The sequence below is a fragment of the Dendronalium sp. ChiSLP03b genome (assembly GCF_034531165.2).
In the GTDB taxonomy this organism is placed as follows: Bacteria; Cyanobacteriota; Cyanobacteriia; order Cyanobacteriales; family Nostocaceae; genus Dendronalium; species Dendronalium minutum.
Window position 1 is genome coordinate 1 of record NZ_JAVRBR020000008.1, and the last position, 57,671, is coordinate 57,671.

The following is a 57,671-nucleotide window of genomic DNA, read 5'->3' on the forward strand; positions in this document are numbered from 1 at the left end:
GACATATAAGTAAGCATTCAAACTTTGATGGTAGAGTCATTGTAAAAGTAGTACTATTGCCCTACTTCGTGTGAAACTCAAGCCCAAAATTACTATTGCTGACCACTTCGCACAAATGTCAGACCCACGAATAGATCGTACGTACGGGAGTCCTTGTAGGGGTAAAGAATAGGACATATACAGCGATCGCCAAAACTGACTGCAAACTTGCCTTTCTTGATGAAAAAAGGTTTCTATTCGCCGTTCAAGAAACACCAATGTTTGCCCTGAATGTAATCAAAAATTACTCAGAACGCCTGAGTCGTATGCAGCATATGCTTTAATCTGGCAAAAATAGGGAAAAGGGTAAGGGTGAAGGGTTAAAGGAATTAAACTTTCCTTTTCCCTTTCACCTTTTCCCTTTTCCCTAAGTTATCGCTTCAGCCTGACTGTTGGTTTAGTAGGCATCTAAAGTTATCTCAAGTACCACTAGTCCAAGAATTGATGTACTCAATTTGGTCTGGCGTTAGGGAATCAATGCTGATTCCAATTGCCTGCAATTTCAACCGAGCAATTTCTTTATCTACCTCGGTAGGAATTGAATGCAAACCAGGTTCCAACTTACCTTGATTCTTCACTAAGTATTCGCAAGCTAAAGCCTGATTGGCAAAGCTCATGTCCATCACCGCACTCGGATGTCCTTCAGCAGCGGCGAGGTTGATCAAGCGTCCTTCACCCAGAACTATAACTGATTTGCCACTTGGTAGCTGATACTGTTCGGTAAAGGGACGTACTTGCTTGATTTCTTTAGCTTGACTAGCTAAGTATTTCAGGTCAATTTCAATATCAAAGTGACCGGAGTTACACACGATCGCGCCGTCTTTCATCACCTCGAAATGCTCAGCGCGGATAACGTGCTTGTTACCTGTAACTGTGATGAACAAATCACCTTGGGGTGCAGCTTCTGCCATTGGTAGCACGCGGAAACCATCCATTACGGCTTCAATTGCCTTAATGGGGTCGATTTCGGTGACAATCACATTCGCACCAAGACCGCGTGCCCGGAGTGCAGTACCTTTACCGCACCAACCATAACCAACAACAACAATCGTTTTACCAGCTAGCAAAATATTTGTAGCGCGGATGATGCCATCAAGGGTTGATTGCCCTGTACCGTAGCGATTATCAAAGAAGTGCTTGGTGTCTGCGTCGTTGACGTTGACGGCGGGGAAGGTGAGAACGCCATCTTTGAGCATGGCGCGCAGGCGGACAATTCCCGTTGTGGTTTCTTCGGTAGTGCCAATCAAATCGCCGATTTGATCTTGGCGTTCTTGAATCAGGGTCGCTACCACATCGCTACCATCATCAATAATAATGTTGGGGCGGTGGTCTAGAGCGATTTGGACGTGGCGGCTATATGTGGCATTATCTTCGCCTTTTTGGGCAAAGACGGGAATTTCATGATCGACAACGAGGCTAGCGGCTACGTCATCCTGAGTTGATAGGGGATTACTAGCAATCAAAACAGCATCTGCACCACCAGCTTTGAGGGCAATAGCTAGATGTGCTGTTTCTGTAGTCACATGGCAGCAAGCCACAAGGCGAATCCCAGCGAAGGGTTTTTCTTGGGCAAAGCGATCGCGGATTTGCCTTAAAACTGGCATCTCGCGTCCAGCCCATTCAATGCGCTGTCTTCCCAAGGGAGCTAGGGCGAGGTCTTTAACCTCGTGCTTTAATCGGGGAGAAGTTGCGGTCATCAAATATTTCCTCAAAAAGTCAAAGCAAGGCTGAAGAATAAGTATGAAGGTGCAAAAAATTAGATTTTTTACACTACTTGCAAACAAAGCATGTACTCATACGTACTATTTCATTCTTTATCCTTCATCTTTTACACTTTAGCTTTCTTTAGTCAACTTCATCCTTGGCTTTTGTGTTTTAGATTTATTTTTGGTAAAAGTATTATCAGAAATTCTTCTAACCATACCATAGATAGGTAAATTTATTTGTCATCTATCTAAAGAAGTATAGATTATGCCCAAAAACATTAAAGTTTTGCCAGTTAAGGACAAAAACTTAACTTTAGGTGGGTACATCTACTCAAACTAACTGTGAGGATGGCTCTGGAGTATTTAGTAGTAAATTAACCTAAGGAGGTATTTGAGTGCGCTTTCAATTTTTGGCGATTACCAGTTCAATGGTTATAGCCGTTGGATTTGTACCAAAAGCTACAGCCCAAATTCCAGTTCTACCTCAGATACAAACTCCTAGCAATCAGAGTAATGACTCAGATAACAGAATTGTTTCTGGCTGGATTTATTTGGATGGTCGCCAGTTGTTTCAGATAGCGGCAACGAAAACAAATTTTCCCGAACGTTCAAAAGATATCCAAGAGAATTTGGATGAAATCGCACAAAATTACTTGCGATCGCCTACACAAAAAGCCAAGGTGGAAACCCGGAAATTAAATGGATTGCCAGTAATTTATGTCAACGACCAATACCTGATGACCATCACTTACGAAGATGCTCAACTGCGAAAGGAAGATCCGTTTATCTCGGCCAATCAACTCACCGAAAAGCTACAAGACGCTCTACAACAGGCAAGGCAAGAGCGACAAACTCAATCTTTAGTCAACCAAGGAAAAATTGCTGCTGGCATTGGGGTAGTAATGATTCTCACGAGCTGCGGGGTATTAATTTGGCAGCGTCGTTCCAGAAATAATTTAGTACAGCCTATTCCCCAGACTCCACAAACAGCTCAACCAATTACAACACAACTAAATCAACAGCAACATCGCCATCTTCAAGAAGTTAAGAAACGACTGTTTCAGCTAACTCAAGCAGGGATTTGGGGAAGCGGCAGTTTCATCATTTTGGGTTTATTTCCTTATACACGACCGTTTCAAGCAGGTATTCTCACCGCTGCCCAAATTCCTTTGAGATTGGCTGTCGTGGTATTAGGAACTTATGTAGCAATCCGTTTCAGCTATGCCCTCATTGACCGCTTTACCACCACTTTTATTAGCAGTGGTGCTTTATTCAGCTCGGAAACTTTTGAACGTCTGAAACTACGAGTTTCCACATTTTCTGGCGTGACTAAAAGTATTATTACTGCTATCTGGGTCAGCGTTGGTATTCTATTAGCCTTAGTCGCGTTGGGCATAGACATCATTCCTTTACTAGCTGGTGCCAGTTTAGTCGGTGTCGCAGTGTCTTTGGCTTCGCAAAACTTGATTAAAGATGCGATTAATGGCTTTCTCATCATCCTAGAAGACCAATACGCTCTAGGCGATGTTATTGCTGTAGGAGATGTAGGAGGCTTAGTAGAAAATCTGAATCTGCGGATGACCCAGTTGCGAGATTCAGAAGGGCGCTTAATCACGATTCCCAACAGTGAAATTAAAATTGTTGCTAATCTTTCTAGTCGTTGGGCAAGGGCCGATTTGACCATTCCAGTCGCCTATGATGCTGATATTGACCATGTTTTGGAGTTGATTAAATCTGTAGCCTTGGAGATGGATCGAGATCCGCAATGGCAACATCAAATTATCGAAACACCCCAAGTTCTGGGAATAGATAATTTTGGCGATCGCGGTTTGATAATTCGTGTATGGATTAAAACACAGCCACTCAAGCAATGGGATGTGGCACGAGAGTATCGCCGTCGCTTGAAAAATACCTTAGACAAAGCTGGAATTTCTATTCCTGTGCCTCAACAAGCCATTTGGGTTAACGATGTTCAGTTGCTTAACCATGGGAATGGCAAGGCTGATTAGTCATTAGTAGAGACGCGATTAATCGCGTCTCCACAATAGTCATTGGTCATTGATCATATTCTCCGCGTCCCCTTGCCTCTGCTCTAGCTCTTGGCTTTTGGATTTCACACAATTCAGTACAATTGTACTATAATAGATATAGCGTCCACAAAGCCTAGTGCAGTAAAAAAGCCTCTGTAACGGTCTTCTAGAAGATGGATTCAAGGGTTAGTTCAATGATTAAGCATTACATTCTCAACCTCAACCCAACTGCCAAGCACGAATGGGATCGATGCATCTTGCGCGACCCACTAACCGCAAAACGTCCAGACATTGCCAAATTAATTGCTGAAGCAGTTGGTGCTGATACAGGTAGTTATTTGGTTAGTGTGAATATCGAAGTACAGGTATTGGAGCAAGCTGCGGTGCCTCAAGCCGAACAGCTATCGCTTTCTTTCCCCGAGGTAGCTGTTTCATCGCCACTCCGAGAAGTAGCATAATTAAGCAGGCAGAGGCGAAAATCATTTGAAAATTCAAAATGCCAACTTTTGAATTTTTTGCTCCTCATATTCAGTATTATAGCCTATTGTCTTTGTCAAGATTTTCGCCAAGGAACATTATTTGATGATGCAATTGAGTCATTATCCAACTGCGATCGCCCAAGCTGCCCAACGAATGAATGAAGTAGATTCTCAGTTGATGGCAATTCAGCTTCAAATTAACAGATTTGAAGGTAATGCCGATCGCGCCTCCGCCTTTGATATGGATTTGAAAAATGATGCTCAACGCAAGGCACGTCGCTTTGAAGTGCTGGTTGTGAATCAGGAATATCAAAAGGCAATGGATATGCAGATCCAATTAACCGTTGAAAGATCGAATGCATTTGCTCATTTAGAATATCTGCGTAACCAATTTAGCGTAGCAAAATTAGAAGCAAGATTAGCGATCGCACAACAACTTACCGATTTTGAATCTAGAGAATTAGTAGGTTTGTAGTCAGACTTATACCCCAATACGGTTCAATTAAAAGTAAAAAGATAACCTATGTAGGTTGGGTTAAACACAAAACCCAACTCTACAAGGCTTTATTAGGAACTTAAACTCCTTATTTTATTAAACTATATAAGCCTAATAAATTTATTTCTATAATATGTTTTTCTTTTAAAAATCCGAGTGCTTCTAAAATAGAATTTTCAGTAAACTTATCAGCCTTTCGTAAAGACCAATCTTTTATCTTACTATTAATATTTTCTAATTTTAAATCCTCTTTTTCCAACAAATAACAAATTGTTGAAAGTAATTCTAAATCTTCATCATCAACTATTTCATTTACAAAGACAGTAGCTTTATCAATAGCATTACTAAGATTTTTAAGGGTTTGCTCTACTGATTCACTAATTAACATAGTTTTTGCTAAACTTAATGCTTCATCAGTAGTAATATTATAAAATTCTTGAAATTGCCTAATGTCTCTAGACAAAATATCAATAGCATGAGCATATGGTCCATAGTTATTGGGGGAAAACTTAAAGTACTCTCTAGTCGAGAATAAATTCATAAAAAAACCTGTTTTTTGTAATCTAAATTTATTAAATTTATGTAGTTTTGATTTAAAGTTCATTAATACTAAGTGTGAAGCGTTTAACTTTGGAGCTTTTGTAATCTTTGCTGCATAGTATTTAGACGGCTCATAAATTAATATGTCTAAAGAATATGAAATAGGAGTTAAATATTCAAGTATAATTGGTCTGACATCAGTCCAACTTAAGCCGCCATTACCACAGCCTAATGGGGGAATAGCTATAGATTTTATATTTAATGAAGGTATCAAATTAACTAATTCTGACAGACCTAAATGAATATACTCAATTTTAGATTTTTCTCTCCACCTATCCTTAGTTGGAAAGTTTATGATTAACTTTTCTTCCTCCCAACAGTAGTGTAAAGTTCCTATCCTAAGAGATTTATTTCTACAGGCTTTAATATATTCTTTGTTATTATCTGGAAATCTTAACTTAAATTGATAAGCAATTCCCTTGCCCATGTATCCTTCACAGTTAACTGTGTTGACTAAGCATTCTGTAGTAGATTCTAAAATGTCACCAACAGTAAATTTGAACATAAATCAATCAACAAACATACTGGCATTAACATTGACACGAAAAGTAGGTGGATATTGTAGAATGTTTAAACATAGTTGATCGATATAACTTTTAATTTCCTCATTCCTAACATAAACATGACTAAAGTGATTATGATTAATTTTATTGGGCGACAAACATTCTGCCATACATATGTGTCTACAGTTTTCATCTAAATAATCTCTCTTATCCATTATATCCCATTCTATTATTTCATAACCTTCTGTGTAGCTATATAAAACTAAAGGTTTTATTGCTCTAGGATGTTTAGGAATTATAGAGAATTTGTTACTTTTAGCAAATTCTCTATAAATGCAGATATAAATAAATTCTTTATCAGGAAAATCTTTTTGTACCCTGCCATCAAAAGGGTTATTTGCAAAAAAGTGAAAAGGTACATATCGAGTTAAATTATTTTCTCTTCTGAAATTAATAATACCTGAATCAGCTACATCATCAAATCTTTCAATGTCATTACGTGCTAATAAACCATAAGACAAGATAGATTCAAAATTCTCCAAAGAAGTCAAGTGATACAAAAGCTTCTTATCTTTAATAGACATATACATAAATAGATCATGGTTTGCCTTCGCCATATTTCATAATCATATGGCGTAATGCTGAGGTCTTATTAAACCTATTTTTAAAGCTTTTGCCCCTTTTACATGAGAGGCAAGGTGTTTTCTTTTTCTTTTATCCTCAACTACAGTCTTTATGAATAATATAACTTCTAGCGTAAATTTATTTTAAATTAAATGTGTAAATTTATACGAAATTTTATTTTTATTGGAAAAGTGTTGTTTTTGTTCTGTAAAAAATAAATGCTTTCACTGAATACTCAGCACTGATTTGAGCAATTGAGCAATTTGCTGATTAATAGCTGTCACATCAAAACGCTGACTAGCGCTAATTCTACCATTAGTCGCTATAGTTGCAGTTATTTCTTCTTCCTGAAGACAGGTATTAATTACTTGTGCGAGTTCTTCAGGTTCTCCTGGGGTGACGAGAAAACCATTAATTCCATGTTCTACTAATTCCATTGCGCCCCCAGCTTTGGTTGCAACTACAGGTTTCCCACATAGCATTGCTTCAACAATCACTCGACCAAAAGGTTCGGCAGAAGTGGAAGTATGTGCTACTAAGTCACAAGCCGCCATTAGTTGGGGAATATCTGAGCGAAATCCTAAAAATTTGACACGGTGTTCTAGTCCTAAAGCTGCAACTTGTTGGTGTAATTGTTGGACATAATCTTGTTCGCCAAACAGCGCATCACCAACTAAGATTGCTGTCACCTCTTGCGGACATTGGGCAAGTGTAGCAATTAAAATATGCTGTCCTTTCCAAGGTGCAAGTCGGCTGAAATGTCCAACGATAAATTTACCTTCTAGTCCTAACTGTTGCTGCAATTGTCTAATATCAGACTCACAAGTTTGATAATTTTTTGGTTCAAAGCCGTTATAAACAATAGCAGTCAGTTTTGGATTTCCACCTGCTTGTACAAAGGCTTGTTGACTAGCTTGGGAATTGGCAATTACTAATGATGCAAAACGATTGGCTAGGTTAACAGCAACGCGAAGATTAGTTTGGCTAAAGTGTTCTTTGGAGAGAATATCGTGTAAGTGATAGACCAAAGGACGACGAGTTATAAAACTAGCTAATGCACCAATAACTAAGGCTTTTTGTGTGTTGGCGTAGATTAAATCGTATTTTCTAGCTATTTTGATAACTTTAGCAAGTAGAGGCGCGAGTTGTCCCAGGCTACCTAGTGCTTGTAGCAGACTGCTTTGTTTGCGAACTTCGATTGGTTGATTTGCGAGAACTTCTACAGGGATATGATGCTGCTGTAGTAAAGTTCTAAAAGGGCCATCTGCAAATAAGCCTACCAAAGAGCGATCGCGATAAGGTTTAGCAATATCTATTAAACATAGTTCTGCACCACCTGGTTTACCACTTTGGTCTAAAAATAGAATTTTCATAATTTAGGAGTAGAGACGCGATTAATCGCGTCTGTGCAAGAGTTAGGAGTAGAGACGCGATTAATGAGCCAGCGCGTTGCGGTGAGTCCAGCGCTGCGGGAGGGTTTCCCTCCGCAGGCGACTGGCGAACCCGAAGGGGGGTTCCCACGCCACTTGCTCCACTTGGGGAAACCCCAAGACCGCAGTGGCTCCCCGTTGTAGCGACTGGCATCGCGTCTGTGCAAGAGTTATACCATTTCCCAAAAATAATGATACAGATCCAAACCCAGAAACCTAGACTAAATGGGACTTTCTTAATTACGAATTACGAATTACGAATTACGAATTGGTATTAGGAGTGTTATCATCGCTTCTACCATCTGTCCTCTGCCTTGCTTTCAGGCTAAGAGAACATGGCGCACTTGCTGGGCTATTTTGTCCCAGTTAAAATTAGTCACGGCATACTGGCGACAGGCTTCTCGTGAAGGTATTGGTAAATTTCCCAAGAGTACTTGTTCTAATTTTTCGGCAATAGCTGAGACTTTAGTAGAAGCAGTAATCAATTCTGGCGAGAAAGGTAATAAAATTTCTGGCATTCCACCAATCGGAGTACATAAAACGGGAGTGCCACAAGCCAGAGATTCTACTATTGCCAATCCAAATCCTTCAAAAGATTGACTGGGCATAATAGTTAATTCAGCTGCTTGGTAAGCTAGAGGTAACTGTTCATCAGGCAAAAAACCTAAAAATTTAACGTTATTTTCTAAACCCAATTCTCTCGCTTGCTGTTCTAGTGCAGTTTGCATATGACCACGACCAGCAATTGCTAGCCAAACATCAGGAATTTTCGGCTTAATTATTGCAAGCGCCTGCAATAATTTGTCAACTCCAACCCGATGCACTAAACGACGAGATGTAAATAAGATGCGGCGATTATTAGGCCAGCCTAGTTGCTGGCAAGCTGCTTGTGATGATAAGTTTGGCTGAAACCAGTTAATATTAACTCCGCCGGGAATAATGTGAATTTTACTCCATGGTATTTGATATTCTTGATGTAAAATTTTGCCAAATGCTTTGCTGAGGACAATAAAGCGATCGCAGCTATTATAAGTAGTTTTTTCTATCAACTGACGCTTCAAAAAAATACTAAGTTGATTATTAACCATTTCTTGCTTACTTTCAGATGCCCAAGGGCCATGAAAGTTGCAGGTGATAGGCACTCCTTTAGGCAAAATATCTAAAATCGGAAAGCTGTATAATGCAAAATGCAAATTAATGGCATCTGGTTTGCCTACCCTTGTTTTCTGAAAGTTCTTGCGAATAGACCATAGTCGTTGCCAAATAGCACTATCTGGAGAAGCTAAGTTAGTCAACTTAATTGGTAAATTTAATCCAGCTTCTGGTAGCCCGACACCACATAACTCCACATGGTCTTGTACCGCCAAATTATGAGTTAGTTCATAAGTATACCTTTCTAATCCTCCAGGCGTTTTAGGAAACCAGCCCACTCCAAGGGCAAGAATAGAAGCAGATTCTAAGTTTAAATTTTCTTTTTTACCTTCCACTACTTGTCTCCTATGATGTATTGAGCGTGCGTATGTTTACTTCTACATCAAGCTCAAACGCCTTTTTATATTCAGCATTTAATTGATATTGCTAGTACTTATATCCAGTCATTCTCTATATCATCCGTACTGTTCGCGTCCTACTTCGTAGGTATTTCAGTTAGAAGTTATGCTTCAGTAAGTTTATTTATTACAGTTTTTTGGTAACAAATAATCTTGGTATTAAAATTAATATTGTATTTCTGTATTTAAATTTACTATTTATTGCAAAATAAAGGTAAATAATATTACATACAAAAGTATAAATAAAAGGATTTTTCATAAATTTAAAGATTATGTATTTTTGATAAAATCTTTGTAAATATGATTTTATTAACATCAAGTATTTGCTATGTATGTAGATGTCCTGTAAACGTTAGGAATCAACTGATATCAATTTTTAATTTCAGGGAGATTAGGTTTAAACCGGGCACAAATATAGTTTGATGCTCTTTGTTATCCTTTGCGTGCATCATTCCGTAAAAAGTTTTATTTGCTAGTGGTTGTATCATTATTACTTTTATTAACTCCCGCAATATCAGTAATCATGACACTTTAAAAGTAATAATAGTTTTAGGAATTGTATGCAAAATAGATTATTACGGCAGTTTTGCAAACTTCAAAAAAAGCTCAAACAGCTTCAGACGAGAAAATTTCATAACTTAAAATTTGTCAAATTTTTACTTCTAACTTTTGCTATCAGCGTGGTTGTTACTTCCTTTGAAATAACAACGGATTGGACTGTCAGTGGAGTGCCTACAACCACCCATAAAATAACAACAGACCATAAAATAACAACAGATAGAACTGTCAGTGAAGTGCCTACACCCACGACTGTAAGTGAAGTGCCTACACCCACATACAAAACGTCTTGGATAGGTAATAGTTTTGGTGGTGGCAAAAAGTGGGTACAAAACAATATAGAAGCAATGTACGTTGCTGGTGATGGTACAGTCTATACCAATAGTCAATGGGATGAGGCTGGAGCAGAAGCAGGAATATATAAAGATGGCAATGTTATTGGCTTATTGAGTGACACTCACGGCTGGAGTCGCAGTGGCGGTAAAGCTGTAACAGCAAATAATAAATATATTTACATGGCGATGGTTCAGGGGGCGGTTGGCAAAATCAACCAAGATTATCCCTCGGATGGAACAACTTGGTATTGTGTCAGACGCTATGACTTGTCGGGAAAACCAGCACCATTTGACGAAGGACGTGGCTGGGATAAAAGTATGTTAATTACCAGTACTCAAAGCGAAGTTACTGGATTAGCAACTGCGGAAAATGAGTTATATGTGAGTGATGCTGCCAGCGATCGCATTCGCGTCTACAATACCGACACAATGAAAGAACTACGCAGCTTTAGTGTCGCACGTCCAGGAGCGATCGCCATCGATCAACAAAAAAATCTCTGGATTATTCAAAGTAAAAATGGTAGCACTCCTGCCAAGATTGGGCGTTATTCCCCGACAGGAAAGCAATTACCCCAGCAGATTGCAGATATTGTTGAACCAACAGCGATCGCGATCGATAATCAAAACAGACTTTTACTGACAGAAAATGGCCCCCGTCAGCAAGTGCTGATTTACGCCATCAAGGATAAGCCGGTGCAGGTTGGAACTTTCGGCAGTAAAGGCGGTATTTATGCAGGTACCCCCGGCGAAGTTGAAGCTTTGAAATTGTATGGACTTACAGGAGTAGGTGCAGATGCGACAGGAAATATTTATGTAAATAGTAATGGTTTCAACAAATCAGGCACAGATTTACGGAAGTTTTCGCCATCGGGAAAGCAACTATGGCAATTACTGGGATTATTATTTGTCGATAACGCCGATGCCGATCCTAGTACTGATGGCATAGATGTATTCACCAAGCAAGAACGCTATTTGATGGATTATAGTAAGCCTGCTGGTAAGAAATGGACTTACAAAGGCTACACATTAAATGCCTTTAAATATCCTCAAGATCCACGCCTGCATACATCACCTGATGCAACCTTTGTTCGCCGCATCAAAGGTAAACCCTTTTTGTTCCTCACAGATATGTACAGCAGCTTTCTGCAAATTTATCGTTTCAATCCAGCCAAGGATGGCAAAATTGCGATACCTGCGGGAATGTTTGTTGGTACTCATGGCGAAGATAAAAAATCAATGCCAGGAAATTGGCCGCCCAATCAACCAGAACAAGGAGAATGGATCTGGCGAGACAAGAACGGTAACGGTGGCTTTGATAAAGATGAATACGATCGCAGCAAAGATTATCCTTACTTAGGGGGATGGTGGGTAGACAGTAAAGGAGATGTCTGGAAAACCTTACGAACTGAAGATGGCATCCGGCGCTATCCTTTGCAAGGACTAGATGCCAATGGCAACCCCATCTATAGCTATAGTTCCATGCAAAAGCAAAAAACTCCCAGCTTCTTTAGCGATTTGCGACGGATTGAGTATTTCCCGCAAACAGATACTATGTATTTGTCAGGCTTTACTAAAGAACATCCAGCCATTGGGGACGATACCAAAGTTGTCGGTTCTGAGATTGCCCGTTTTGACAATTGGAACAAAGGCGATCGTACTCCCCGCTGGCGGATTGTGATTCCTTATGACACCACTGGTAAACGCGAAGTCGCCACCGCAGCCATGAGTGTCGCGGGAGATTATGTATTTACCGTCACAGGGAAAACAGCAGAGGTAAACGTTTACAATGCCAAAACAGGAGTTGCTGTCCAAAAGTTAAAACCCGGCCCAGAAGTTGCAGGCGAAAGTGGCTGGATTGACATACCCCACGGTATCCGCGCTTTTCGCCGTTCCAATGGCGAACACGTAGTATTTGTTGAAGAAGATTGGAAAGGCAAAGTAATTATGTATCGCCTACCAAAGTGATAAGTAGAAGGCAGGAGGCAGAAGGCAGAAGGGAAAAGCTCGTTTGTGACAGGGTTTTATAGGTTGACATTTTATATTTAATTATGTCCACCTACTTACTAATTCGTAATTAAGAGATACTCCAAAAATATAAGCCAGTTCTTTGCTAAGGTTCGCTTCTAAATCATTCATGAAAAATAAGATTCCTGACTTTTCTAAGAAGTCGGGAATCTGGGTATTTTGGAAAATCTATTATTATGACAATCAAAACCTATCTGCAACAATTACAAAAATTATTACCAAATACCTGGCTTGAGCAAATACAGTATATCCACTCCAGCTTACTATTTCGATGCATTTTATTTCTTGGAAGTAAGCCTCTTACATTTAGTCATAAATCAACGATGGTGTTTTCTCCGCATCAAGATGATGAAACATTTGGCTGTGGTGGGATGATTGCTCATAAATGCGAACATGGAATACAAGTTGTAGTAGTTTTCTTAACAAATGGTCAAGGAGCAGGAGGTTCACAGCTAAATTCTCATGATAAAATTATCCAAATTCGTAAACAAGAAGCTTTAACTGCATTAGAAATTTTGGGAGTTGAACCATCAAAAATTCACTTTTTAGATAAGCATGATGGGCATTTACAAAAATTAAATCATCAAGAACGAAAAGAAACCATTGAACAGGTAATGTATCTGATCGAATTTTATCAACCGCAAGAGATTTACGTACCTCATAAAAAAGACTGCCATCAAGACCATGAAGCTACTTACGAATTAGTCAAAGTAGCAATTGCTCAAGCCGGAATAACAGTCGATCTGCTACAATATCCCATCTGGCTGTTTTGGCGATCGCCGCTATTTATTTTACTCAAATTACAAGATATAGCAGCAGCATACTCTCTTTCAATTACATTGGTTCAGGAGAAAAAGCAGCAAGCGATCGCAGCATATTCTTCCCAACTTGAAAGCCTGCCCCGTGGTTTTATTAACCGATTTTTAGGTGATTATGAAATTTACTTTAAAGCTAAATCTTAAAAGTTAACTAAGGTTACCTCTAGAATCTTAATAATAGTCAACTTCCTCCAATTAATTAGAAATAAATTAAGAGGAAACCAGCCTTCTGCCTTCTGCCTCCTGCCTCCTCCTATAAATCCGTGTGTAGTAACAATCCCAAATCCGGAATTTATCACCGTTGTGGAGCAAAGTTACATGCAAATTTTACACATAACAAATCACGTACAAAAAATCGGGAATGGGATTGTCAATGTAGCAGTAGACCTAGCTTGTTTGCAAGCACAATCTGGTCATGATGTTGCTGTAGCTTCTGCTGGGGGAGAATACGAAGCATTATTAGCACGGCATCGCGTCAAACACTTTCAATTAAATCAGTCTAGGCAACTGCTTAATCTCATCAAAGCTGCTTGGCATTATCGGGAGATTGTGCAGACATTTCAACCCGATATTGTCCATGCACATATGATGACTGGAGTCGTGCTAGCAGGAGTTTTTAGATATGGCTGCAAATATGGTTTAGTTTCTACAGTACACAACGAGTTTCAGCGTAGTGCCGTATTAATGGGATTGGCAGATCGGGTAATAGCAGTTAGTCATGCAGTAGCGAACTCGATGGTGCGGCGTGGCATATCCAAAAAAAAGCTGCGAGTAATTTCTAATGGCACATTAGGCAGTCCCCGACATCGTAAAATTACAGATTATCAACCAATACCTCTACACCGTCCAGCTATAACTACTGTCGCGGGAATGTATCACAGAAAAGGAATTGCTGAGTTAATCGAAGCTTTTATCAAAATTGCTATAGACTTTCCCCAAGCACATTTATACTTAATAGGAAATGGCCCCGATCGCGCCATCTTCGAGGCAATGGTAGAAAAGACAGCTTTTAACGATGCCTGCGGCGGGCTGTGCCAACGCATTCATTTTGAAGGTTTTCAGCCAGAACCGCAACGCTACATGCTAGCAACCGATATTTTTGTCCTTGCTTCCCACTGCGAATCTTTTGGTTTGGTGCTAACGGAAGCGCGGGAAGCAGGTTGTGCAATTATTGCCAGCGATGTAGATGGCATTCCAGAGACTTTGGATAATCGGCAGGCTGGTATTTTAGTACCACCGAAAGATAGTCAAACTTTAGCAGCAGCTTTAGCACACTTACTCAGCGACCCCAAAAAACTTAGCAAGTGGAAAAACCGCGCCAAACAAAACCTAGATAGATTTAGTGCTGCACGAGTCAACGAGGAAACACTAGCTGTATACCGTGAAGTAATCCCGAACTACAATTTTTTCAAGTCAATGAAAGCCCTAGAACTTTTGCTTGGTAAGTAGTATGTTGCCACAAAGCGTAACGCACCAGCTGATGAAAAAATGTTACGTGGGCGATCGCGCTTCACATCCTTGTATCTTATAGGAATGAAATAAACACTTTTATCCACAGCAAGGCGATAATTAACGAGGTACTGCGTTGCGCGGGTTAAGAGCGTTGAAGCAAGTGCTGGCTGTTAGTGTTGGCACACAAGGGGAATTTATGGGGCACGACTTTAAAGCGCTGGCGGAACTTTACAAAAACGCCCTCTTCAACGACGTACTTCCATTTTGGGAAAAACACTCGCTTGACTGGCAGCAAGGCGGCTACTTCACCTGCCTAGACCGCGAAGGCAAAGTTTACGACACAGACAAATTTATCTGGTTGCAAAACCGCCAAGTGTGGACTTTTTCCATGCTTTGCAACCAACTAGAAAAACGCGAAAACTGGCTGAAAATTGCCAGCAATGGCGCTAACTTTCTCGCCCAATATGGCAGAGATGCCGATGGCAACTGGTACTTTGCCCTTACCCGCGAAGGTCAGCCATTGGTTCAGCCTTACAATATCTTTTCTGATTGCTTTGCTGCAATGGCATTTAGCCAATACGCCCTTGCTAGTAGTGAAGAGTGGGCGAAAAACGTGGCAATGCAAGCTTACAATAACGTTCTGCGCCGCAAAGACAACCCAAAAGGCAAATATAACAAGACTTATCCCAACACCCGCCCGATGAAAGCCTTGGCAGTGCCAATGATTTTAGCCAACCTGACACTAGAAATGGAGTGGCTATTGCCCAGCGAAACCCTGGAGAACGTCCTAGATTTGACTGTTCGGGAAGTGATGAGCGATTTTCTCGACAAAGAACGGGGATTGATGTACGAAAACATTGCCCCCGACGGTTCCCATATAGATAGTTTTGAAGGACGGCTGATTAACCCCGGTCATGGCATTGAAGCCATGTGGTTTATTATGGATATCGCCCGCCGGAAAAACGACAGCAAAACTATCAATCGAGCCGTTGATGTGGTGCTAAATATCCTAAATTTTGCCTGGGATGGCGAATATGGCGGATTGTATTACTTTATGGATGCAGAAGGTCATCCGCCACAACAACTCGAATGGGATCAAAAACTGTGGTGGGTGCATTTAGAATCTTTGGTTGCTTTGGCAATGGCTTATCGCCTGACAGGACGTAAAGAGTGTTGGGAATGGTATGAAAAAATGCACGATTATGCTTGGTCGCACTTTGCCGATGCAGAATACGGTGAGTGGTTTGGCTACCTCAATCGACGTGGGGAAGTACTATTGAACCTCAAAGGTGGCAAATGGAAAGGATGTTTTCACGTACCGCGTGCGCTGTACCTTTGCTGGCAGCAGTTTGAGGCGTTGAGTTCGCCGAAATAGCAAATGCGATCGCCAATATAGCAAATGCGATCGCTGAAATAGCAAATGCGATCGCCGTTATTGCAATTATTAGTGGCACAACCGAACTAATTCACCGCAAATCTTTAGCGATGAGGTTTTTCCGACTTGTGTGTATACTGTAGACTCTTCTACTCCCTATTTAGCCTTCAGCCTCCCGCAGTTCCTTCAATTCTTCTGGCGTGAGGGGATTATTTCCTGACTTCAGTGTTTCTATCCAGCGTAGCCGTCGCGGCTTCACATAGTCTGAGTAATCAAGTGCGCCACTGTCTACAGCAGCCTGAAAGTCTTCTAATGCCCCTGTCAAGTTGCCTGTTAGTACTCTAGCAAGCCCCCGACTGTCTTGATAGCGTTTATTGCCAGGGTCTAAGTTAATAGCTTTTTCACAGATGGGAAGAACATTTTTAGCATAACCATGTAAACTACCAACCCAGCAAATCCTATCCCAAAATTCAGCAGAGTTTTTCAAACTAGGGTCAAATACTTGGGCTTGCTTGAAAGCTTCCTGTGCTTCTTTAATTTTGCCTTCTCTCACCCAACTGATGCCCTGACTTAAAGAAGCCGCAGCCGCAAAAGCTGGGTGTTTCGCCAACTCTGGAGATACACCCACAACTTCATGTAGGCTCCTAGCATTCAACCATTTTGTGTTACTGTTCCATACAACTGCTTCGAGATTGGCAGCCCTGAGGTCGGCATCCCTGAGGTCAGCATCCCTAAGGTCGGCATTCCTGAAGTCGGCACCTTTGAGGTTGGCTTTGCTAAAATCGGCACCTCTGAGGTTGGCATTGCTGAGTTTGGCATTGCTGAGGTCGGTATACCCAAGGTAGGTATCCCAGAGGTCGGCATTGCTGAGGTCGGTATTTCTGAAGTTGGTATTCCAAAGGTCAGCGCGGCTGAAGTTGACACCCCTAAGGTCGGCATTCCTGAAGTCGGCATCCCAGAGGTCGGCACTGGTGAGGTCGGCATCCCTGAGATTGGCATCCCTGAAAAATAATCTTAAGTTGTCCCTAAAAAAGATACCCTGAGAGTCACTATAGTGGATAGCACGGAGCAAGCGTTGTGAGTTAAATTCATCACTATTAGGTTTACCACAAGGGTGAAAGTTGATTTTCTTTTTGAGGTCGTCTTTTCTTTGGGCATAGTGATGCAACTCTAGAAGCAAAATCAACACGTTCAACCCTGCATACACATCCACTTCTCGCAATCCTAAGTGATTTTCTCGCTCTGATAATTGCTCTTTCAATTGTTTTTTCTTCATCTGAGGCAGGTTTACATCGTCTGCATCAATAAATTCCCCATCGCACCAACGGAAGTAGAAATGCTCCAATCTTTGAAACAATCTACTAAAGCGTTCCGCGTCTTGAAATTCTAAACTCTCAGTCAACAACCCTATTAAATATTCAGCGATCGCCGGAGTTAAGTTACCATAACCTAATAAATCGTAAATCTGCCAATCCATTACGATTGTGCTAACTAAGTCTTCTTCGCGCTGACGCTTGCTTACCTTCACCGTCCAATCTACAAAGCTTTCTAGCAACCGTTCCGCAAATAAAAACTCGCTAAAACTCTTGTGGACAAACTCCATTGAGCCGCCTTTATCGCCTGAAGCAGGTTTAATATAAAATGCGGTCAACAGATTATTCAGTAGCTTATCTTGTTGATTTTTTTCGGAGGCATTCTCCTGTCTGGCATCCTGAATTAATTTTGCAACTGGGTTGTTGCTGTCTTTGAGCCGTGCTTCTAACATCGACACTCTGGCAGATTCATTGCCAAACTGCACCACACATAAAGCGGCTTCAGTGAGAAATTGCCGCAAATCTTGGCTTTCTAATCCAGTCAAGCGGGAGTTATCATTCTGATTTTCACTATCACGCTGTTTTTCTAATACCCACTTGATTGATTCGTCATAGATACGAATTTTTGCTTTAATACCCTCTGCACCTGCAAACATTTGGGCATTGAGACGGTTGTCTCGGTGCATCCGCGCCAGTAAATAAAGTAGTAAAGGTTCTCGTGCTAATTTATCGTTGATTTCATCAGGACAAGCCTGCAAAAACTGCTCAAACTCACTCTTGTTAACTTGAGACGCAACCGCCCATTTTTCCAGCCATATTTGCCGCAGCGAGTCATCCATTGGCTGAAGTTCAACACGCTTTAAGCTTTTGGTTTGTGAGAGGAAGCGCTCAATTCCTTGCAAGGCTAAGGGACGACCGGTAACTAAAAACTGATGATGACAAAGGCGGTCTTTTTGAAACTGCTCCACCTGTTCTAAAAATTCCTTCAAGCCGCCGCTAGCTCTTCCTTCTAGCAATAGTTCGTCAAACCCATCCAGTAAAAATAAAAACCGAGTATTTTTATCGGTCAACCAACCTGAATCACTGGTGACAAAATCAATGTGTTGTAAATAGTTCTCTAGAGTATCGGTTAAGTTATCTTTTAGTACCCGCAGATCCCGCAACCTAATCAGAATTGGGGTAAAAGTGGGGTGCAATTCTCGCCGCACCCAATCGGCAAACATCCGACAAAAGACACTTTTCCCCCGTCCGGCTTCGCCTTGAATAAACAAAACTTGTTTCTGTTTATTTGAGTCTTGGTTATCAAGTGTTGCTTTAACCCATTCCTCTATTTGAAGACTTGTATTGTTTTGGTCATCCAGTTGTTTGACTTGCAGCGGTACATACAAGTCCCGAAAGGTAATGTGAGTTTCATCAAAAATCTTTTCTTCTGGCTTGAGTTTAATTACCTGTTCCAAATAATCTTCAATACTCAGATTCTTTTCTAGCTTCTCTTTCCCTCCGGCGCTATACCATTGCACCAGTTGCTTTACTTTATCGCCGACTTCTACCAATGCGTCTTGCATGTATTCATCGGTCTTCCGCGCCACCCGTTCAGTTAAGGTTTTTGCTTCTGTCTCTGTTAACCCTGCCTCTTGCAACCGTTGTTGTAAAATCTGATTAAATGCTTCTGCAAGTTTAGATTCGTGGAAATAAACAATCGCTTTTTTCGCTTCCCGCTCATCAAATTCTTCTTCGCCTAATTTCCTAATCTGCAAAGCTAAAGCATCAGAAGCTTTTGCGTCTTGATTAAGTTTCTCTAGTAATTGCGAATCTTGTTTGAGAACTTCCTGAAAGCTGTCTATGTAGGCAACCTGACTAACCAGTAGCACACAGCTTTCTAGACTTGGCTCTTTTTTGGTGGCATCAAAAATCAGCTTTAGTATGGTGATGGCAATGGGTGCAAAGGGAATCGCATCCTTAGTGATTTGACCCAGAGGTGTATTAAATACATCTAACAGTGATGAAATCTGTTCTACATAGGGCTTCAAGTTTTGAACGTTGGGTTTTTGGTCTTTAAGCGCTTTCGCCAAATCAAACACGGCTTTAGCAGCTTCGGTTCCCGTCTTTGTTACCTCTACGCTTTGTCCCCAGTTCAATTCCTGAATGTTTGTCCAAAACTTCCACAGCTTCGTCGTCATAAACTATGTTTCCTGCCCCATCAATTTTGTAAAATGCACTGGTATTACTTAAACTTAGAGTTAACTAGTTAACAATCTGTGATAATTTTGCTCAAACGGGTAGAAATCGCTGCTAAATAAACGAAGTCTGCTTTAAAGTAAGTGACACGGACTCAATAATTGCTCAGAAGAGTAATAAATTAGACTTAAAAAGCATCATTTTAGAGAATTTTTGCGTAAATCCTGCTCATGTTGTTCTATAAGTTGCGTTATTATAATACATATACTACAATGTTTTAATATTAATGCTTTTGTCAGACTAATACTGTAAGGATATAAAAAATATATCCTACCAGATTAAGTTAGCAGTCCGGAAAAAGCTCAAATAAAATATATTACAAATTACCAATACTTAATAAAGTATATGAACGCTGACCGAAAATCATATTTTTTAATTGTTGATTTAGAAGCTACTTGCTCCAACGACGGGAAAATTCCCAGCCACGAAATGGAAATTATCGAAATCGGTGCGGTAATGCTCAATCGAGAAACATGGGAAATTGATGCAGAATTTCAACAATTTATCCACCCTGTGAGACATCCACAACTGACAGCTTTTTGCACTGAATTGACTAGTATTCAACAAGAAGATGTTGACCAAGCACCGCAATTTGCAGAAGCAATTTCTCGTTTTAAAGAATGGATTTACTCATTTCCTAGCCATATTTTCTGCTCCTGGGGAAACTACGATAAAAAGCAATTTATTCAAGATTGTGAATTTCATCATGTTCCTTATCCTTTTACTTCAGAACACATAAATATCAAAAATGAATTTTCAGAATATCTAGGTGTATCTAAAGGATTTGGCATGGCAAAGGCTCTCCAGCATCTAGAAATGGAGTTGATAGGCACACACCATCGGGGTATAGATGATGCCCGCAACATTGCAGCTATCTACAGACATATTAAAACCAGAAAACCATCTCATGAAAAAAGAGGTTAGGGAGTAAGGAAAGGAACATTTTCATGCTTTGTTGTGCATAACAAATTCTTGGGGTCTGTGTTGCATGATGATGATAAGATTTTGTATTACACCCACAACTGCGATCGCAAATTTTAAATCCTGTTAACGATATGACATTAGCGCTGGGCATGATTGAAGTTTATGGCGTTCCCGCAGCACTAGAAGCCGGAGACGCTATGTGTAAAGCTGCCCGCGTCACTCTTGTTGGTTATGAAAATACAGATTTGGGACGAATTACTGTGTTGATTCGGGGAAATGTGGGTGAGGTAAATGTGGCTGTAGCAGCAGGATTGGAGGCGGTGCTGCGAGTTCATGGAGGTGAGGTGCTTTCCAAGCATATTATTTACCGTCCCCATGAAAATTTAGAATATGTTTTACCGATTCATCATAGCGCCGATATGGAGCAGTTCCATGCAGATATTAGGTTTCCTCCGCCTTTATCAGCGTAAACAGTTAGGAGTTGTCAGTTGCTATTTGCTAATGACCACTGACCACCGACCATTGACCACTGTACAGACGCGATGCCAGTCGCTACAACGGGGGGAACCCCCGCAACGCGCTGACTCATTAATCGCGTCTCTACTACTGACCACTGACTAATGACTAAATTAATCTCTCGGATGCAGGCGGTGCAGTCGCCAATTATTCCTGTGGTTGGAGAACTAATTAAAAACTCTCCCGGAACCATTTCTCTAGGACAAGGTGTGGTTTCGTATAGCCCACCACCTGAAGCTCTAGAACTTTTGCCAAAATTCCTTGCCGAACAAAATAATAATTTATACAAAGCAGTAGAGGGAATTCCCCCTTTATTGGCAGCACTTGCAGCAAAATTGTCAGTCTTTAATGGCATTGAAATCAACGGTGAAAACTGCATCGTTGTGACAGCAGGAAGCAACATGGGCTTTATGAACGCTATCCTTGCTATCACTAGTCCAGGCGACGAAATTATTTTGAATACGCCCTATTATTTCAACCACGAAATGGCGATCGCTATGGCGGGTTGTCATGCGGTGTTAGTTGAGACAGATGAAAATTACCAGTTGCGCCCAGAAGCGATCGCCCAAGCAATTACACCAAAAACAAGGGCAGTAGTCACAATTTCACCGAATAATCCTACTGGAGTTGTCTATTCGCAAGCAGCATTGCACCAAGTCAATCAAATCTGTGGCGATCGCGGCATTTACCACATCAGCGATGAAGCCTACGAATACTTTACCTATAACGGGATAAAACACGTTTCCCCTGGTGCATTTGCTGGCAGTAGCGAGTACACAATTTCCCTTTATAGTCTTTCTAAAGCATACGGTTTTGCCAGTTGGCGCATCGGTTATATGGTGATTCCTCAACACTTACTAGTCGCCGTCAAAAAAGTTCAGGATACAATTTTGATTTGTCCGCCCGTAGTTTCTCAGTATGCAGCTTTAGGAGCTTTGCAAGCAAAAGACGATTATTTAAGAGAAAATATTGGTGCGATTGCCCAAGTGCGGCAAGTAGTACTTAAATCCCTTAACTGCCTACAAAGTTTATGTAGCATTACTCCTGCCAATGGGGCTTTCTATTTTTTCCTCAAAGTACATACTCAGATGGATGCATTTCAATTAGTTGCAAAATTAATCCAGGAACATAAAGTGGCTGTTATTCCGGGTACAACCTTTGGTATGAACAACGGATGTTATCTACGAGTTGCCTATGGTGCGCTGCAAAAAGATACTGCAAAAGAAGGTATAGAAAGATTAGTACAAGGTTTGCAAACGATAATTAGGAGTTAGGAGTTATGAATAGATATTAAGTTTTTGGATGAAATTACACTGTATTAATGTACTGGTTTGACAATTTAAAATCTAAAATTCCAGCTTGAAAAAATGTCGATTATTAATAAGTTAGTTGAAATTGAAACTAGTCAGGGTATTAATATACATAACATCACGCCACAAATCAAAGATTTTATTAGCTCAAATTCGATTAAAAACGGTCAGGTCTTAGTATTTTCTCGACACACTACAACTGCTTTAGCTATCAACGAAAATGAAGTCAGGTTGTTAGAAGATATCAAGGTTTTCTTGCAGAAATTAGCACCTGAATCAGAGCGTTACTTGCACAACGACTTACATTTAAGAGATGTCCCCGAAGATGAACCAATTAACGCCCATTCTCACTTGATGGCAATGATGTTGACTACCAGTGAAGTAATTCCTATTGTGGATGGACAGTTAGCTTTAGGAACTTGGCAATCTGTTTTGTTTTTTGAGTTGGATGGGCCTCGCAAAAGGACTGTATTTCTGCAAATTTCAGGAGAACGATCTGGGAACAACTAAAGAGGACATAAATTAATGACAAATCTCAACCTCATCTCAGAATCTAAAAGCTTTGGCGGTAAACTCGGCTTTTACTCTCATCCTTCTTCAACCTGCAACGGTGAAATGCGCTTTGCTGTCTACCAGCCACCCCAAGCCACTCAAAAGTCAGTACCAGTTCTCTATTTCCTCTCTGGGTTGACTTGCACTGAAGAGAATTTTATGGCCAAGTCGGGGGCACAACGCTACGCGGCTGAATATGGCTTAATGCTAGTTGCACCTGATACTAGCCCGCGTAATACTGGCATTGCAGGTGAGGATGATGAATGGGATTTTGGCACGGGTGCAGGCTTTTATGTTGATGCTACAGAACAACCGTGGCATCAGCACTATCAAATGTATAGTTATATCGTCCAAGAATTACCCGCTTTAATTGCCACAAATTTTCCCGCCCAAACTGACAAACAAGGCATTTTTGGTCATTCCATGGGGGGACATGGGGCACTTGTCTGTGCGCTGCGAAACCCACAACTATACAAATCAGTTTCAGCATTTGCACCTATCGTTGCACCCATGCGTTGTCCTTGGGGTCAAAAGGCGTTCAGTCGTTATTTGGGAAGCAATCAAGAAAGTTGGCGCTTATATGATGCTAGTGAATTGATTAAACAGGTGGGATATCACAGTCCTATTCTCATTGACCAAGGCACTGCTGATAAATTTTTAGCTGAACAATTACTGCCAGAGGTCTTTGAGCAAGCTTGTGCAGCAGTTAACCAACCCCTCAATTTACGTTACCAAGAGGGCTACGACCACAGCTATTATTTCATTGCTAGTTTTATTGAAGATCACATACGTTATCACGCGTAGACCACAGATTTCGCTGCACGTTTCGGCTGTCGCAATCATTGAGACGGGGAGCAAGAGGAGACAAGGGAGAAGGCTTCGCCTAGGGAAAGGAGGAAAGGAAAAGATCCGTTCTTTTCCCTTTACCTTTTACCCTGCCCAAAGGACTTGGACTTCTAACTCAGCAACGCCACTTGCTTCAAGCCGGGGAACCCGCCCAACGCAGTGGCTCCTCAGCTGTTCAGTGCTACTGACTGCTGAATAATAGTTTTTTACTTAACTTCTAGTAATTCCACATCAAAAATCAGGGTGGCATTGGGTGGAATTACGCCACCAGCACCACGGGAGCCATAACCTAACTCTGATGGGATGATTAACTGACGACGGCCGCCTACCTTCATCGAGCCGACTCCTTCATCCCAACCTTGGATGACTTGTCCGACACCGATTTTAAACTTGAAAGGTTGACCGCGATCGCGGGAACTATCAAACTTTGTACCATCTTCCAAAGTGCCGGTGTAGTGAACAGTCACCGTTTGTCCCCTTTGAGGAGTCACCCCTGTTCCCTCCTTTAAGTCTTTATACTGCAATCCAGAGGGGTTTGTTACGACGTTGTCGTCAGACATAGGCTTGCTCGCAATCAAGATATTGTTTTCAGTAACACTAGTGGGTGCTGGCGTTGTTTGAGTCAAATTAGCAGCGATGGCATCCTGTTTACTGCCAACTTGTGCCAATACTAAAACTACAACACATGCCAGCATGAACCCCACGCTGAGTAAAATCGCTTTCAAAATTAGTTCTCCCTACTGAGGTAATCTGAAAATAAGAATACCAACAGGACACATATAGTTTAAATCAGAAAAGACATTCTAACGCCAAAGCTTATTTTCCAAATCGCGCACTTGACGCTCTAAACGGTCAATTCTGCCCCGCAGTTCATCCACCTCAGATTGACGAGCTACCCCCAAATCCTGCATCATGTTTCGCATTTGCCTTTGCATTTGGACTTCCCAGTTTCCCTGCTCGGACTTTAACTGCTGTACAACATCATCCATAACTGCCTTAGCTTGCTCAGGATTGAGCTTACCGTCTTTGACCAATTCATCGCTGACTTGCCGCAGTTTTTCTGCCATCAAAGATGTTGTGCCAATACCAAGCATCATTAACTGTTGTAACCAGTTGTTGCTGTCCATACTTCCTTCCTCTTCATTCTTCAAACCAGCCGATCCTTGCTCTTGAATGTTTGCCATCAAGCTATGCTGGAAGCGTAGTTCTTCTAGCCTACACCTCTATTTTGGCAAATTGGCATCCACAAAGCTCAAAGGCTGTGGTGATAGAACTGCTCAAGTTTAAAGTTGTGCCACATCGGCGGGAAAATTTTATCCAGAAGGATGCGGAAATGTAGACAGCAGCGCCGACTTAATACACCACCAGAAGGGGAATTTCTACCTTGTCCTCCAGAAGTTCGCCCGCAAGGAGACCACATGCTCATGCTACTTGCTTTAAGTCGGGAAACTCGCCCACAGTGCTGTCTGTCCAACGCAGTGGCTTCTCCTTGCGACTTCTCTCCTTGTCTTGCCAAAGAGGTGAAATTTTGGCATTGAGACTGCCTTCTTCAATTGTTTGCTGTTGTCTGAAATTAAGACTGTTAAGTTACTCAGCACGTGTAGTTTTCACCTTAACACTGTGTTAATTATTGTGACATTAACAGGAGTATAGATACGTTGCTCAAGCTTTCTCCAGAATCTCCTCTATTTATTTTCTTAATTATTATAAGTTTTTTACTAGTAACTTTATCAGCGTGGTTATCACCTCAACCATTTATTTTAAAACCATTTGGGCTTAATGATATTATCCAGTTGCTGTCATTACTATTTTTTATTTCTTTGTTATTAGAACGTTCTTTAGAAGTATTTATAACTACTTGGCGAGGTTCCACAGCAGAGCAATTAGAAATTTCTTTACAACAAAAAACTACTCTGCTTTCTGAAAAACTAAAACTTTTTGAAGAGCAACAAAAACAAAATCAAACAGCTTATTTTGAAGCCTATAAATTTAGTGGACTCCCACCTGAAGGAATGAGTTTGGAACAGCAAATGTCCCAGAATTACAACCTAAATCAAGAAGAAATACTCAACATAAATAAGCCACAGATTGACGATTTAAACACTATATTTAACGATGTAAATGAAAAAGAGCGTAAAAAAGTAGCATATAAGTCTGATACACGAATTATTGCTTTATGGACATCTCTTTTATTCGGTATTTTAATGAGTGCAGTCGGCATTCGCTCTATAGAACCACTCGTAGTTATTGATTTAAATAATCCAATACAAATAACTATATTTCGGTGTTTAGACGCATTACTAACAGGAGGTTTAATTGCCGGAGGTAGCGAGGGAATTCATAAGTTTATAAAGGTTTTTACTGACTTTATGGAAGTTAGTTCTAAACAAATAAAAAACCAGAAATTGTCTTAGTTAGAAGCAGTATCTCACATTTCAGAATATAGGAGCAGCTCAAGTATTCTATGACAGAAAAAAGCGATTGAGGAGTATTGAGTTAATCAATGCGCGATCGCTCATTTAAACACACTCCATCGGCATTGACTAATTAGCTATATCGAGATGAATTTCATAGTTTAAACGTTTTGGTAACGAAATCTTATAAACATCGCCTTGATTCATCTCATCTGCTGCCTGCATTTGACTTAAGGCAGTGACGACTTCATCAGAATTTGCCGTGAGAATGACAACCGGGCGATCGCAAGCTATGGGAAAATCATGCCACGTGCCAAGATGCAGTAAAAGTCCGTAACCAGCTGGAAACCTTAGTGCTTTTACTTGGTTTAAAGTCGGTAAGTTTTCCCCGTTCTCATGGTTAGGTGGTGCCATCACCATAATGAATGGTGCTTGTCCTAAGCCGATAAACATTTGAGTCATGTGCATGTGTCGTTCTAACCAAATAATCGGCGGATATCCTGGTAGAATTTTGGCTGTTCTAAAGGTGGCAATACCGCGATAGGTAAAGTCAATATTTTCGCCTTCTAGTACTCGTTCTTGATAAAAGGGAATTCCTAATCCGGGTTTGCTAACGTCGTCGCCTAATACATGTCCGTAGGGTTTGATGTTTTCTGGGGTAGCATCAATTACAGGGATTTTGAGAATTTTGTTTTGTGAAATAGTCATTTTTTAACGAACCGCTGATACGCAGAGAACGCAAAGAAAGAGGCAAGAAGAATATTTTTATTTTTGTTGATTAATCCATTCATAAATTCTTTCACCTGTGGTTAACCAAGTATAAGGCTGATTTTTTATGTGCAGTAAGCATTGTTTTAAATATTTTAACCGTAGGGGCTGACCGACAATAAAGGGATGCAAGCCAATTGCCATTACCCGTCCTTGGGATTCTCCTTCATGCCATAGTTGGTTAAATTGGTCTTCTATTGCTTGAGCAAATTCTACACCAGAAAATCTATTACTCAAACATAAGGTAATATCATTTGCTTCTATGGTGTAAGGTATGGCCAATAAGCGACCATTGGATACTGGATACCAGTAAGGTTGGTCATCGTTTACCCAATCAGCGGTGTAAACGATGTCGGCTGCATGTAATAACTCAAAGGTTGATTCTGTAATCGAAAATCCAGGTGTTAGCCAGCCTTTGGGTGTTTTACCTGTGGCTTGTCTCAGTAAATCTAGAGTTTTATTAATTATTTCAATTTCTGTTTCTTTATCCATGCCACTATGCCCAGTGGAGTTATTAATACCATGCGCCATTATTTCCCAACTATTTTGCTGCATGGCTGTCATTATCTCGGGATAAAGCATACAAATTTCGCCATTGACTGCGGCTGTTACCGGAATTTCTAACTCGGCAAATAATTCAAATAATCGCCAAATTCCTACACGATTACCATAGTCTCGCCAACTATAGTTCGCAATTTCTGGATGACTATTTAAATGAGGTTGAATCGCTGTTCCTAGTTTGCCAAATGTGAAGTGTTCTACGTTCATTACTACCCAAACAGCAACTCTGGCATCATTCGGTAATTTTAAAACCGGACGTTGTGCGATCGCTTGAAAAGACGGAGGCTGCATAATTAAAAATTAAAAAATTTGCTTTGCGTCTACTCGTTCAGATTTATGAGGTAAAGTCAGGTAAATTATTGGCTCTACTTAGAATGAATAAACTTCCATCTCCTCCACGTCCAATTCTTAAGTTTTCATCCAAGTAAGTAATGTCGAGGGTGGGAATTCTGTCAATAGGATTATTAGCACTCGATACCTTAAATGGGTTTAGTTGGGGTGTATGAATGCCAATAATCTTTTCAATTGATAAGTAGCGTTTGTCAAAATAGACGTTGAGGCGTTTATTCGCTACAGACTCTAAATCTTCTTTAGCTGGCTCAAAGCTAGCTGTGACTTTCACATACCCTGATAGTAGTCCAAGAGAATGTTGAACTTGAGCTAAATTGAAAAATAATTTGTTTGTCACATCAATCACTTGAAAGACTTTACCCAGCTTCAATCCTAATGGGAGGGAAGCTAAAGAACGAATTTCTCTAGCTGTAGAGTATTGGAGTTGCCATGCTCCATCTAACAAAGAAGTAGCATACAACAAAGGATATGGATTAGGGTTGACGCTTTCTAGTTCCGTCGTCAATTGTTCAATTTCTGAGACGGTAGTTTTGTCTAGCTTCAAATTAGTAATAGGCGAAGCATCGCCGTTAATTTGAATCTTCTCAAGTGAGGCTTGTAATTTTTCCTTCAAGAAAAGTTGATTGTTCAAGGGGTAAAGATTTTCCTTATTTTACTAACTCAAAAAATAAACGAACTCTTGTACAGACGCGATTAATGAGCCAGCGCGTTGCGGTGAATCAGCGCTGCGGAGAGAAGTTGCCATAGCGTAGCGAAGCGCGAGTCTTCTCCCAAGGGGAGACGCTACGCGAACGAGCGTTACGAGCGTCGGAGGGTAATTCGTAATTAAGAAAGTCCCATTTAGTCTAGGTTTCTGGGTTTGGATCTGTATCATTATTTTTGGGAAATGGTATAAGTAACGAACTCTAACTGAAGCGGTAATAAAACCAGCTACCGCAACAACTAACATCATTGCCTCAACACTGATATTTAATACACCTGATTTTTCAGTTATTAATTCACCTAGTGCTGTCTAAATTAGGGGTGTAGCTATCTGTAAGGTATCACTGATGATTTGCGACTGCTGATGCTGCCGTTAGCATTTTTTCTTGGGCTTGCATTTCCAACAGTTCAGGTATTGTCACAAATCTATATCCCTGTGCCTTCAGACCCTCGATAATTACTGGTAAAGCCTTGACTGTTCGGGAACGGTTACCGCCACCATCGTGCATTAACACAATAGCCCCAGGCTTTGCACTTCTTAGTACATTTTTGATCATTGCTGGCACTGACGGCGAACGGCGTTCAGCGTCTCCCGACAATTCTGACCACATAATGACAGCGTATTTCTGATTTTTAGCGTAATCGGCTAATCCATTATGCAGAAAGCCACCTGGGGGACGAAACAGAGTTGTTTTCACTCCTGTAGTCTTGTAGATAACGTCTGCTGTATTCTCAATTTCACTAGCCGCAGTAGCTACGTCCATCTGACGATACCAATGATGCCATGTGTGGTTGCCAATTACGTCACCATCAGCTGCCACTTGCTTGGCAATCTGGGGATAATATTTCACCATTTGCCCAAGCATGAAGAATGTCGCTTTGATATGATTTTTCTTTAAAATCTCCAATACCTGTGCCGTATTTTTCGGACTAGGGCCATCATCAAAGGTCAAGGCAATGACTTTTTGGTTTGGTTTCAATTTCCCTTGATAAACAATTGTTCCCTGAAATGCTTTTGGTAATTCTAATGTCTGGTTTGTAGCTGGAGCAGTAGTCTCTATAGTTGCGCTCATCGTTTTACCTGCTGGCTTTTTAATTGCCAACATCTGGTTAAATCCACCTTTAGGTACAAGCATACTCAAACTTAGACCACTACCAGCAGTCACTAGTATTATTATTCCTACTTGAAAAATTTGAGATAATTTATTGGTAAACACATTAAATCTCCTGAAATATTGGTGATTAGTCAAGAGTTAGCAATTGTTAACCTTTTCTCCTACTTTTCTATCTTTCTATCTCTTAACTATATTCAGACTCTTTTGTAAATTAATATATTTGCCTCTCCTAGACTTGTCTGTTGAAGCCTACCTAAAATTTTTGTTCCCAGTTATCTAATTTTTACTTTGTTGTAGATAAATATATCTACTGCTAAAAGAAAAAAGAATAAAATACCTTGAAACATTCCAGCTAGTGCAGCGTGGCAGAAATATCTATCCAGTTGAAAAAGGTCAAAAAGCTGAATATATAGCTTTTTTCCCTTCTACCTTCTGCTTTCTTGGACTACCGAATGGGTTTAACCGACCAATAAAGGCGGCGATGATGGCGGTATAACCATAACCAGGAGAAATTGTCGGGCGTAGTTGACCTATAAGGCCTAGAACAAGCCTAGAACTTCGCACACTCCAGCTAATCCACCACTGATTAATAGAGTTAGCTAAATAATGCGATCGCTATTTATCCCAGCATATACCGCAGCCTTGGAACTGGAATCAACTACGCTCAGGCTGTGCGTAAACGTTCAATATCCTTGATTGGTGGCGCACCGAACATGCGGGAATATTCGCGGCTGAACTGTGAGGGGCTTTCATAACCCACCTGATAAGCAGCATTAGCCGCATCGGAGTTTTCCGCAAGCATTAGGCGACGCGCTTCCAATAGTCTTAATTGCTTTTGATATTGCAGTGGACTCATCGATGTCACTTTCTTGAAATGGTGATGGAAAGATGAAGCAGACATACTCGCCTGCCCAGCTAGATCCTCAACCCGCATCGGCTTTGTAAAATCAGCCTTGAGCCGTTTGATCGCCTCAGCGATGCGCTGCATGTTACTGCCAGATGTCGCAATCTGGCGGACAGCTTCGCCTTGTTCGCCCATTAAAAGCCTGTAATAAATTTCACGGATAATCATCGGGGCTAGGATAGGGATATCCTGCGGCGTATCCAAAAGTCGCGTCAGTCTGATCGCACAATCGATTAACGGTACATCGGCGTTGCTGACGAATAAACCTCTAACAGAGTTTTCTTTTTTACCCGTGCCGAGTCTGGTTTGGGCAATAATATCACAGAGTTGCACTGGGTCTAAATTCAGCTTGAATCCTAAATACGGTTTGTCTGGCGTGGCTTCTACAACAAATCCACTGATTGGCAAATCAACCGAGACAACAAGATATTGAGCCGCGCCATAACCATAGGTTTCCTCACCCAGTAACGCTGCTTTTTTGCCCTGAACGACGATGCCAACAATAGGTTCATAAACACCACAAATTGCCGTGGAAGCAGAAGATTCCCGCATAAATTCCAGCTGATTTATATCTGTTTTATGGGCACCGTTCCCCTTGCCGTCGGTGTGCCGAGCTACTAATGCCGCCAGTTCTTGACACTCATTGATGACCGCGCCGTGCTTCAATACTGCAATCGCCATGCTGGCTTCCTGACTGATTTAATCATTCTCATTCGCTCATTATAGAGAATATTTATCCCTCCACGAAGCATTGTTTTAGAGGATTAGGCAATAATCTGCGAGGTCTGTGCATTTAAAACCCCGCCGTCTAAACATATTATGAACACATCGAGGGAAACAGTGAAAAGATAAGGCAATGACGAAAGACAAGACAAAAATTGCATTGGTGACGGGAGCGAGCAGAGGGCTTGGCAAAAATACCGGTTTGACTCTTGCCAGAAAAGGCATTGGTATCATCGTGACGTATCATAGCAACCATGAAGAAGCCAAAAACGTCGTATCTTCTATTGAAGAGATTGGCGGTACAGCCGTTGCATTGCAACTAGATACTTCAAACACTAAGAACTTTGACGGTTTCGTGGGGCAACTCAAGCAGTCACTCAACGACAAATGGCAGACAGAGCATTTTGATTTCCTCGTTAATAATGCTGGTATTGGTGTTTATGCATCTTTTGCAGATACGACCGAGGACGATTTCGATCGCCTGATGAATATTCATGTGAAGGGCGTTTTCTTCCTGACGCAGAAACTTCTCCCTTTGATAAATGACGGCGGACGTATCGTCAATATTTCGTCCGGTCTTGCCCGTTTTGCCCTGCCGGGCTATGCGGCCTATGCAGCCATGAAGGGGGCTATAGAGGTTTTGACTCGATACATGGCCAAGGAATTGGGACAAAGACAGATCGCCGTAAATGTGGTGGCTCCTGGCGCGATTGAAACAGACTTCGCCGACGGCGCGGTGCGTGACAATCCAGAAATTAACAACTTCATCGCCTCGCAAACAGCTCTGGGCCGTGTCGGTCTTCCTGATGATATTGGAGGCGCGATCGCTTCTTTGCTATCCGAAGAAAACAGATGGGTAAATGCACAGAGAATTGAAGTCTCCGGCGGTATGTTTCTTTAATTCAAACCAACTTAAATAGAAAGGAAAATAACCATGTTAAATGTAGAAAATAAAGTCGTTATCATCACTGGAGCCAGTAGCGGAATCGGTGAAGCTACCGCCAAGCTGTTAGCTAAAAATGGGGCAAAAGTTGTTTTGGGTGCGCGACGCACGGAAAAGCTGGAAAATATTGTCGAGGATATCCGCAAGCAAGGCGGCATAGCAGAATTCAAAGCCGTGGATGTCGCTAATCGTGAGGATATGAAAGCGTTTATTCATTTTGCCAAAGACAAGTTTGGCCGCATCGATGTCATTTATAACAATGCAGGCGTTATGCCCTTGTCCCCGATGAATGCCCTGAAAGTCGAGGAGTGGGATAACATGATTAACGTGAACATCCACGGCGTGTTAAATGGCATTGCTGCGGGTCTGCCGATCATGGAAGCGCAAAGCGGTGGTCAGTTTATTAATACCGCATCCATAGGCGCGCATGTGGTAGTACCCACTGGCGCGGTCTATTGCGCGACAAAATATGCCGTTTGGGCCATATCCGAAGGATTGCGTCAAGAATCGAAAAATATCCGCGTGACAACAATATCCCCTGGTGTGGTTGAGACCGAACTCGGCTGTGATATCACGGAAGAGTCAGCAAAAGGCGCTTTGAAAGAATTCCGCAAAATCGCACTCACCCCAGATGCGATCGCCAGAGCTGTCTTGTATGCGGTGTCTCAGCCGGATGATGTCGATGTCAATGAAGTGATTGTCCGTCCGACGGCAAGCGCATTCTAGCCGTGGCAGGGCTTAGGCAATATCGAAATATTGGAACCATATCGGCTTGACAGCAGACAACAGATAATATCGCGTCCGGTTAAAGACTTATCATTAAGACCGCAGAGGGGGGGACACTTCCGTGCGGAGAGAAGTCGCCATAGCGTAGCGAAGTGCGAGTCCTCGCCCAAGGGGCGACGCTAAAAGTGACCGAGCGTCGGAGGGTCTCCCTCCAAGCGAACTTCGGAGGGTTCCCCCCGTTGAGGAGCTAGTGCGTTGGGGAGACAGCGTTGTGGGCGGGTTTCCCGACTTGTTCGCTCTTAGCGTTCCCGTAGGGTAGCGACTGTCGTCGGTTCTGCCGACTTGAAGCAACTGGCGTGAAAGTGTCCGTCGCAGAGGTGCAGAGGGGAAGGGTTTTCGGGCTTTCTGCATAAATTCGGGAATTATAACTAATTAGCCGGACTTGATATAATTTGCGATCGCCTAAAAAGAGAATAGAAGGCGATCGGGCGGTTTTAGGTTCAATTGAGCGCTGGATATGAATCCTGTTAAAAAATCACGGCGGAGCGCTACCGTTGTGGCTGGCTCCGGTACAAATTGCTGTAGCCTCAATTTCTGAAAAATCGGTGGATTGGGCTGAGGCTATTGTACAAAGGCTGAATGGCGCGTCTCTTGTTACAGATAGTTTTCCATCCGTGACCTTATTCCACAAATCATACATCTGCTGCTAATTTGGTATTTATAGTGAGTGAGTATAGAGAGCGATCGCCCAAATCGCTCCATTCTCAACTAATTAAGCCTGCAATGCTTTGAACCACTTATTTAAAACTGTATTGATGGTTTGTTTAATTTGATGTTTGCGATGCCACTTTTGGAAAGCCATTTCATACTCTTCGCCTTTAGCTTGAAAGGTATTCCAAATATCAAGCCCTACTGCCATTCCCCAAAATAGCAAAATATACAGCGACCAACTAAGAACGCCGCCACCGATGAAATCCACCAGTATTAAACAACCATTGACAATTGCATAATTGCCAAAACGCTTTCTAAATCTTGTGAGCCGATAACTATCAAATGCTTGCCGCTGTTGGATTTCGCTCTGTTGCGATCGCCAATCTCGTTCTGCTAGCTTTAAAGAATCAGGTGATATTTCTAACTCAGTAGCAATTTCTAACAGTAGCTCATAGGAAAACTCTTTATCTCGATCGTCAGCTTGACGGGCGATCGCTAGCTGAAGAATTTGTTGCACATCTTCTTGGCTGTAAGAACGCAGGCTCTTAGGTTCAAAGTCCGTCATAATTACTATCTCTTAGTGTTACTTTTAACAATAATTTGTCGCCCGCCAGCTGTAACACAGCTACACCACTATTAGTAAACTCTGCACTACACCAACACTAACAAATATAGATAGAGATGGATGTACGGGTTTCTTGAATAAAAAGATGAGGGAGACACAGGGATGCGGGGACAAGGTAGATAAGGAGAATTTCTTCATGCCCCCTAGCTTGAAAATAGGGACTGGGGATTAGAAAACTACTTCTTCCTCTGCCTCCTGCCTTATCCCAACGACAAATATTTATGCCAATCTTATTTAGCTACATCGCCTACTAAGGAAAAGAATAGAGCGATCGCCTGTTTGGGCTAGCTACTATAAAATATTCTTATGACTAAGTTTAATTTTTTGTGTCAACTCTTGTTGATTAATCGTAATAAATCCGTTACAATTATTTACGATAGAATAACCAGCAACTCATGTAAACCACTGTTAACGCCAACAAAATCATTCCCCATCACTTCGGCTACAGAACAAGAAATCCGCTACGCTGCATAGCGCTTCACATAGCAGTGGCTTAATCGCTCTGATTTGATTCTTGTGCAATTTTTTAAAAAATTTAGACTTCGGTATCTTCCATTGACATTTGGGCTTCTCCTACTAACCTCGGCTATTAAACCGAGGTTTTTTATTACCGAATAAACAAGTAGCTCAAAATCGCTAAATTCTAGTTGACTCTCTGTTCAGCAAACGGTGACAATTGCCTAGGAAAGATATTTCTGCGTCCAAGAGGAGTAAATTTATAATGTCCCGTCTGCTAACAGTGTTCGCGCAGCGATTTCTACGGTGTATTACCTTTGCAATATTTTTAACTCTAATTAGTAGTTTAATATTTCCTATTACTACTTGGGCTTCTTCTAACTTGGGAGTTGATAATGGTCATCTTAGTTCTTGTCCGGCCTCAAACAACTGTGTTGTGAGTCAAGACCCCGATGCCAAACACGCCATTGACCCAATTGCTTATCACGTAGACCGGGATACAGCACGAGAAATCTTACTAAAAGTTCTCGGCGTTGTTCCTCGTACAGAGGTTCTAGAACAGACAGATAATTACATCCATGCTCTTTCTAAAAGCCGCATCTTCAAATTTGTTGACGATTTAGAGTTTTATTTCCCTACTAATGAGTCAGTAATTCATCTGCGCTCTGCGTCTCGCATAGGAGACTCGGATCTTGGTGTCAATCGCAGGCGGTTGGAGCAAATTCGTCTAGCTATGCGCGATTTAAACATTTGATTTTAGCTTTGTAACAATCAGTTGGCTTATTTGAACGAGCAATCTCTAAAAAATGCCTGGAATCCTTTTTTCAAGAACCATTTAGTTATTGAAGCTAATTTTTTTGAGGTTATTTAATAAAATAACCCCTGTAGAAATTCAGGGGTTACACAAGTTTGAATTTGCAGTTTAGATAAGGGTCTAAGTCAGAAAAATCTTTACACCCTTAGATTCAGTATCAGATGAAATTCATCTCTATTGAGTTGCGAGGAAATTAGGTGAGCCAGTACCACCATTCTTACCAATAGCAGATATTTCTAAAAAACTGTCTGTGGCTTTGCCTTTACCATCATTAGCAACAGAGGTAAAGTCACCTGGATGTCCATTGGGAACGAACAATTGCGGGTGGTCGAAGGGCGCTTTTTCATACTTGACTCGCTCATCGGTAAGTGCTTCGAGGAAAGCCACCAGATGGTCTTTTTCGTCATCAGTGAGTTTAATATCACCAAGAGCTCCTTGCGGAAAGTCTCCGCGACGATTGTAGAAATCTACTACTTGCCGCAGCGTTAAATAGCCACCACTGTGGAAGTAAGGAGCTGTAAGTGCGACGTTACGGAGTCCTGGTGTCTTGAAACCTCCATCTATGACTAATAAGTCATTGGAACCAACTGTAGTGTTGGGTTCAGAACCAAGAAGCTGCTTGAAAGTCCCCAACAAAGCTAGTTGTGTTTCAGATAGTGGATTGCCAAACGGGTCATTACTACCAACACCAGGATCTTCTAAGGTGGGTCTAACGCCAATATTAAAGAAACCATTGTCAAAGAGAACTTTTAAATTAGGGACATTGATTATCCCGATGCGTTGCTGTTGTACAGCGCTAACTGAAGCAACAGAAAGTTCGGCTCCATTGTGGCAAACGGTGCATTGAGCTTTGCCTTCAAATAGTAGTTTTCCACTTTGTTGCTTCTCATTAAGAGCAGTTTTGTCTCCTTCTAAGAAGCGATCGAGTGGTGTATCGTCAGAAATGAGTGTGGACTCGTACATCTGCACCGCCAGCCCAAAGAATAACGGGAAGTTGTACTCCATGAGAGTGTACTCTTTTGTCTCTAAGGAGCGGTCTGGTTTATTGGCGAAAGTTCTGCTACCGTCAGGATTGACTCTGATAATGCGATTCGATTTCCACCACTCAGGTTTAAAAGCCTGAGCAATTAGTTGGTTGTAGGTTGCAGTTTGCAATCCGGGTTGTGGCGACCTACTTTCCGTAGCTAAAACGCTATCTTGCGGATCTACAATCTGTTTACCTAACGGTCTGAGAGGAAGTAACTTTTTCGCTAGTTTTCTGGGTAGTTTTTTACCCTTACCAGCGCTGTGAGTTTTTTTGTCAATTGTGCCGAACTTATCACCAATTTCTTCAAAGGTGCGACCATCAGCAGACATCTCAAAGGAACTGAGTGGCGGGCCGACAGCCTGGGATGCTAAAGATGAATGATTGAGGCTGACTTTAACAAATTCGAGGTGACTTGGAGTTGTTGCCTTGACGACCGAGGCGTTGGGGTCTCTTAACCCGAATTCGTTGACTCCATTGAAGATTTCTTGCGCTCTTCCATCCCAGAAGTTGCGGAAATTAAATACTGAATTGATTACAGTTGGTGTGTTGCGCGGCTCAACGCGACGCACATTTGTACCCCCGACATTAAACACTGGGTCTGGTATAGACTTTACTCGATCTTCGGCCTTACCGGGTATGACATCTACAAACTCGCTATTGAAGATACCTTGAGAGGAAACGACATCGTTACGGTCAGATATCACGGTCGATTTGTCATTTGGGTTCGATAGCTGGTGGAAGGGAAAATCTTCTGGCTTTAGCTGGTAATTAGGTGCCCCGCCAACATTAAAAACTGTATCTGGGTTTGCTGTGCGATCGCTATTTATCTGCAACAAACCAGGAGCAATTTGATTTTTGGATCTGTTATCAGCACCAGCATGGAAGTGGCAACTTGCACAGGCTGTCACGCCGTCGCTACCAACTTGCATATCCCAGAACAGTGCCTTTCCTAATTTGATGGCAGCTAATTTGTTAGAGACAAACTCTGTGAGATTATCAGGTTCTGGAACTGTAACTGTTTTCAGCGAAGCTAAGGGTCGTGATATAACCTGCGCTGACACAGTATATCCAGCTAGGATGGCAACTATTACAATGGCAGCAATTGTTATTGCCTTTGAGAATCTGGATATTTGTCGGTGGGGTTTAACAGTGTTAAATCTCCACCTTTTTCGCAATCTACTTTTTGAGGTGAGTAGCAAGTACATGAGTAAGCTTGTAAAAAGCGTTACTAAACTTATGAACGCTATAATTCCCATGTTTTTTAGGAACAAAAAACACTTATATGAATGAAACTGATTATACAGAAAGTTGTTAGCTTGATACTAGATATATATAATTTTATTAATTTATTTCAGTACCGCTAGGGGACTTCCAGAAATTAAATTATTCAATTGTAAGAGCGAAGACGATTGTGAGATTCTTCCTCCCCTGCTCCCCCTGCTCCCCCTGCTTCACGGCAGTTGCTACAACGCGGGGAACCCGCGCAACGCACTGCCTCCCCTGCTCACCAAAGCGATGGGATATTTTTTTAGTTGGAAATCCCTAGGCTTCTGCTTACGGAGACGCTACGCAACTGAGCGTCACCCATTCGGCGAAATCTATGTAGGAGGCGATCGCCGTGTTAAATAGCGGAGTTCAGGCGATCGCTTGTTTGAGCGAATAAGTGCGTCTTTGCGTTTCTTATTTAATTCCTGTAAGGGTGCTGCCGCGGCAGTAACCCTGCTCACTCCTCACGCTTTGACTTCATCAGCAAAATTGCTCCAACGCACAAAGTGAAATGGGCCAGCTATAGAACCCCACAGACGCTCATCGCTTTCAAAATCTCGTCCCCGATCGAGGCTGAGAAATTTTTCAGTGTCAATCTCAAATTCATTATCAAGATAAGTGTTTTTACCATTGCGAACCACGATGCAACCTTTACCAGGTTCAACTCTGCCTTTGAAACTATTTCCTGTCCACTCTACAATCATGTTACAACCGGGCATTTTCTCCAGTTGGTCAACAGATAGGTTTTTGAGGAGTTCGAGGTCGCGGGATGCACCGTAAAACTTTTGTTCTTCCTTAAGATTGTAGTGTTCGATAACAATGTGGTTTTCTAGCTCAATCAACTTCATTACTCGCATTCGGTAGGGTTGACTGAGCATATAATCATAAGCTTGTTCGAGAAACAAGCTAACCCCAGATAACAGTTCTAAAGGAAGAGGACGGATACAGACGCGAATGTGGGCATACAAAGGTGGATTTTCAAAGGCTTGTTCTTGATTGCTAAAATCTGCTGCCATCCAGCGAGCTAAAGTGACAATATCCGTAGAATGAGTCATTAAATACGATTGACCAATTGCTTGAAAATTATATGGGAGTATTGTAAAGCTTGGAAATCAACAATGGGGATAATTACCAATGTTTTATGCGTCAAACAAATTGGCAGTTAAAGTTGTTAGGCATAGGCATAATTACCAATGTCTTATACTCAATGCCTGATTACCACCAATGAAACTTACTCTAGGTAAGGTAAAGTACCAATGCTACGGCGCTTAATTGTTACTATTGTCGCTATACTTTTTAGCAGTTCTTTGGCTTTAGCAGAGAGTAAAAAGCCAGAAGAACTCGATAAATTTCCTCCCAGCCCATTAGAAATTACTACACCCGATCCACTGCTGCCAACTTTAAGCAATAACCAGCAGTTAACTCTTGGAGACCAACTAAACCTGGAAGTAGCACTGAATGAGTTGAATCAACAAGCAGCGGCGAAACTGCAAGCAGGGGATAAGGTAGCAGCGTTTGAGATTTGGAACCGAGAACTACGCTTGCGGCGCTTTTTAGGTTCATTAGCAGAGGTGCAAGCACTATCGCGCGTAGGTGCGATCGCCTGGAATGAAAACGATCGCCAAGAGGTATATTACATTACTCAACGATTGCAAGGCATTCAAAAGCAGGCACAATTACCCAAAAATGTTGCCCAAAAAAGTGTTGACATGGAACTGTTGCGATCGCTGGGTGAAGCTTACCAAAAAGTGCGATCGTTCAAACCTGCCCTAGAAGTTTATAACCAAATTTTGACAGTAATGCGACAGCAGCAAGATGAAGTAGCAGTAGTACAAACTCTTCAGACGATTGGGGAATTGAATCTAGCTTGGTTTGATTATACTCAAGCTGCTACCACCTACGAGGAATTGTTAAATTTAGCTGCTTCTAAAAGCGATCGCCCCAATGAGTTAGCATACTTACAACAGCTAGCTTATATTTATAAGCAGGGAAAACAACCACAGCAAGCAGTAAATGTGCTAGATAAGCTAGCAAAAATTTACATAGATGAAAACAATCTTACTAAAATACCAGAATTAAAACTGGCGATCGGCTCAAATTATGAATCCTTAGCAAAGCAGAATCCTAGTTTACTGCGAGAAGCTTTTAACAATTATCAAGAAGCTTATACTACTGCTTGGCAATTGCAAGAGTATACCCGTGCTGGTGAAGCGTTGCAGAAATTAATTGCGCTATATCGTTCTCAAGGCCAAATAGATGAGGCTTTACAAACTAGTCAAATTCTCTTGGAAACCCAAGAACGAGCCGTCAACTTTTACGGACTGATGCAAACCTATGACCAAATAGGGCAAATTTATCTAGAACGCAAAGAGTATCCTCAAGCACGAACAGCCTTTCAAAAAGGTTTAGAAATGGCGCAACAACTCAAACTTGAAGAAGCATATTTCACTCAGCAGATTGAAAAATTACCGGAAGCTGATTTTTAGTTAGGAGGCAGGAGGCAGGAGGTGAGGCAGCGCGGTCTTGGGGAGCCACTGCGTTGGGCGGCTTTGCCGACTTGTTCGCTGAAAGTGTTCCCGCAGGGTAGCAAGTGGCGTGGTTTCCCCCATGAGCGACTGCCGTTAGCGCAGCGTTAGCGACGCAGGAGCGTCACCCGAAGGGCAGAAGGCAGGAGTGAAGAATTATCTACCTTGTCCTCCTGCTTTCTCTAATATCTATTTGCTAAAAGCATCCTTGATATTATCAACAGCTTTTTCAACAACATTCTTGGTGTTGTCTACTGCTTCCTTTGTCCGAGATGCATCTTCGTCTGCTCTTTGCTGAATTCGAGCCGCATCTCTTTTAGCTTTGCGCTCTGCAAAACTACCGTTGTCTGTTGCTTCGTCAACTTTAGCGGCATTTTTATTTGCAGTTCGCTTAACTTTGTCTTTCGTATCTTCGATGAAACCCTTGGCTCGTCCTGCATCTTCACTAGCTTTGCTTTTTACTTCATTGCCTGCATCTGCTAACAGAACCGAGTTGGCAGAGGGATTAGCCATTGCTGAGGTGTTCGAGAAAAATGCACCCTGCCAAACGAAAGCGATCGCTAACAAACAAAATAAAGTTGTAGCCATCCAGCGTCCTATAGTCGAAAGCCGTTGCATAAAGTAATTGTGTTTCATAGAATACAATCTCGATTAGATTTAACATTCTCATATTTACTTCATTTGGCTTATCAGCTATATCGTTCCCCGGACAGAGGTTTTTTCATCAAAAGTTATTAGATAAATTAGGTCTTTCAATAGATTGAACGAACGAACATCATGTACTTATGGATGAGGGAAGCGATCGCCCAATATGTAAGTGAAATGCTAGGCGATCGCCAAACTATCAACTCTAACAGTTAGCTAATTAATCTAACTGCTGCAAAGTCTACCTCATTTGCTGTTTCTACAAGTTGGTAGAGTTTATCTTCAAATTTTGCCATACATGCAGACCAGTCGAAATCTATAATAGAGGGACGAGCTAGCCGAGTCATATCTGCTTTTAAGTCAGGATTTTCGAGAATTGCAATCACTTTTTGAGCAAAATCTTTTGGGTTATTAGGTTCAGCTAAAAAGCCGTTGCGACCAGGGAAAACTTGCTCTGAAGTTGAGGGTGCAATTACTGCAACTACTGGAGTGCCAGAAGCCAGAGCTTCATTATTTGTCGTGCAGAAGTTTTCGGTGGCAGAGGGGTTAACAAATACATCTGCTCGTGCAAACCACCCCAACAATTCTGTACCGTGAGACTCACCCCAAATAGTCACACCAGAGGCAAATTTTTGAGCGCGCCGACGGATTTCTTCATTTAAAGGCCCGCTACCAACAATAACTAAATGCACATCAGGAATTTTGGCAGCGATGAGCGGATATGCATCTAGAAGTTGGTCAACATTCTTTTCCGCAGTCACTCGCCCGACAAATAAAATAGTTGGTCGGCGATCGTCGGGAATTGGATCGTAACTGATATTTCTTGGGTGAAATTTTTCGCAATCAATACCTTGATAAGGAAGATATTCACTACGTTGAGATTTCAAGCTTGTATACTTAGCAAGCTGTTCTCTAGAAGAAAAGAAATTAGCGTCGTAAGATTCGCTGAACTGCTTGATGAAAATCGGAAGAATCGGGTGAAGAAGGCTGAAGAGAGAATCTCCTAAGTAATATCTGATATAGGCAACGATATCGGTATGGAAAACAGAGATGATTGGAGTGCCTGTGAGTTTGCCATATTCAGCCCCCACAGCACGACCGTAACCTTGGAGGAAAAGTGAGTAAAATCCTCTCATTGCTGGTGCTTCTTCCACTACCACAATATCAGGCTGGAAATCAGACAACAATTCTGTATCGCTCCAATGCCGATAGTGTAATGGTTCGGGAAGAGACTTATAAAATATTAGGGGCTTAGTGGGATATGCAAAAGCAGAAAAGTTGGGATACTGCTTAAGTTCTACTAATCCTGGTACGCAACGGTTTCGTACTTCTTGAGGAAATTTATCGTTGATTTCTGGATGGATAAGAAAGACTTCATGCCCCTGCTGTAATAACCAGCGAACTCGTTGGTGTACTGCTACTCCTACCCCTGATAAGAATGGAGCATACACGCCCGTAATAATTGCAATGCGAAGTGATTGTTTTTTCATAATTCGAGGAAATCTTTCATGAAAATGCTGGTTTGCGATTTAGGACTTACGCAGCAAATCTTTCATGAAAATCCTGATTTCTGTATCTATTATGAATTGATACAGTTGGATTTAGGACTTACGCATTGACAAATAGTAACGATTCTAGATTACAGAGTGTATGTTTTTCGTCCTGCAAGAACTATTAAACATCAAACTCTTCAGCCGAAATTCCCCCTAATTAATTTCTCTAAACTTTGTTATCCATGTACAAACATCTTGGCAATTCAAGTTTGACAAGGATTTAGTTTTTGGCTAATGAATGAGATTAGCTACCTAATCATATAATTACTGAATATAGCTTGAGAAGGTTTAGGAATATTAAAGCCTTCTAACTGATGTTTTTTAGTGCGTATAGCAATCCTATCTCCTATCTGATTTGTGAAAATTACCTAGATCCAATAAAAGAGAGATAAGTAGGTAGGTAAAAATTCATAACTACGTAATTGCGAGTGAAACTAAGCGATCGCATTGGTTACGAAATTTTATATTTCGTTGTATAGCTAGATTTATTTATACCAACCTACTTAGAGAATTTCACGAATCATTGAGAATTGCTATTTTCTTCATAAAAGTACTACTAAATAGTACTTTTACCAGTTGTAAACATTAGGTCAAAGAGAAATTTTGCTATCAATAGGTTGATCCAACAGATCGTAAGGATGGTATTCTACTAATCGGATATTCCAAGGGCCTTGAATTCGATAGACAATACCACGCCATTTAACTGTTGATATCGATATAGAAGACAGCATTGCTATTCCATATACCCACTGAGTTAGGGGTATACCAATTAACATTTTTGCTACTGTGGCAACTGATAATTTTGTGACTGGCTGACCTTGAGCGCGAATTACTTGCTTTACCCCTTGCTCTAGAATCAGCATTAGCAAGAGTAATCCTAGAGTATAGATGCCATAGCCACCCAATAATTGAACCGCAGTATCCCACTGTCCATCTCCTAACGCCATCAGAAACAATACTATGACTGCGGTAGGAAATAGGATACTAGAAACGGCTTCACTCACTAAAGCTAACCACCGGGGATGATAGAGTCGAGAGTAAAGTACTAAGCGTTTGAGATAGTCTATTAAGCCCAGTAAATCGCATTCTTCGCGGTTGAGCATAATTAGTGAAGGCACAAATTTGACCCGCATCCCCTGTTTTTTGAGGATGTTGTGCATCATCATATCTTCGCCGAAAGCTTGTCCCCACTTGTCTAGCAATCCTGTTTGTTGAAGGACTTCTTTTTTGACTGCTAAAGTCCCACCCCAAGGAATACCGAACAGATACATCTGCACGATAGTAGATCCGTTACCTAGATAGCGTACTAAAGAACCCCAATAGTTACCTGTCGGTACATACCAACGATTACCCGTTGTTACCCCAACTTTTGGATCGGTTAAAGGACTAACTAATTCACGCAGCCAATTAGGATGGACTATTGTATCTGCGTCTACTAAAGCAACCACCTTATAAGAATCGTCCAAGTCTGAAACAGCCTGTATTAGGGAACTACATTTGAGACTACAGTTGTGGCGGATGATCCTCAAATGGCTGATTTGGACGTTGGTTGCTCCTAGTTCGTTGATGGTATTGCTGGCAATTTGCCAAGCAGGGTCTTCTTGACTATCAACGATCAGCTTTAAATCGTATTTTGGGTAGTTCTGCTTTAACAGCGCCTGCAAGCAGTTGGGCAGAAATGGGTCAGCTCCACGTAGGCAAAGAATCACCGCCGTTTTGGGTAACTGCTCATCGAGTAATACATTTTTAGGACGCGATCGCAGGTACAACAAAAAGACAAATGTGATACATGCCTGAATCGCCAGCCAACCCACCAAAGACTTAAACAGGAATATTGTTAACTCATTCATTAAATCTGAGGAGGATGAGGGGACAAGGAAGACAAGGAGGACAAGGAAGACGAGGGGGATGAGGGGGATGAGGAGTTAAAAATTCTCCCTCTACTTCCCCAGCCTCCCCAGCTCCCCCTGCTCTCTTCTAGGGGTCGAGGGAATATTTTAAGAAAATGTCGATCTTTGTATTTTTGTTCACCACAAAGCTGGCATCACGAAACTTTGGTGTACCCGTTAGCATTGAGACAGTGGGATTTTTGGAAAGTCCAAAACCTTCTTTGGGAATACCTAAAAAGTCTGTATTGAGTTTGCGATCGCCGTTTTGATCGTCCACTACTGCTACTGCGTAAGTTCCAGGCTTCAAGCCAGAGAAACTCTTGGTTACAGAATTACCTACAATCTTGGCACAGCCACTTTGAACTTCGCTGGTATTCTTCATCGGAAAGCCTTTTTCACCAGCATAAATTCTGAAGCAAATTTCACCTTTTTGGTGACGGATGCCATTCACTGAAATAGTCAACTTTGTGATAGGTTCTGCATTTGCAACTTGAGAACAGCTAATGCTTAATAAAGTCACCAACAGAAGATGACGTACATGAGATATTTTCAACATAATTTTGTACTTCTCAATCAAAAATTTTGTTTTTTTGACATTCAAATAATCAGTAACAGCATCTGGCTAGTTGATACAATTATTTCCAGTAATTTGCTGTTTTTTGATTAACTTCTTCTGCCAACGTTTCGATAGCATTTGAGACACTATAATTCAATCTTGTAGCAGAAGATATTCTGTGCCTTTTAACTGTCGATATATGCTGATATGGCAACATATCCGCTCATATAAAGTCAGTGGCAACATCCATATAAAAAGTGTATACTCCCATAACATTCTCCAATGAGGAAGCAGAATCTTTCCCTTTTTTGCTGAATCAAACCAAACTGTATACGCGTAAAAATCAGGTAAAGTACTCAATGAGTATTGGGCATTGTTGTGAGTAAACAACATATAATTCTGAGATAATTAACTCAAAATCTGTAAAAGTCTGAGCTAAAAGTGAATCTAGCGCTACTCGGATAAATTTTTCGCCATTGTATACAGGTAATCCTATACTCAACCTGGGTTGCTTATTGCTAATAGGAAATAATTTTCCTGAAAATCAGCGGACTATTTAACTAGTCTTTGGATATCAGTTTTTTGTAACCATTCCTGTGTAAGACGCATTCCTACTTCTAGGTCAATTCTTGGTTTGTAATCTAATAAACTCTGTGCTTTGGCAACAGAATAAGCATGTGGACGAGTCATAAAATCTACAGATTCTGGGAGAATATCAGCTTTTTTACGAAAAAGTTTTTGTCCCTGATGACGTAGCCTTAGAAACAACTTCATTTCATCTTTTGGTAGAGACATAGGAGCAGGTAAACCTTCCATTGCGGCTAAACGCATGAAGTACTCTTTCCAAGAAGTGTCTTGTCCATCGGTGATATTAAAGATTTCTCCGTAGGTTTCTTTTTCTATAGCTAGAAAAATGGCATCAATAAGATTGTCTATATAGACGTGATTGATTACTCCTTTACCGTCGTTGGCATAGGCAAACAATTTTTGACGCATCATTAGAATTGGTCTGACTATCCAAGGAATACTTCCAGGGCCGTAAACATCGCCAGCGCGAATGATGATGATGCCAAAATCAGGAGGAACATTCAGCGGTAAAAGTTCGGCTTCGGCTTCTATTTTTGTCTGACAATAGGGATTATTCTCATCAGAGAGTGGCCCGGATTCGGTGATGCCATCTACATAATTAAAGCCATAGACCATAACACTGGAGAGATGCACGAAGGTTTTAACACCAGCATTTTTAGCAGCTTTAGCTATATTGACTGTGCCACCAACATTGATTTCTCGAAAATGCTTTAATGAGCCAGCTTCTTGGGTAACTTGAGCAGTGTGTAAAACAATATCTACTCCCTGACAAATCTTCAGTGCAATAGCGGGGTCGGTAACATTGCCAATAATCACCTCAGCACCCAAATTTTGGGCTTCTTTGTCGCTAGAAGTTTGCAGTCCACGAACCTTCATTCCCTGCGCTATGGCTAACTCGGCTGCACGCAAACCGATAAATTCATCAATCCCGGTAATCAGGAGGGTTTTGTTTTGCAGATTCATAGAGCAGAGGTTACACTAATTTTGGATTTTAGATTATAAGTCTTCAGTACAAGGCTGTTCCAGAAATTTCAATAATACTATCTATGTCAATTTTGTATTTTTAGTAAAATTGAATTGTTCCTGGTTTTTGTACTAGTAATTGTTGATTGTGTGCGATATATTTTTGCTTTGGTATTCAGGAGCTAAAAGCTGAAACTCAGGAAATATAGTTATTCTGATACCAAATTCGGTTAATTGGTTACAGTTCAAAAATCTCTGCAACCCTGCGTCTTTGCGTCCTCTTGTCTCATATCTTTTAACTCATTAACCAAAAGTATCTTGCAGCAATCGCATATTTACAGCATATTTCAAGGAGCGTGAAGTACATAAACTTTGTCTAAAAGCCAGGGATAAAGCTTGTTTTACTTCTAAATTATGACTTCTGAACGGCAGTTACTCCACTTGGGAAGACCCCAAGACCGCACTGCCTCCTCCTGACTTCTAGAAAATATCAGCTGGGTCTGCGGAACGGAGTTTATTGATAGCAAGTGCCCCAGATGTTATACATATCAAAACTGCTGATATGAATACTAGTACCGCATTATTAGCAGTCATGACAATTGGTAATTTAGTGGCTTTCATTGCAAAATCATATAAAGCTATAGAGACGATAAATCCCGGTATATAACTTAATAATGCCAAGATTAGTGCTTGTTGAAAGACCACATTTAATAAATAGTTATTGGCATATCCAATAGCTTTTAAAGTAGCGTAAGCAACAAATTGAGTAGCAATATTGCTGTAAAGAATTTGATAGACAATGACTACACCAACAACAGAAGCCATTGTCAACATGAGATTCAAGATAAAACCAATAGGCGTTCTATCAGACCAATATTGTTTTTCAAAATTAATAAATTCTTGGCGAGTAAAAACTTGAACATCATTAGGTAAACTTGTTTTCAAATTTTTCAGAACTTTGTTAGCATCAACACCAGATTTGAGAGTTATGACACCAATATCTATCTTTTCTGCCGGACGAGTATTGGGATTTATCCTCAAAAAAGTTGAGTCACTGACAATTAAATTGCCGTCTACACCAAAGGAAGGGCCTAAGCTGAATAAACCTCCCACTCTGACTCTATAGCCAAATGGGGCATCAAAGGGAAATATTTCAATTGTCTGTTCAGTGTCTCCCTTGTCAAAATTTGCGGCGATGGGGCCAAACTCTGGTCGCGAATTCCTGTCAAAAAGCATGACATCGGGAATTTTGAGTTTGTCTAAGTTTTGCTCAACTTCAGGTATATCCATCACATGTCTTCCTGGATCGAACCCAATCACATATATTGAGTATTTCTCTCCGGTTACAGGATTTTTCAATTTTGCAAATTGCAAATACATGGGGCTAACTGACTCTACACCATCAAACCCCAAAGCTTGGTATAATCGAGTCCGCGAAAAGCTTTGATTTGAGGTCAAAGATTTATATTGAGAACTGACTAAAAATAAGTTACCTCGGAGGCTCTGATGCACTGCGGTTGCGCTAGAATAAAGAGCATCTTGAAAACCGAGTTGCACAAACATTAGCAGGACAATAAAAGCAATCCCAGCTATAGCCACTAAAAAGCGAACTTTTTGTTGGGCTAGTTGTAGCCATGCTAAAGGAATCTTAAAATTCATGGATTTAGTTAATAGTTGTTATTAGCCCACAGTCCATAGTCCATAGTAAAAAGAAATAATTATTGACTATTGACTATTGACTGTTGACTTTTGACTATATCTGAATTGCGACATCCACCTGTAAATTGGTCAAACGAGCCACCCGTTCACTATCTGCGGGATTATCGATGGATATTTTTACCTCAACTATTCTGCGGTCTGTGTCTGAGTTGGGGTTGAGGCTGAAGATACTTTGTTTGTCAACTTGCCAGCCAATTTCGCGCACAGTTCCTTGTAATTTTCCTGCAAATGCAGTGCTGGTAATGAAAGCTTTTTGACCTATACGCACGTTTTGCACATCGGTTTGATAGACTTCTGCGATTACATTCATTTGCGATGTCTTGCCGATCGCAGCAAAGCCAGTGCTACTGATAACTTCTCCAGTTTTGGCATGAATTTTCAAAATTTTGCCATCTATGGGAGATTTAATATAAGCTAAATTCTGGTCTGCTTTTGCTTGTTTGATAGCAGTTACAGCACTCCTGACATCGGCTTGTGCTAAGTCAACATCAACACTACGCACTTCTTGAATGCTGTTGAGTTTAGCTTTAGCTTCCTTTTGCTGTTCTTGGAAAGTGTTCTGAGTCCGGCTGAGGGTGGCTTTGGCTTCTGTTAACTGCTGTTGTGTTGTCTTGAGTTGTAAAGCTTTGGTATCTGCTACAGAAGCTGCGATCGCACCTTGTTTAAGTAACTGCTGATATCGCTCATTCTCGGTTTGAGCATTGTCTACTTCAGCTTGGATGCGGTTGATTGTTGCTTCTTGAGTTGCAACGTCTCCTTTAAATTGCGATTCTAAACTCGCGATCGCAGCTTGTTGAGCATTAATATCTCCCGGTTTAGCCCCAGACCTTACCTGTGCTAGTTTGACTTTGGCAATTTGCAGTTTGTCTAACGCCTGTTCTAAAGCTGTGGTAGCGCGATTATAATCTTCTAAATACGCCAATACTTGCCCCGCCTTCACCTTATCTCCTTCCTTCACCAACAGTCTTTCGACTCGGATACCGTTAGTGGAACTGGGGGCAGATAAATTCGTAACTTCGCCTTCAGGTTGCAAACGTCCCAAGGCAGTCACAGCAACTTTGACAGGAGTAGCCTTGGGGGGATTGGCTGGAGGAGCCTGAACTTGAGGGCGAAACTTGATTGGTGAAAAACTATAGAAAGATATGAGTCCGGTAGCTAAAGTAATAGAAGCTGCCAAAAGCAATTGCCACCGACCTGGGGATTTTTTGAATAACCGGCTTTCTTTGTTGACTGCCATATTTTTATTCCAATTGTGCTATGCCAGGAGACAGCCTAGATGGCTATATAAGTTACTTGCAATAGATTCGTCCGCAATTAACCAAGAATACTTTTCCTCTGTCGTTTTACCTTCGGCAAGCGGACATTTGAGTTAGTGCTATGTGAATGTTCTACGCCTTTCCAGCCGCCAAAAGTTACTGGTTTGGTGGCAAAATCAATGGTGGCGTTACTGCAAATCCTCTTCAGTTTTATCCTAATTTGACATTGAATCAAGTATCGTAAAATACGATAGCGCTAGTCAGAAACTTAAATCTCAAAAGAATGAAGCGCCAATAAAAATGCCTTGGAAAAACTTGGATAAACTGTGTCCAAGTATGGCAAAAAACTTTGATATTGTCAATCAATTTATTGTTAAATGATGACGGATGACGGATAACAGATGACTATCAATGGTCTACTGGAGTCAATGTGCAGTTGTTTTGATGTAACAACTTAATCTAGCGGTTTTGTTATTATCAACTGATTGCTATATTCTCAGTTGTGTACCATAAGACATTTTCATCAACTTGTTCCGTAAAGAGTTCCCAGTCTCTAATCCCCAATTGAAACTTTTTAGCTGTATCTTAGTCGTATTGTTGGTGTTTTGACTAAACGCACTGAAGAATAGTAATTATGCCTATAGTGCCCATAGACCAAATTCAAATTGGTTCCAACCGCCGATCGGTTAAAGGCGAAAAAGTAGACGAGCTGAAGGAATCAATTCAGGCTAATGGTCTGTTGAACCCGATTACGGTAGATCAAAAGCTGAATTTGATTGCCGGATTACATCGGCTGACAGCTTGTAAACTGTTGGGGCTAGAGGCAATTGAGTGTAATATTGTTAACTATCAAGATTCTGACCAAGCTCGTTTGGCAGAGATTGACGAAAATTTAATCCGCAATGAGCTAGAACCGCTAGAGCGTTCAGAACTGTGGTTGGAACGAGATCGAATTCTGGAACGTATGGGACTGCGGGCAAAGGTGGGTGATAATCAACATACCCTCAAAGCTGGTGAAATGATTTCACCACCTAAGAGAACTGTAGAGTTAGCTAGAGAAGTTGGATATTCTGAACGCACCTTCCAGCACGGCAAGCAGATTGCTAAAAGTATTCACCCAGCAGTTAAACAGCTAATTAAGGGTACGGCGATCGCTGATAGTCCTACAGCACTATTGAAGGTGGCTAGGGCTGGTAGTAAAGAACGCACCTTAGCCGAAGAGGCACAAAAGGCTTTGGAGTTAGCCCAAGCGAAGGGAGACGAAGAAGAAGCAGCACGGCAAGCTAAACTGGTTGCTGACTTCAAAGCTAAGCAAAAAGAGTTACAGATGCTGGCACATAAAAGTGCTATGGCCCAAAAAGAAACTAAATCGGCTCTCAAGAAAAGCCAACGCCAGCCAGAACGATTAATTGAGCAATCTGCAACTCTTCCAGCACCCAAAGTCAAAGTTGGTGAAGAATGGTTGCTGGGTCGGCATTTAATATATTGTGGCAATACTGCAACTCCAAAATTTCGGAAACTGCTGCCCTCAGATGCGGCGTTGGCGATCGCTACCCTTTCCCCTACTTGGGAGCATAATTACTTAATAGATGAAGCTAAGATTGTAGCTGTGCTGCGTTCAGAAGGGCATATTTATGAATTTTACAAACATAATCAGATGCCCTTTCAATATGAATTAGTCCTAGGCAATGTTTATATAGGAATTTTTTCTCATCAATTCATACCTAAACCCCAAACACCAATTAATGCTGAAGGAATAGAAGGAATCGTCAACTACCTAATAAATTTGTATACTAGTCCGAATAATTTTGTGATTGCCCCATTTATGGGACACGGTGAAATCCTCATTGCTTGCGAAAGAATGGGGCGTATCTGTTTTATTGGGGATACTCATCCAGAATTGGTCAGTCGCGGGATTCTCCGGTGGCAGAAATGGGCGGGAAAGCAACCAGTACTAGGGTCTGGGGATTAGGGAGACAAGGAGAATAACTCCAGCCTTCAGCATTTTAATTGCTGACTTTTATTGTCCAATAATTATGATATGTGTATCTATATCTGATACTAAATTGGAATAAGAATAAGTATAAGTATTATTTGTTTTAGATTTTCGTAACACGCATTTGGTAAAGACTTTTAATCCTCAATCCCAAATAAGTAAGTACGCGAATATTATTAAACAATAAAATACCCATTTGTGAAACTTAATTAGGAAGCAAATCTCACCTTCTGCCCTATCTTTTTCCTAAGGTGGCCGCTACGCGTAGCTTGCTTCCCCGCAGCTAATACCAATTCGTAATTCGTAATTCGTAATTCGTAATTAAGAAAGTCCCATTTAGTCTAGGTTTCTGGGTTTGGATCTGTATCATTATTTTTGGGAAATGGTATAAGAGCGAACGGGTGATGCTCCTGCATCGCTAACGATGCAAAGCCAAACCACTCCGGTCTTAGGTTTTCCCAAGTAGAGGAAGTGGCATCCAAGACTGCTTCATTTCTGCCTTATAATTATGAGTATTTATATTTATTTTTTGATTCATAAAGACAGTTTTAAATCTGTAACTTTTTTATCAGATAACACATTAGACCTCTTGCATAAATCCTTAAAGTGTCATGTTAAGCAAAGCGACACATTGGGTGAGATTCTTCACTACACTACGTTTCGTTCAGAATGACATTCCTAATTTCTTGACTTTTGCAAGAGGTCTATTATGCAATCGAAATCTTTGTGATTGATAACAAATCATTGGTATGTTGTTTATGAGGCACTATTTTAAAAATTAATATTTGCTTTAGAAATAACTAATTATCACTAGTAATTGATTTATATTCAAAATTCATCAAAAAACATTTCCTAATTATGATGTTCTGCTGAAAAATCAACACTGATAGTCATGCTCTGCAATTTATGTATTTATTGAATGCTTACTTTAGTGCGAATATCTTTGTAAAGTCTTCTAAATTAGGAAAAAATTAATGTCGTAGGTATTATTAAGTCAAGTATTAGAGACTATATTTTCGTCAAAAAATATACTTATTTACTATGTTTTATTCAAATTTTGTATCAGCAAACAGCTAGCCTTTTTCTGAAATTAATTTAAAGGAATGATTTAGTTTCTATAAAGTATGCTAGTCTTTTTATTAATTCAGACGTTTCAAAGCGGCAAGGAAAATTAGTTATTTGATTGAACGTAAACAAACAAAAACTAACCTCAACCGCATTAGCATCACCTCACAAGTCGTCAAGGATTGTTTCAGAAGATTGCATAAATTAAGAGTAAATGAGATGTGTTTTCTGTAACGAACTTGTCAACTCTTCTTGGTCAAATTCCATAAACTATATTATCCTGGACGTTGAAACTGGCTATGGCATTTATCAAGATACAGAACGTTGTCATTAACACCAGCTACGTTGTTGCAGTTAAGCTAGATACTCAAAGTAGTTCGGGAGAAAAAAGCGTTTCTGTCCTAATAGCTACTCCTAAGTTTTCATTGTTCCAGTGGGATACAATTGCTCAAGATATTTGCCATTACGAATGGATTGAATTTACTGGTCAAGCAGCCAACGCACTCCAAGACTATTTTACCAGTTTTAACAACGTCATCGACCTGCTGCCACAATATCAAGAGTCGAGCGCTGTCTGAATTATGAAGTATAAAATTTTATCCTTCATCTTTTATCCTTGTCGTGTGGTGTTTGTTTGAAGAAAAGCATTTAGCGTCAGCAGATAGGATAGCTAGCTGCTTAAAAGAAGAGATAACTCATTTTTGGTCAGCAACAGAAATTATATCAATTCTCCAAAATATTGCTACATATTAATCTCCGCGTCCCCGCGTCATTCATTATCTGTAGCCATCTTAAAGAGAAAGAGTATGACTGTAGCTTCACCATCCACAGTACTCAAGAAGTCTATGTCCTATGTCTGCTAATTCAATTGATACTGCCTTGGCGGAGTTGGAAGCTCAGATTAACAATTGTGAAAAGGATTTGATTAAGGTTATAGAGGGAAGAAAAATGAAGTCTGAAAAACCAATGTCAATTAATAAAATTAATAGACAATTACAACAAAATCCTATAGCCATTGTGGGCATGGCTTCTCTATTTCCCAAAGCCAGAAATTTACGAGAATATTGGCAAAATATAGTTAATAAAATTGACTGTATTACCGATGTGCCTGATACACATTGGAGCGTCAAAGATTACTACGATCCAAACCCTAGAACTCCTGAAGATAAAACCTACTGTAAAAGAGGTGGGTTTATCCCAGAGGTTGATTTCAACCCAATGGAATTTGGCATTCCTCCCAGCATCTTGGAAGTAACAGATGTATCGCAACTATTGAGTTTAGTAGTTGCAAAAGAAGCAATGGAAGATGCTGGTTATGGCGAATCTCGTGAATTTAATCGCGAGACTGTGGGGGTAGTTTTGGGTGTGGCAATGGCCAAGCAATTGGGAATGCCACTTTCGGCGCGCTTAGAATATCCGATTTGGGAAAAAGCTCTTAAAAGCAGCGGTTTGTCTGATGAAGATACCAAAAAAATCGTTGATAAAATCAAAAGCGCCTACGTGAAGTGGGATGAGAATGCTTTCCCTGGAATGTTGGCTAACGTAGTCGCTGGACGTATTGCCAACCGCTTGAACTTTGGCGGCATGAATTGTGTAGTCGATGCTGCTTGCGCCAGTTCCTTTGGCGCTTTGAAAATGGCAATCAGCGAACTGATAGAACATCGTTCTGACATGATGCTGACTGGTGGTGTGGATACCGACAACACCATCATGGCTTACATATCCTTCAGCAAAACCCCGGCGGTTTCTCCTAGTGAGAATGTCAAACCCTTCGATGCTAAGTCTGATGGGATGATGCTGGGTGAAGGTATCGGCATGATTGTCCTCAAACGGCTAGAAGATGCCGAACGCGACAACGACAAAATTTATGCAGTCATCAAAGGCATTGGGACTTCTAGCGATGGACGTTACAAGAGTATTTATGCTCCTCGTAAAGAAGGCCAGGTGAAAGCCTTAAAACGTGCTTATGAGGATGCTGGTTTTTCTCCCGCTACCGTTGGATTGATGGAAGCGCACGGCACCGGCACAATGGCTGGCGATCCTACAGAATTCGGTTCTTTAAGAGACTTTTTTGGCGAACACGACTCCAAAAGACAGCACATCGCTTTGGGTAGCGTCAAATCACAAATCGGACATACAAAAGCGGCTGCGGGTGCGGCAAGTTTAATTAAAACTGCTTTGGCATTGCATCACAAAATTTTACCAGCCACAATCAACATTACCGAACCGAACCCCAAACTCAACATTGAAAATTCGGCATTTTATTTAAATACCGAAACTAGACCCTGGATTCGTGCGGAAGGTGAAGCGCCAAGGCGTGCCGGTGTAAGTTCTTTCGGCTTTGGCGGTACAAATTATCACGTTGTTTTGGAAGAACACGAAACCGAACAAAACCGTCCTTACCGTTTACATAATAGTCCGCGTGAGGTGGTGCTGTTTGCTCCCAACCCCGCACAACTATTGGGTAAATGCGAAGACATTTTAGGTAAGTTGCAATCAAATGACGGCGACAAACACTATGCACAGTTAGTTCAGGAGTGTCAATCAGCAGAAATTCCTGTAATTGCAGCCAGAGTTGGGTTTGTCGCCGAGAATGTGCAAGAAGCTTGCAAGTTGATACAAATTAGTATCGACTGGCTAAAACACAAAGCCTCAGCAGCATCCTGGGATCATCCTCAAGGAATTTACTATCGTTCCACTGGCATGGAGTTGGGCGGAAAAGTTGTAGCTTTATTCTCCGGTCAAGGTTCGCAATACTTGGAGATGGGCCGGGAACTGGTGATGAATTTCCCTTTAATGCGGCGTTTGCATGGCTACATGGATAGCCTGTTAATCAAAGATAATTTGCTGCCGCTGTCGGAAATAGTTTTCCCTCGTCCGGTGTTTGAAGAGGCAGAAAAAAATGCCCAGGTTGCTGCTTTGCAACGTACAGAATACGCACAGCCTGCTATTGGGGTGTTGAGTGCCGGACTCTATTCCATACTGCAACAAGCTGGGTTTAAGTCAGATTTTGTCGCTGGACACAGCTTTGGGGAATTAACAGCTCTTTGGGCCGCAGGTGTTTTGAGCGATCAAGATTACTTGTTCCTCGTGAAAGCCAGAGGTCAGGCGATGGCAGCGCCAGAAGACCCCGATCATGATGCGGGCAGTATGCTGGCTGTGAAAGAAGATATCAGCAAAGTACAAGCAGTACTGCGGCACTATCCGCAGGTATCCATTGCTAACTTCAATTCTCCGACGCAAATTGTTGTAGCAGGGCCAACCGCAGAAATCGCTAAGGTGCGGCAGACTCTGCACGAGCAAGGATGTGCTGCTGTGTTGTTACCTGTATCCGCAGCTTTCCATACATCACTGATTGCCTTCGCTCAAAAATCTTTTGCGATCGCTACCAAGTCCGTCGCCTTCCAAAGTCCCAAAATCCCCGTTTTCAGCAACGTTACCAGCAAGCCCTATCCTAAAGAACCCCAAGGGATTCAAAAAATCCTCGAAAGCCACTTATCCAACTCGGTGCTGTTCAAGCAGGAAATTGAAAATATTTATGCCGCGGGTGGTACTTGCTTCGTTGAATTTGGCCCAAGACGAATTCTTTCCAACTTGGTGAAAGATACCCTTGGCGATCGCCCCCACGTCACCGTATCTTTGAACCCCAGTACTCAAAAGAACAGCGATCGCTCTTTGCGAGAAGCAGTTGTGCAGTTACGCGTACTTGGTTTGCCTTTGAAAAACCTCGACCCATATGAAGTAACACCTGCACTTCCCGCAACTGAGCAAAAGAAAGCGTTGAATGTACGTTTAAACGGCATTAACTATCGCTCGGAAAAAACGAAAAATGCCTTTGCTCTAGCTTTAGAGGATGGACATAAAGTCAGCTTACCTGCTGCTTTATCTAATAATTCCACCCATGAGTTTTCTGAAACTGCGGTTTCCACTCCAACAGTAAAAGAGAGTAATGGGCATGTTGCTAATCCTACACCTACTCTCGCCAAATTTTCAAATAATACTAATTCCTCCGCATCTAATATTACCACCCAACAACCGCAAATGAATCCTGCGACCCTTTCACATCAACTAGCCCAGGAATCAAAGATGCAGCCAACACCAGAAAAATCTATAAATTTCCAACGGGTGCTAGAAAGTTTAGAGTACCTATTGACAAAGTTTCAGCAAAATCAAGCTGAGAATTTACATGCTCACGGGACTTACCTCAACCATCAGACGGAATACACTAAAACGTTTTTCCAACTGATGCAGCAGCAACATTCTTTGTTTGCCAACGCTAAATCTTCCACAGAAACAGCGCAGCTGAAGCAAGTTGTAATGGAAAGCGTAGAGCGCAGCATGACGCAGTTTCATGCCCAACAAGGTGAAACCCTACGCATCCACGAGCAATATCTACAAGAGCAGATAGAATACGCGAGAAACTTTTTCCAACTGATTCAACAAGAGTATTCGCAGTTACTTTCTGAAGATGTAAGTACTCAACCAACCGAAATATTATCTAATGGTGTAAGCGATCGCCCTGTACCTTTCACCATCGCTACACCCGTTACCGACGCACCTGTTCCCTCTACGACTCAGATAGTCGAAAGCCTGCCAGAACCTGTGCAGCAGCCAGTAGCGAAGAATGGCTCAAAGGTTACTGAAGTACCTGTACCTCCCTCTGTTTGGGAAATCCAGCCTGAGCCTGTAGTAGAGGCACCTGTGCCTGCTCCTATCCCAGTCGTAGAAACTCAGTCTGAGGTTGTTGTCCAAATTAGCACGCCGACCGTTGTCGAATCTGGTACGGAACCTGCACTGACAATTACTGCACCTATATCTATACCTAGTATTGATGTCTCTGACTTGGATAAAAACTTGTTAGCCATCACTAGTGAGAAAACTGGCTACCCAGTGGAGATGCTGGAACTAGACATGGATATGGAAGCAGACTTAGGGATTGATTCTATTAAACGGGTGGAAATCCTAGGAGCGTTGCAGGAGATGTATCCTGACTTACCCAAGCCAAACTTAGAAGAACTTGCAGAACTCCGTACCATCGGTCAAGTTGTCGAATATCTGCAATCCCACGCTTCTAGAAGTGTCTCTGTAGAA

At 41.3% G+C, this 57,671-nt stretch carries 51 protein-coding genes and 1 pseudogene (1 of these 52 running past the window's edge); 25 read left to right on the plus strand and 27 right to left on the minus strand.

The window, feature by feature from the left end; all coding sequences use genetic code 11:
• Positions 1-143: 143 nt before the first annotated feature.
• Positions 144-323: pseudogene (locus RMY31_RS01295) on the plus strand (cyclic nucleotide-binding protein); the annotation flags it as partial.
• Positions 324-458: 135 nt separating this feature from the next.
• Here the strand turns inward: RMY31_RS01295 and ahcY are convergent.
• A complete protein-coding gene (ahcY, locus tag RMY31_RS01300) occupies positions 459-1,736 on the minus strand; it encodes an adenosylhomocysteinase (protein WP_322657749.1) in 1,278 nt (425 codons plus the stop codon).
• A 404-nt stretch (positions 1,737-2,140) separates the two neighbouring features.
• On the opposite strand from ahcY, the gene RMY31_RS01305 reads away from it, so the two are divergent.
• The 3 genes from RMY31_RS01305 (at position 2,141) to RMY31_RS01315 (ending at position 4,729) form a co-directional block, all read left to right on the plus strand.
• Positions 2,141-3,754: a mechanosensitive ion channel family protein gene (locus RMY31_RS01305; protein ID WP_322657748.1), complete on the plus strand. Its 1,614-nt coding sequence runs from the start codon at positions 2,141-2,143 to the stop codon at positions 3,752-3,754.
• Positions 3,755-3,969: 215 nt separating this feature from the next.
• Positions 3,970-4,233 carry a hypothetical protein gene (locus tag RMY31_RS01310; protein ID WP_322657747.1) on the plus strand — a complete coding sequence of 88 codons (264 nt, stop codon included), beginning with the start codon at positions 3,970-3,972 and terminating at the stop codon, positions 4,231-4,233.
• Between the two features lie 124 nt (positions 4,234-4,357).
• Positions 4,358-4,729 (plus strand): hypothetical protein, encoded by a 372-nt coding sequence (locus RMY31_RS01315; protein ID WP_322657746.1) that lies wholly within the window; start codon positions 4,358-4,360, stop codon positions 4,727-4,729.
• A gap of 109 nt (positions 4,730-4,838) precedes the next feature.
• On the opposite strand, the gene RMY31_RS01320 is transcribed toward RMY31_RS01315, so the two are convergent.
• The 3 genes from RMY31_RS01320 to RMY31_RS01330 form a co-directional block, all read right to left on the minus strand.
• Positions 4,839-5,855, minus strand: coding sequence for a macro domain-containing protein (locus RMY31_RS01320; protein ID WP_322657745.1), 1,017 nt, complete (start codon positions 5,853-5,855; stop codon positions 4,839-4,841).
• Between the two features lie 3 nt (positions 5,856-5,858).
• The gene (locus RMY31_RS01325; RefSeq protein WP_409877052.1) at positions 5,859-6,470 is read right to left on the minus strand and encodes a DarT ssDNA thymidine ADP-ribosyltransferase family protein; all 612 of its coding nucleotides are present in this window, start codon (positions 6,468-6,470) and stop codon (positions 5,859-5,861) included.
• Positions 6,471-6,701: 231 nt separating this feature from the next.
• Positions 6,702-7,850 carry a glycosyltransferase family 4 protein gene (locus RMY31_RS01330; RefSeq protein WP_322657743.1) on the minus strand — a complete coding sequence of 383 codons (1,149 nt, stop codon included), beginning with the start codon at positions 7,848-7,850 and terminating at the stop codon, positions 6,702-6,704.
• Between the two features lie 63 nt (positions 7,851-7,913).
• Here RMY31_RS01330 and RMY31_RS01335 point away from each other — a divergent pair, with 63 nt between their 5' ends.
• Positions 7,914-8,051 carry a hypothetical protein gene (locus RMY31_RS01335; RefSeq protein ID WP_322657742.1) on the plus strand — a complete coding sequence of 46 codons (138 nt, stop codon included), beginning with the start codon at positions 7,914-7,916 and terminating at the stop codon, positions 8,049-8,051.
• A 176-nt stretch (positions 8,052-8,227) separates the two neighbouring features.
• Here RMY31_RS01335 and RMY31_RS01340 read toward each other — a convergent pair whose 3' ends face one another.
• Positions 8,228-9,394 carry a glycosyltransferase family 4 protein gene (locus tag RMY31_RS01340; RefSeq protein WP_322657741.1) on the minus strand — a complete coding sequence of 389 codons (1,167 nt, stop codon included), beginning with the start codon at positions 9,392-9,394 and terminating at the stop codon, positions 8,228-8,230.
• A gap of 623 nt (positions 9,395-10,017) precedes the next feature.
• Between RMY31_RS01340 and RMY31_RS01345 the strand changes: the two genes are divergently transcribed.
• The 4 genes from RMY31_RS01345 (at position 10,018) to RMY31_RS01360 (ending at position 16,020) form a co-directional block, all read left to right on the plus strand.
• A complete protein-coding gene (locus RMY31_RS01345; protein ID WP_322657740.1) occupies positions 10,018-12,315 on the plus strand; it encodes a hypothetical protein in 2,298 nt (765 codons plus the stop codon).
• Between the two features lie 236 nt (positions 12,316-12,551).
• Positions 12,552-13,337, plus strand: a complete 786-nt coding sequence (locus RMY31_RS01350) for a PIG-L family deacetylase (protein ID WP_322657739.1) — start codon at positions 12,552-12,554, stop codon at positions 13,335-13,337.
• Between the two features lie 174 nt (positions 13,338-13,511).
• On the plus strand, positions 13,512-14,642 hold the full coding sequence (locus tag RMY31_RS01355) for a glycosyltransferase family 4 protein (RefSeq protein WP_322657738.1): 1,131 nt from the start codon (positions 13,512-13,514) through the stop codon (positions 14,640-14,642).
• 199 nt (positions 14,643-14,841) lie between these two features.
• On the plus strand, positions 14,842-16,020 hold the full coding sequence (locus RMY31_RS01360) for an AGE family epimerase/isomerase (protein WP_322657763.1): 1,179 nt from the start codon (positions 14,842-14,844) through the stop codon (positions 16,018-16,020).
• A 160-nt stretch (positions 16,021-16,180) separates the two neighbouring features.
• Here the strand turns inward: RMY31_RS01360 and RMY31_RS01365 are convergent, their stop codons facing one another.
• Positions 16,181-19,513, minus strand: coding sequence for a pentapeptide repeat-containing protein (locus tag RMY31_RS01365; protein ID WP_322657737.1), 3,333 nt, complete (start codon positions 19,511-19,513; stop codon positions 16,181-16,183).
• A 403-nt stretch (positions 19,514-19,916) separates the two neighbouring features.
• Here RMY31_RS01365 and RMY31_RS01370 point away from each other — a divergent pair, with 403 nt between their 5' ends.
• From RMY31_RS01370 to fghA, 5 genes are all read left to right on the plus strand, one after another.
• Positions 19,917-20,495 carry a 3'-5' exonuclease gene (locus RMY31_RS01370; RefSeq protein WP_322657736.1) on the plus strand — a complete coding sequence of 193 codons (579 nt, stop codon included), beginning with the start codon at positions 19,917-19,919 and terminating at the stop codon, positions 20,493-20,495.
• A gap of 131 nt (positions 20,496-20,626) precedes the next feature.
• Entirely contained in the window at positions 20,627-20,965 is a 339-nt protein-coding gene (locus RMY31_RS01375; RefSeq protein WP_322657735.1) for a carbon dioxide-concentrating mechanism protein CcmK, read from the plus strand.
• 150 nt (positions 20,966-21,115) lie between these two features.
• A complete protein-coding gene (locus RMY31_RS01380) occupies positions 21,116-22,285 on the plus strand; it encodes a pyridoxal phosphate-dependent aminotransferase (RefSeq protein WP_322657734.1) in 1,170 nt (389 codons plus the stop codon).
• A 93-nt stretch (positions 22,286-22,378) separates the two neighbouring features.
• Complete coding sequence (locus tag RMY31_RS01385) at positions 22,379-22,831, plus strand: secondary thiamine-phosphate synthase enzyme YjbQ (RefSeq protein WP_322657733.1); 453 nt, start codon at positions 22,379-22,381, stop codon at positions 22,829-22,831.
• A 15-nt stretch (positions 22,832-22,846) separates the two neighbouring features.
• Complete coding sequence (gene fghA, locus RMY31_RS01390) at positions 22,847-23,677, plus strand: S-formylglutathione hydrolase (RefSeq protein WP_322657732.1); 831 nt, start codon at positions 22,847-22,849, stop codon at positions 23,675-23,677.
• A 248-nt stretch (positions 23,678-23,925) separates the two neighbouring features.
• On the opposite strand, the gene RMY31_RS01395 is transcribed toward fghA, so the two are convergent.
• Positions 23,926-24,444 (minus strand): FKBP-type peptidyl-prolyl cis-trans isomerase, encoded by a 519-nt coding sequence (locus RMY31_RS01395; protein WP_322657731.1) that lies wholly within the window; start codon positions 24,442-24,444, stop codon positions 23,926-23,928.
• A gap of 78 nt (positions 24,445-24,522) precedes the next feature.
• Entirely contained in the window at positions 24,523-24,846 is a 324-nt protein-coding gene (locus RMY31_RS01400; protein WP_322657762.1) for a phasin family protein, read from the minus strand.
• 50 nt (positions 24,847-24,896) lie between these two features.
• Between RMY31_RS01400 and RMY31_RS01405 the strand changes: the two genes are divergently transcribed.
• The 3 genes from RMY31_RS01405 to RMY31_RS01415 all read left to right on the plus strand — a co-directional run bounded on the left by RMY31_RS01405 (position 24,897) and on the right by RMY31_RS01415 (position 26,133).
• The gene (locus RMY31_RS01405) at positions 24,897-25,058 is read left to right on the plus strand and encodes a hypothetical protein (RefSeq protein ID WP_409877058.1); all 162 of its coding nucleotides are present in this window, start codon (positions 24,897-24,899) and stop codon (positions 25,056-25,058) included.
• Positions 25,045-25,257, plus strand: a complete 213-nt coding sequence (locus tag RMY31_RS01410) for a hypothetical protein (RefSeq protein ID WP_409877060.1) — start codon at positions 25,045-25,047, stop codon at positions 25,255-25,257. Before RMY31_RS01405 ends, RMY31_RS01410 begins: the two co-directional genes overlap by 14 nt.
• 120 nt (positions 25,258-25,377) lie before the next feature.
• A complete protein-coding gene (locus RMY31_RS01415; RefSeq protein ID WP_322657729.1) occupies positions 25,378-26,133 on the plus strand; it encodes a hypothetical protein in 756 nt (251 codons plus the stop codon).
• A 129-nt stretch (positions 26,134-26,262) separates the two neighbouring features.
• On the opposite strand, the gene RMY31_RS01420 is transcribed toward RMY31_RS01415, so the two are convergent.
• The 5 genes from RMY31_RS01420 to RMY31_RS01440 all read right to left on the minus strand — a co-directional run bounded on the left by RMY31_RS01420 (position 26,263) and on the right by RMY31_RS01440 (position 31,215).
• Positions 26,263-26,841, minus strand: a complete 579-nt coding sequence (locus tag RMY31_RS01420) for an ureidoglycolate lyase (protein ID WP_322657727.1) — start codon at positions 26,839-26,841, stop codon at positions 26,263-26,265.
• A 57-nt stretch (positions 26,842-26,898) separates the two neighbouring features.
• A complete protein-coding gene (locus RMY31_RS01425; protein WP_322657726.1) occupies positions 26,899-27,753 on the minus strand; it encodes a polysaccharide deacetylase family protein in 855 nt (284 codons plus the stop codon).
• 43 nt (positions 27,754-27,796) lie between these two features.
• On the minus strand, positions 27,797-28,444 hold the full coding sequence (locus RMY31_RS01430) for a PAP/fibrillin family protein (protein ID WP_322657724.1): 648 nt from the start codon (positions 28,442-28,444) through the stop codon (positions 27,797-27,799).
• A gap of 412 nt (positions 28,445-28,856) precedes the next feature.
• Positions 28,857-29,732 (minus strand): polysaccharide deacetylase family protein, encoded by an 876-nt coding sequence (locus tag RMY31_RS01435; protein ID WP_322657723.1) that lies wholly within the window; start codon positions 29,730-29,732, stop codon positions 28,857-28,859.
• A 562-nt stretch (positions 29,733-30,294) separates the two neighbouring features.
• Positions 30,295-31,215: an AraC family transcriptional regulator gene (locus RMY31_RS01440; protein WP_322657722.1), complete on the minus strand. Its 921-nt coding sequence runs from the start codon at positions 31,213-31,215 to the stop codon at positions 30,295-30,297.
• Between the two features lie 175 nt (positions 31,216-31,390).
• Here RMY31_RS01440 and RMY31_RS01445 point away from each other — a divergent pair, with 175 nt between their 5' ends.
• Together RMY31_RS01445 and RMY31_RS01450 are read left to right on the plus strand one after the other, a co-directional pair.
• Positions 31,391-32,158: an SDR family NAD(P)-dependent oxidoreductase gene (locus RMY31_RS01445; protein WP_322657721.1), complete on the plus strand. Its 768-nt coding sequence runs from the start codon at positions 31,391-31,393 to the stop codon at positions 32,156-32,158.
• Positions 32,159-32,191: 33 nt separating this feature from the next.
• The gene (locus RMY31_RS01450) at positions 32,192-32,926 is read left to right on the plus strand and encodes an SDR family oxidoreductase (protein ID WP_322657720.1); all 735 of its coding nucleotides are present in this window, start codon (positions 32,192-32,194) and stop codon (positions 32,924-32,926) included.
• A 93-nt stretch (positions 32,927-33,019) separates the two neighbouring features.
• On the opposite strand, the gene RMY31_RS01455 is transcribed toward RMY31_RS01450, so the two are convergent.
• The gene (locus tag RMY31_RS01455; protein WP_322657719.1) at positions 33,020-33,337 is read right to left on the minus strand and encodes a hypothetical protein; all 318 of its coding nucleotides are present in this window, start codon (positions 33,335-33,337) and stop codon (positions 33,020-33,022) included.
• A gap of 361 nt (positions 33,338-33,698) precedes the next feature.
• Positions 33,699-34,202 (minus strand): 2TM domain-containing protein, encoded by a 504-nt coding sequence (locus RMY31_RS01460; protein ID WP_322657718.1) that lies wholly within the window; start codon positions 34,200-34,202, stop codon positions 33,699-33,701.
• Positions 34,203-34,983: 781 nt separating this feature from the next.
• On the opposite strand from RMY31_RS01460, the gene RMY31_RS01465 reads away from it, so the two are divergent.
• Complete coding sequence (locus RMY31_RS01465; protein WP_322657717.1) at positions 34,984-35,472, plus strand: DUF1499 domain-containing protein; 489 nt, start codon at positions 34,984-34,986, stop codon at positions 35,470-35,472.
• A 234-nt stretch (positions 35,473-35,706) separates the two neighbouring features.
• On the opposite strand, the gene RMY31_RS01470 is transcribed toward RMY31_RS01465, so the two are convergent.
• The 3 genes from RMY31_RS01470 to RMY31_RS01480 all read right to left on the minus strand — a co-directional run bounded on the left by RMY31_RS01470 (position 35,707) and on the right by RMY31_RS01480 (position 38,880).
• Positions 35,707-37,620 (minus strand): cytochrome-c peroxidase, encoded by a 1,914-nt coding sequence (locus RMY31_RS01470; protein WP_322657716.1) that lies wholly within the window; start codon positions 37,618-37,620, stop codon positions 35,707-35,709.
• Positions 37,621-38,157: 537 nt separating this feature from the next.
• Entirely contained in the window at positions 38,158-38,286 is a 129-nt protein-coding gene (locus RMY31_RS01475) for a hypothetical protein (RefSeq protein ID WP_322657715.1), read from the minus strand.
• Between the two features lie 3 nt (positions 38,287-38,289).
• A complete protein-coding gene (locus RMY31_RS01480; RefSeq protein ID WP_322657714.1) occupies positions 38,290-38,880 on the minus strand; it encodes a chromophore lyase CpcT/CpeT in 591 nt (196 codons plus the stop codon).
• Between the two features lie 201 nt (positions 38,881-39,081).
• Here RMY31_RS01480 and RMY31_RS01485 point away from each other — a divergent pair, with 201 nt between their 5' ends.
• Both RMY31_RS01485 and RMY31_RS01490 read left to right on the plus strand, forming a co-directional pair.
• Positions 39,082-40,311: a tetratricopeptide repeat protein gene (locus tag RMY31_RS01485; RefSeq protein WP_322657713.1), complete on the plus strand. Its 1,230-nt coding sequence runs from the start codon at positions 39,082-39,084 to the stop codon at positions 40,309-40,311.
• Between the two features lie 21 nt (positions 40,312-40,332).
• Positions 40,333-40,461: a hypothetical protein gene (locus tag RMY31_RS01490; protein WP_409877066.1), complete on the plus strand. Its 129-nt coding sequence runs from the start codon at positions 40,333-40,335 to the stop codon at positions 40,459-40,461.
• A gap of 78 nt (positions 40,462-40,539) precedes the next feature.
• Here RMY31_RS01490 and RMY31_RS01495 read toward each other — a convergent pair whose 3' ends face one another.
• The 8 genes from RMY31_RS01495 to RMY31_RS01530 form a co-directional block, all read right to left on the minus strand.
• A complete protein-coding gene (locus RMY31_RS01495; RefSeq protein WP_322657712.1) occupies positions 40,540-40,986 on the minus strand; it encodes a hypothetical protein in 447 nt (148 codons plus the stop codon).
• A gap of 221 nt (positions 40,987-41,207) precedes the next feature.
• On the minus strand, positions 41,208-42,485 hold the full coding sequence (locus tag RMY31_RS01500; RefSeq protein ID WP_322657711.1) for a glycosyltransferase: 1,278 nt from the start codon (positions 42,483-42,485) through the stop codon (positions 41,208-41,210).
• 653 nt (positions 42,486-43,138) lie between these two features.
• The gene (locus RMY31_RS01505; protein ID WP_322657710.1) at positions 43,139-44,398 is read right to left on the minus strand and encodes a glycosyltransferase; all 1,260 of its coding nucleotides are present in this window, start codon (positions 44,396-44,398) and stop codon (positions 43,139-43,141) included.
• A gap of 127 nt (positions 44,399-44,525) precedes the next feature.
• Entirely contained in the window at positions 44,526-44,993 is a 468-nt protein-coding gene (locus RMY31_RS01510; RefSeq protein WP_322657709.1) for a DUF2141 domain-containing protein, read from the minus strand.
• 343 nt (positions 44,994-45,336) lie between these two features.
• Entirely contained in the window at positions 45,337-45,495 is a 159-nt protein-coding gene (locus RMY31_RS01515) for a glycosyltransferase (protein ID WP_409877069.1), read from the minus strand.
• A gap of 50 nt (positions 45,496-45,545) precedes the next feature.
• Positions 45,546-46,544, minus strand: coding sequence for an NAD-dependent epimerase/dehydratase family protein (locus RMY31_RS01520; protein ID WP_322657708.1), 999 nt, complete (start codon positions 46,542-46,544; stop codon positions 45,546-45,548).
• A gap of 480 nt (positions 46,545-47,024) precedes the next feature.
• Positions 47,025-48,203, minus strand: a complete 1,179-nt coding sequence (devC, locus tag RMY31_RS01525; RefSeq protein ID WP_322657707.1) for an ABC transporter permease DevC — start codon at positions 48,201-48,203, stop codon at positions 47,025-47,027.
• 94 nt (positions 48,204-48,297) lie between these two features.
• Positions 48,298-49,500 (minus strand): ABC exporter membrane fusion protein, encoded by a 1,203-nt coding sequence (locus RMY31_RS01530; RefSeq protein ID WP_322657706.1) that lies wholly within the window; start codon positions 49,498-49,500, stop codon positions 48,298-48,300.
• Between the two features lie 653 nt (positions 49,501-50,153).
• Here RMY31_RS01530 and RMY31_RS01535 point away from each other — a divergent pair.
• Positions 50,154-51,491 carry a ParB/RepB/Spo0J family partition protein gene (locus tag RMY31_RS01535; RefSeq protein WP_322657705.1) on the plus strand — a complete coding sequence of 446 codons (1,338 nt, stop codon included), beginning with the start codon at positions 50,154-50,156 and terminating at the stop codon, positions 51,489-51,491.
• Positions 51,492-51,856: 365 nt separating this feature from the next.
• Here RMY31_RS01535 and RMY31_RS01540 read toward each other — a convergent pair whose 3' ends face one another.
• Positions 51,857-51,997, minus strand: a complete 141-nt coding sequence (locus RMY31_RS01540) for a hypothetical protein (protein ID WP_409877072.1) — start codon at positions 51,995-51,997, stop codon at positions 51,857-51,859.
• An 882-nt stretch (positions 51,998-52,879) separates the two neighbouring features.
• Here RMY31_RS01540 and RMY31_RS01545 point away from each other — a divergent pair.
• Together RMY31_RS01545 and RMY31_RS01550 are read left to right on the plus strand one after the other, a co-directional pair.
• Entirely contained in the window at positions 52,880-53,158 is a 279-nt protein-coding gene (locus tag RMY31_RS01545) for a hypothetical protein (protein WP_322657704.1), read from the plus strand.
• A gap of 274 nt (positions 53,159-53,432) precedes the next feature.
• Positions 53,433-57,671: the 5' portion of a polyketide synthase gene (locus RMY31_RS01550; RefSeq protein WP_322657703.1), read on the plus strand. Its footprint extends 1,161 nt past the window's final position; only the first 4,239 of its 5,400 coding nucleotides appear in the window; it begins with the start codon at positions 53,433-53,435; the stop codon falls past the right edge of the window.

Coding starts and splice junctions, on each gene's coding strand:
- ahcY (WP_322657749.1), bottom strand. CDS start 1,736: ATGACCGCAACTTCTCCCCGATTAAAGCACGAGGTTAAAGACCTCGCC.
- RMY31_RS01310 (WP_322657747.1), top strand. CDS start 3,970: ATGATTAAGCATTACATTCTCAACCTCAACCCAACTGCCAAGCACGAA.
- RMY31_RS01315 (WP_322657746.1), top strand. CDS start 4,358: ATGATGCAATTGAGTCATTATCCAACTGCGATCGCCCAAGCTGCCCAA.
- RMY31_RS01320 (WP_322657745.1), bottom strand. CDS start 5,855: ATGTTCAAATTTACTGTTGGTGACATTTTAGAATCTACTACAGAATGC.
- RMY31_RS01325 (WP_409877052.1), bottom strand. CDS start 6,470: ATGGCGAAGGCAAACCATGATCTATTTATGTATATGTCTATTAAAGAT.
- RMY31_RS01330 (WP_322657743.1), bottom strand. CDS start 7,850: ATGAAAATTCTATTTTTAGACCAAAGTGGTAAACCAGGTGGTGCAGAA.
- RMY31_RS01335 (WP_322657742.1), top strand. CDS start 7,914: ATGAGCCAGCGCGTTGCGGTGAGTCCAGCGCTGCGGGAGGGTTTCCCT.
- RMY31_RS01345 (WP_322657740.1), top strand. CDS start 10,018: ATGCAAAATAGATTATTACGGCAGTTTTGCAAACTTCAAAAAAAGCTC.
- RMY31_RS01350 (WP_322657739.1), top strand. CDS start 12,552: ATGACAATCAAAACCTATCTGCAACAATTACAAAAATTATTACCAAAT.
- RMY31_RS01355 (WP_322657738.1), top strand. CDS start 13,512: ATGCAAATTTTACACATAACAAATCACGTACAAAAAATCGGGAATGGG.
- RMY31_RS01360 (WP_322657763.1), top strand. CDS start 14,842: ATGGGGCACGACTTTAAAGCGCTGGCGGAACTTTACAAAAACGCCCTC.
- RMY31_RS01365 (WP_322657737.1), bottom strand. CDS start 19,513: ATGACGACGAAGCTGTGGAAGTTTTGGACAAACATTCAGGAATTGAAC.
- RMY31_RS01370 (WP_322657736.1), top strand. CDS start 19,917: ATGAACGCTGACCGAAAATCATATTTTTTAATTGTTGATTTAGAAGCT.
- RMY31_RS01375 (WP_322657735.1), top strand. CDS start 20,627: ATGACATTAGCGCTGGGCATGATTGAAGTTTATGGCGTTCCCGCAGCA.
- RMY31_RS01380 (WP_322657734.1), top strand. CDS start 21,116: ATGACTAAATTAATCTCTCGGATGCAGGCGGTGCAGTCGCCAATTATT.
- RMY31_RS01385 (WP_322657733.1), top strand. CDS start 22,379: ATGTCGATTATTAATAAGTTAGTTGAAATTGAAACTAGTCAGGGTATT.
- fghA (WP_322657732.1), top strand. CDS start 22,847: ATGACAAATCTCAACCTCATCTCAGAATCTAAAAGCTTTGGCGGTAAA.
- RMY31_RS01400 (WP_322657762.1), bottom strand. CDS start 24,846: ATGGACAGCAACAACTGGTTACAACAGTTAATGATGCTTGGTATTGGC.
- RMY31_RS01410 (WP_409877060.1), top strand. CDS start 25,045: ATGCGGAAATGTAGACAGCAGCGCCGACTTAATACACCACCAGAAGGG.
- RMY31_RS01420 (WP_322657727.1), bottom strand. CDS start 26,841: ATGACTATTTCACAAAACAAAATTCTCAAAATCCCTGTAATTGATGCT.
- RMY31_RS01425 (WP_322657726.1), bottom strand. CDS start 27,753: ATGCAGCCTCCGTCTTTTCAAGCGATCGCACAACGTCCGGTTTTAAAA.
- RMY31_RS01440 (WP_322657722.1), bottom strand. CDS start 31,215: ATGGCGATTGCAGTATTGAAGCACGGCGCGGTCATCAATGAGTGTCAA.
- RMY31_RS01445 (WP_322657721.1), top strand. CDS start 31,391: ATGACGAAAGACAAGACAAAAATTGCATTGGTGACGGGAGCGAGCAGA.
- RMY31_RS01450 (WP_322657720.1), top strand. CDS start 32,192: ATGTTAAATGTAGAAAATAAAGTCGTTATCATCACTGGAGCCAGTAGC.
- RMY31_RS01455 (WP_322657719.1), bottom strand. CDS start 33,337: ATGCAGAAAGCCCGAAAACCCTTCCCCTCTGCACCTCTGCGACGGACA.
- RMY31_RS01460 (WP_322657718.1), bottom strand. CDS start 34,202: ATGACGGACTTTGAACCTAAGAGCCTGCGTTCTTACAGCCAAGAAGAT.
- RMY31_RS01465 (WP_322657717.1), top strand. CDS start 34,984: ATGTCCCGTCTGCTAACAGTGTTCGCGCAGCGATTTCTACGGTGTATT.
- RMY31_RS01480 (WP_322657714.1), bottom strand. CDS start 38,880: ATGACTCATTCTACGGATATTGTCACTTTAGCTCGCTGGATGGCAGCA.
- RMY31_RS01485 (WP_322657713.1), top strand. CDS start 39,082: ATGCTACGGCGCTTAATTGTTACTATTGTCGCTATACTTTTTAGCAGT.
- RMY31_RS01495 (WP_322657712.1), bottom strand. CDS start 40,986: ATGAAACACAATTACTTTATGCAACGGCTTTCGACTATAGGACGCTGG.
- RMY31_RS01500 (WP_322657711.1), bottom strand. CDS start 42,485: ATGAAAAAACAATCACTTCGCATTGCAATTATTACGGGCGTGTATGCT.
- RMY31_RS01505 (WP_322657710.1), bottom strand. CDS start 44,398: ATGAATGAGTTAACAATATTCCTGTTTAAGTCTTTGGTGGGTTGGCTG.
- RMY31_RS01510 (WP_322657709.1), bottom strand. CDS start 44,993: ATGTTGAAAATATCTCATGTACGTCATCTTCTGTTGGTGACTTTATTA.
- RMY31_RS01520 (WP_322657708.1), bottom strand. CDS start 46,544: ATGAATCTGCAAAACAAAACCCTCCTGATTACCGGGATTGATGAATTT.
- devC (WP_322657707.1), bottom strand. CDS start 48,203: ATGAATTTTAAGATTCCTTTAGCATGGCTACAACTAGCCCAACAAAAA.
- RMY31_RS01530 (WP_322657706.1), bottom strand. CDS start 49,500: ATGGCAGTCAACAAAGAAAGCCGGTTATTCAAAAAATCCCCAGGTCGG.
- RMY31_RS01535 (WP_322657705.1), top strand. CDS start 50,154: ATGCCTATAGTGCCCATAGACCAAATTCAAATTGGTTCCAACCGCCGA.
- RMY31_RS01545 (WP_322657704.1), top strand. CDS start 52,880: ATGGCATTTATCAAGATACAGAACGTTGTCATTAACACCAGCTACGTT.